General features: G+C 61.5%; 49 protein-coding genes, 1 other RNA gene and 2 pseudogenes (1 of these 52 only partly in view). 21 read left to right on the top strand and 31 right to left on the bottom strand.

All coding sequences use genetic code 11. From position 1 onward, the window contains the following. The 4 genes from ispG to ndk form a co-directional block, all read right to left on the bottom strand. Window positions 1-1,135, bottom strand: the 5' portion of a protein-coding gene (ispG, locus tag P7F28_RS27250; RefSeq protein ID WP_277187956.1) for a flavodoxin-dependent (E)-4-hydroxy-3-methylbut-2-enyl-diphosphate synthase. It extends 176 nt beyond the left edge of the window; only the first 1,135 of its 1,311 coding nucleotides appear in the window; its start codon is at window positions 1,133-1,135; the stop codon falls past the left edge of the window. 124 nt (window positions 1,136-1,259) lie between these two features. After that, window positions 1,260-2,378, bottom strand: coding sequence for a helix-turn-helix domain-containing protein (locus P7F28_RS27245; RefSeq protein ID WP_277187955.1), 1,119 nt, complete (start codon window positions 2,376-2,378; stop codon window positions 1,260-1,262). A 196-nt stretch (window positions 2,379-2,574) separates the two neighbouring features. Continuing rightward, entirely contained in the window at window positions 2,575-3,717 is a 1,143-nt protein-coding gene (rlmN, locus tag P7F28_RS27240) for a 23S rRNA (adenine(2503)-C(2))-methyltransferase RlmN (protein WP_277188007.1), read from the bottom strand. A 159-nt stretch (window positions 3,718-3,876) separates the two neighbouring features. Next, window positions 3,877-4,302 (bottom strand): nucleoside-diphosphate kinase, encoded by a 426-nt coding sequence (ndk, locus tag P7F28_RS27235; RefSeq protein WP_277187954.1) that lies wholly within the window; start codon window positions 4,300-4,302, stop codon window positions 3,877-3,879. A gap of 325 nt (window positions 4,303-4,627) precedes the next feature. Here ndk and P7F28_RS27230 point away from each other — a divergent pair, with 325 nt between their 5' ends. Next, window positions 4,628-5,326: a Bax inhibitor-1/YccA family protein gene (locus tag P7F28_RS27230; RefSeq protein WP_277187953.1), complete on the top strand. Its 699-nt coding sequence runs from the start codon at window positions 4,628-4,630 to the stop codon at window positions 5,324-5,326. A gap of 69 nt (window positions 5,327-5,395) precedes the next feature. Here the strand turns inward: P7F28_RS27230 and rlmD are convergent, their stop codons facing one another. The 6 genes from rlmD to surE all read right to left on the bottom strand — a co-directional run bounded on the left by rlmD (window position 5,396) and on the right by surE (window position 11,546). Beyond that, window positions 5,396-6,814 (bottom strand): 23S rRNA (uracil(1939)-C(5))-methyltransferase RlmD, encoded by a 1,419-nt coding sequence (gene rlmD, locus P7F28_RS27225; protein WP_277187952.1) that lies wholly within the window; start codon window positions 6,812-6,814, stop codon window positions 5,396-5,398. 70 nt (window positions 6,815-6,884) lie between these two features. Beyond that, on the bottom strand, window positions 6,885-7,661 hold the full coding sequence (locus tag P7F28_RS27220; RefSeq protein ID WP_277187951.1) for a 3'-5' exonuclease: 777 nt from the start codon (window positions 7,659-7,661) through the stop codon (window positions 6,885-6,887). A gap of 51 nt (window positions 7,662-7,712) precedes the next feature. After that, the gene (gene rpoS, locus P7F28_RS27215; RefSeq protein ID WP_277187950.1) at window positions 7,713-8,810 is read right to left on the bottom strand and encodes an RNA polymerase sigma factor RpoS; all 1,098 of its coding nucleotides are present in this window, start codon (window positions 8,808-8,810) and stop codon (window positions 7,713-7,715) included. Between the two features lie 11 nt (window positions 8,811-8,821). Then, a complete protein-coding gene (locus tag P7F28_RS27210; protein ID WP_277187949.1) occupies window positions 8,822-9,808 on the bottom strand; it encodes a peptidoglycan DD-metalloendopeptidase family protein in 987 nt (328 codons plus the stop codon). A 5-nt stretch (window positions 9,809-9,813) separates the two neighbouring features. Further along, the gene (locus tag P7F28_RS27205) at window positions 9,814-10,791 is read right to left on the bottom strand and encodes a protein-L-isoaspartate(D-aspartate) O-methyltransferase (RefSeq protein WP_277187948.1); all 978 of its coding nucleotides are present in this window, start codon (window positions 10,789-10,791) and stop codon (window positions 9,814-9,816) included. Further along, window positions 10,788-11,546 carry a 5'/3'-nucleotidase SurE gene (surE, locus tag P7F28_RS27200; protein ID WP_277187947.1) on the bottom strand — a complete coding sequence of 253 codons (759 nt, stop codon included), beginning with the start codon at window positions 11,544-11,546 and terminating at the stop codon, window positions 10,788-10,790. Before surE ends, P7F28_RS27205 begins: the two co-directional genes overlap by 4 nt. A gap of 82 nt (window positions 11,547-11,628) precedes the next feature. Here surE and P7F28_RS27195 point away from each other — a divergent pair. After that, window positions 11,629-12,603, top strand: a pseudogene (locus P7F28_RS27195) (NADPH:quinone oxidoreductase family protein). Between the two features lie 6 nt (window positions 12,604-12,609). Here the strand turns inward: P7F28_RS27195 and P7F28_RS27190 are convergent. The 10 genes from P7F28_RS27190 to ffs form a co-directional block, all read right to left on the bottom strand. Further along, window positions 12,610-13,548 carry a glycosyltransferase family 9 protein gene (locus tag P7F28_RS27190; RefSeq protein WP_277187946.1) on the bottom strand — a complete coding sequence of 313 codons (939 nt, stop codon included), beginning with the start codon at window positions 13,546-13,548 and terminating at the stop codon, window positions 12,610-12,612. Window positions 13,549-13,745: 197 nt separating this feature from the next. After that, a complete protein-coding gene (locus tag P7F28_RS27185) occupies window positions 13,746-14,570 on the bottom strand; it encodes an ABC transporter permease (RefSeq protein WP_277187945.1) in 825 nt (274 codons plus the stop codon). Next, on the bottom strand, window positions 14,560-15,393 hold the full coding sequence (locus P7F28_RS27180) for an ABC transporter ATP-binding protein (protein ID WP_277187944.1): 834 nt from the start codon (window positions 15,391-15,393) through the stop codon (window positions 14,560-14,562). The genes P7F28_RS27185 and P7F28_RS27180 overlap by 11 nt, the downstream gene beginning before the upstream one ends. A gap of 3 nt (window positions 15,394-15,396) precedes the next feature. Further along, the gene (locus P7F28_RS27175) at window positions 15,397-16,434 is read right to left on the bottom strand and encodes an ABC transporter substrate-binding protein (RefSeq protein WP_277187943.1); all 1,038 of its coding nucleotides are present in this window, start codon (window positions 16,432-16,434) and stop codon (window positions 15,397-15,399) included. Window positions 16,435-16,475: 41 nt separating this feature from the next. Continuing rightward, window positions 16,476-17,678, bottom strand: coding sequence for a CaiB/BaiF CoA-transferase family protein (locus tag P7F28_RS27170; RefSeq protein ID WP_277187942.1), 1,203 nt, complete (start codon window positions 17,676-17,678; stop codon window positions 16,476-16,478). A gap of 27 nt (window positions 17,679-17,705) precedes the next feature. Continuing rightward, window positions 17,706-17,930 carry a DUF1653 domain-containing protein gene (locus tag P7F28_RS27165; protein ID WP_277187941.1) on the bottom strand — a complete coding sequence of 75 codons (225 nt, stop codon included), beginning with the start codon at window positions 17,928-17,930 and terminating at the stop codon, window positions 17,706-17,708. A 12-nt stretch (window positions 17,931-17,942) separates the two neighbouring features. Next, a complete protein-coding gene (gene recR, locus P7F28_RS27160; protein ID WP_277187940.1) occupies window positions 17,943-18,539 on the bottom strand; it encodes a recombination mediator RecR in 597 nt (198 codons plus the stop codon). Between the two features lie 47 nt (window positions 18,540-18,586). Continuing rightward, window positions 18,587-18,913, bottom strand: coding sequence for a YbaB/EbfC family nucleoid-associated protein (locus P7F28_RS27155; RefSeq protein WP_014191628.1), 327 nt, complete (start codon window positions 18,911-18,913; stop codon window positions 18,587-18,589). Window positions 18,914-18,983: 70 nt separating this feature from the next. Next, window positions 18,984-21,149 (bottom strand): DNA polymerase III subunit gamma/tau, encoded by a 2,166-nt coding sequence (locus P7F28_RS27150; RefSeq protein WP_277187939.1) that lies wholly within the window; start codon window positions 21,147-21,149, stop codon window positions 18,984-18,986. Between the two features lie 149 nt (window positions 21,150-21,298). After that, an RNA gene (gene ffs, locus P7F28_RS27145) (signal recognition particle sRNA small type) lies at window positions 21,299-21,397 on the bottom strand. Window positions 21,398-21,743: 346 nt separating this feature from the next. Here ffs and trxA point away from each other — a divergent pair. The 11 genes and pseudogenes from trxA to P7F28_RS27095 all read left to right on the top strand — a co-directional run bounded on the left by trxA (window position 21,744) and on the right by P7F28_RS27095 (window position 38,088). Beyond that, complete coding sequence (gene trxA / locus P7F28_RS27140) at window positions 21,744-22,070, top strand: thioredoxin TrxA (protein WP_008349330.1); 327 nt, start codon at window positions 21,744-21,746, stop codon at window positions 22,068-22,070. A 244-nt stretch (window positions 22,071-22,314) separates the two neighbouring features. Continuing rightward, complete coding sequence (rho, locus tag P7F28_RS27135) at window positions 22,315-23,580, top strand: transcription termination factor Rho (protein ID WP_277187938.1); 1,266 nt, start codon at window positions 22,315-22,317, stop codon at window positions 23,578-23,580. Between the two features lie 105 nt (window positions 23,581-23,685). Further along, window positions 23,686-24,558, top strand: coding sequence for a zinc-dependent peptidase (locus P7F28_RS27130; protein ID WP_277187937.1), 873 nt, complete (start codon window positions 23,686-23,688; stop codon window positions 24,556-24,558). Window positions 24,559-24,667: 109 nt separating this feature from the next. Then, window positions 24,668-24,922, top strand: coding sequence for a type B 50S ribosomal protein L31 (locus P7F28_RS27125; RefSeq protein ID WP_277187936.1), 255 nt, complete (start codon window positions 24,668-24,670; stop codon window positions 24,920-24,922). Further along, window positions 24,823-25,047 carry a hypothetical protein gene (locus tag P7F28_RS33915; protein WP_368860378.1) on the top strand — a complete coding sequence of 75 codons (225 nt, stop codon included), beginning with the start codon at window positions 24,823-24,825 and terminating at the stop codon, window positions 25,045-25,047. Before P7F28_RS27125 ends, P7F28_RS33915 begins: the two co-directional genes overlap by 100 nt. A gap of 161 nt (window positions 25,048-25,208) precedes the next feature. Further along, window positions 25,209-26,971 (top strand): annotated as a pseudogene (locus tag P7F28_RS27120) (ArnT family glycosyltransferase). A 33-nt stretch (window positions 26,972-27,004) separates the two neighbouring features. Beyond that, entirely contained in the window at window positions 27,005-28,366 is a 1,362-nt protein-coding gene (locus P7F28_RS27115; protein WP_277188006.1) for an MATE family efflux transporter, read from the top strand. Between the two features lie 81 nt (window positions 28,367-28,447). Continuing rightward, window positions 28,448-34,438, top strand: a complete 5,991-nt coding sequence (locus P7F28_RS27110; protein ID WP_277187935.1) for an MG2 domain-containing protein — start codon at window positions 28,448-28,450, stop codon at window positions 34,436-34,438. Further along, complete coding sequence (gene pbpC / locus P7F28_RS27105) at window positions 34,435-36,633, top strand: penicillin-binding protein 1C (RefSeq protein WP_277187934.1); 2,199 nt, start codon at window positions 34,435-34,437, stop codon at window positions 36,631-36,633. Before P7F28_RS27110 ends, pbpC begins: the two co-directional genes overlap by 4 nt. 278 nt (window positions 36,634-36,911) lie before the next feature. Then, a complete protein-coding gene (locus tag P7F28_RS27100) occupies window positions 36,912-37,499 on the top strand; it encodes a helix-hairpin-helix domain-containing protein (RefSeq protein ID WP_277187933.1) in 588 nt (195 codons plus the stop codon). 136 nt (window positions 37,500-37,635) lie between these two features. Further along, on the top strand, window positions 37,636-38,088 hold the full coding sequence (locus P7F28_RS27095; RefSeq protein WP_277187932.1) for a YidB family protein: 453 nt from the start codon (window positions 37,636-37,638) through the stop codon (window positions 38,086-38,088). A gap of 66 nt (window positions 38,089-38,154) precedes the next feature. Here P7F28_RS27095 and P7F28_RS27090 read toward each other — a convergent pair whose 3' ends face one another. The 4 genes from P7F28_RS27090 to P7F28_RS27075 all read right to left on the bottom strand — a co-directional run bounded on the left by P7F28_RS27090 (window position 38,155) and on the right by P7F28_RS27075 (window position 43,270). Next, window positions 38,155-39,501, bottom strand: coding sequence for a HipA domain-containing protein (locus P7F28_RS27090; protein WP_277187931.1), 1,347 nt, complete (start codon window positions 39,499-39,501; stop codon window positions 38,155-38,157). Continuing rightward, entirely contained in the window at window positions 39,491-39,808 is a 318-nt protein-coding gene (locus P7F28_RS27085; RefSeq protein ID WP_277187930.1) for a helix-turn-helix domain-containing protein, read from the bottom strand. The genes P7F28_RS27090 and P7F28_RS27085 overlap by 11 nt, the downstream gene beginning before the upstream one ends. 188 nt (window positions 39,809-39,996) lie before the next feature. After that, window positions 39,997-42,594, bottom strand: a complete 2,598-nt coding sequence (clpB, locus tag P7F28_RS27080) for an ATP-dependent chaperone ClpB (protein ID WP_277187929.1) — start codon at window positions 42,592-42,594, stop codon at window positions 39,997-39,999. Between the two features lie 196 nt (window positions 42,595-42,790). After that, a complete protein-coding gene (locus P7F28_RS27075; RefSeq protein ID WP_277187928.1) occupies window positions 42,791-43,270 on the bottom strand; it encodes an Rrf2 family transcriptional regulator in 480 nt (159 codons plus the stop codon). A gap of 323 nt (window positions 43,271-43,593) precedes the next feature. On the opposite strand from P7F28_RS27075, the gene P7F28_RS27070 reads away from it, so the two are divergent. Next, window positions 43,594-44,133 (top strand): group III truncated hemoglobin, encoded by a 540-nt coding sequence (locus P7F28_RS27070; protein WP_277187927.1) that lies wholly within the window; start codon window positions 43,594-43,596, stop codon window positions 44,131-44,133. On the opposite strand, the gene moaE is transcribed toward P7F28_RS27070, so the two are convergent. From moaE to glp, 3 genes are read right to left on the bottom strand one after another with little or no spacing between them, the layout of a single operon-like run. Continuing rightward, on the bottom strand, window positions 44,130-44,591 hold the full coding sequence (gene moaE, locus P7F28_RS27065) for a molybdopterin synthase catalytic subunit MoaE (protein ID WP_277187926.1): 462 nt from the start codon (window positions 44,589-44,591) through the stop codon (window positions 44,130-44,132). The genes P7F28_RS27070 and moaE overlap by 4 nt on opposite strands. 1 nt (window position 44,592) lies before the next feature. After that, window positions 44,593-44,850 (bottom strand): molybdopterin converting factor subunit 1, encoded by a 258-nt coding sequence (moaD, locus tag P7F28_RS27060; protein ID WP_277187925.1) that lies wholly within the window; start codon window positions 44,848-44,850, stop codon window positions 44,593-44,595. Between the two features lie 7 nt (window positions 44,851-44,857). Continuing rightward, complete coding sequence (gene glp / locus P7F28_RS27055; protein WP_277187924.1) at window positions 44,858-46,105, bottom strand: gephyrin-like molybdotransferase Glp; 1,248 nt, start codon at window positions 46,103-46,105, stop codon at window positions 44,858-44,860. 187 nt (window positions 46,106-46,292) lie between these two features. Here glp and P7F28_RS27050 point away from each other — a divergent pair, with 187 nt between their 5' ends. From P7F28_RS27050 to P7F28_RS27025, 6 genes are all read left to right on the top strand, one after another. Continuing rightward, a complete protein-coding gene (locus tag P7F28_RS27050) occupies window positions 46,293-46,838 on the top strand; it encodes an NUDIX hydrolase (protein WP_277187923.1) in 546 nt (181 codons plus the stop codon). Between the two features lie 28 nt (window positions 46,839-46,866). Continuing rightward, window positions 46,867-47,601 carry a leucyl/phenylalanyl-tRNA--protein transferase gene (aat, locus tag P7F28_RS27045; RefSeq protein WP_277187922.1) on the top strand — a complete coding sequence of 245 codons (735 nt, stop codon included), beginning with the start codon at window positions 46,867-46,869 and terminating at the stop codon, window positions 47,599-47,601. 106 nt (window positions 47,602-47,707) lie between these two features. Then, window positions 47,708-48,526: an arginyltransferase gene (locus P7F28_RS27040; protein WP_277187921.1), complete on the top strand. Its 819-nt coding sequence runs from the start codon at window positions 47,708-47,710 to the stop codon at window positions 48,524-48,526. A gap of 73 nt (window positions 48,527-48,599) precedes the next feature. Beyond that, on the top strand, window positions 48,600-49,622 hold the full coding sequence (locus P7F28_RS27035; protein WP_277187920.1) for a quinone-dependent dihydroorotate dehydrogenase: 1,023 nt from the start codon (window positions 48,600-48,602) through the stop codon (window positions 49,620-49,622). Between the two features lie 104 nt (window positions 49,623-49,726). Further along, on the top strand, window positions 49,727-50,527 hold the full coding sequence (locus P7F28_RS27030; protein ID WP_277187919.1) for a cystine ABC transporter substrate-binding protein: 801 nt from the start codon (window positions 49,727-49,729) through the stop codon (window positions 50,525-50,527). Window positions 50,528-50,638: 111 nt separating this feature from the next. Further along, complete coding sequence (locus P7F28_RS27025) at window positions 50,639-51,298, top strand: amino acid ABC transporter permease (RefSeq protein WP_277187918.1); 660 nt, start codon at window positions 50,639-50,641, stop codon at window positions 51,296-51,298. Window positions 51,299-51,352: 54 nt separating this feature from the next. Here the strand turns inward: P7F28_RS27025 and P7F28_RS27020 are convergent, their stop codons facing one another. The 4 genes from P7F28_RS27020 to P7F28_RS27005 all read right to left on the bottom strand — a co-directional run bounded on the left by P7F28_RS27020 (window position 51,353) and on the right by P7F28_RS27005 (window position 55,518). Beyond that, on the bottom strand, window positions 51,353-52,366 hold the full coding sequence (locus P7F28_RS27020) for a Gfo/Idh/MocA family protein (RefSeq protein WP_277187917.1): 1,014 nt from the start codon (window positions 52,364-52,366) through the stop codon (window positions 51,353-51,355). An 86-nt stretch (window positions 52,367-52,452) separates the two neighbouring features. Further along, window positions 52,453-53,211 (bottom strand): FadR/GntR family transcriptional regulator, encoded by a 759-nt coding sequence (locus P7F28_RS27015; RefSeq protein WP_277187916.1) that lies wholly within the window; start codon window positions 53,209-53,211, stop codon window positions 52,453-52,455. A 426-nt stretch (window positions 53,212-53,637) separates the two neighbouring features. Beyond that, on the bottom strand, window positions 53,638-54,789 hold the full coding sequence (locus tag P7F28_RS27010; protein WP_277187915.1) for a glycosyltransferase family 4 protein: 1,152 nt from the start codon (window positions 54,787-54,789) through the stop codon (window positions 53,638-53,640). A 192-nt stretch (window positions 54,790-54,981) separates the two neighbouring features. Further along, the gene (locus P7F28_RS27005) at window positions 54,982-55,518 is read right to left on the bottom strand and encodes a GNAT family N-acetyltransferase (protein WP_277187914.1); all 537 of its coding nucleotides are present in this window, start codon (window positions 55,516-55,518) and stop codon (window positions 54,982-54,984) included. A 397-nt stretch (window positions 55,519-55,915) separates the two neighbouring features. On the opposite strand from P7F28_RS27005, the gene P7F28_RS27000 reads away from it, so the two are divergent. Continuing rightward, window positions 55,916-56,929 (top strand): DUF1839 family protein, encoded by a 1,014-nt coding sequence (locus P7F28_RS27000; protein WP_277187913.1) that lies wholly within the window; start codon window positions 55,916-55,918, stop codon window positions 56,927-56,929. Window positions 56,930-57,671: the final 742 nt, after the last annotated feature.

The following is a 57,671-nucleotide window of genomic DNA, read 5'->3' as shown; positions in this document are numbered from 1 at the left end:
CGTGCTTCGACTCGCCCGGTCCGTTGACGATGCAGCCCATGACGGCGACGTTCATCTTTTCGACGCCGGCGTATTTCTCGCGCCAGTCAGGCATCGAAGTGCGCAAATAGTTCTGAATTTGCGATGCGAGTTCCTGGAACAGCGTGCTGGTCGTGCGTCCGCAGCCCGGACACGCGATGACCATCGGCGTGAAGGAACGCAGGCCCATGGTCTGCAGAATTTCCTGACCGACGACCACTTCGCCCGTGCGTGCGCCGCCCGGTTCCGGCGTCAGCGAAATACGGATCGTGTCGCCGATGCCTTCCTGCAACAGCACCGACAACGCCGCCGTCGATGCAACGATACCCTTCGATCCCATGCCCGCTTCGGTCAACCCAAGATGCAGCGCGAAGCTGCAGCGCCTGGCCAACTCGCGATACACCGCAATCAGATCCTGCACGCCGCTGACCTTGCACGACAGAATGATCTTGTCGCGCCCGAGGCCAATATCCACCGCGCGTTCCGCCGAGCCGATCGCCGATTGAATCAGCGCTTCGTACATCACGCTTTGCAGTTCCCACGGCGTCGAACGCGCGGCGTTTTCGTCCATCATGCGCGCGAGCAGATCCTGATCGAGACTGCCCCAGTTCACGCCGATCCGCACCGGCTTGTCGTACTTGATGGCGGCTTCGATCATCTGCGCGAACTGCGTGTCGCGCTTTGCGCCCTGACCAACGTTGCCCGGATTGATCCGATACTTCGACAGCGCTTCCGCGCACGCCGGATAGTCACGCAACAGCAAATGGCCGTTGTAGTGGAAGTCGCCGACCAGCGGCACCGAGACGCCCAGGCGATCGAGTTGATCGCGAATATGCGGCACTTCCGCCGCCGCTTCCGGCGTGTTCACCGTGATACGCACCAGCTCCGAACCGGCCTGCGCGAGTTCCTTGATTTGAATCGCAGTGCCGATGGCGTCTGCCGTGTCGGTGTTGGTCATCGACTGGACGCGCACCGGCGAATCGCCACCGATGGTCACGAGCTGGCCGCCCCAGCGCACGTCGACCGCATGCGACACGCGGCGCGGCAACGGACCGCCGAAGACCGGCTCGGTCGAGCAAATCTTGCTGCTGATCAGGGATTGAGCTTCGGATTGCATCGAAAAACCCTTTGGCAACGTGTACGCCACTGACGGCGCGGTTGCAAATGTGGAACCTCAAACGGGCATCACGACATGGCTGCCGTGATGCCCCTGAATTTTCAGCGCGCGGAATTCCGCTGCTTTAAGGCAGAGTGAGACGCGCCACGTTACCGCGTGCGGAGGAATAACGCTTGGCATCGACCGGTTCGTCATCCACCGACAGCGACTCGACGCCCTTCACATTGCCGACGGTCACCTTGAACGGCGCCGTGCCTTCGACACGCTGCGTGCTGCCCGCATGCACGAGGCCGGAGAACACTTCCTTGTTGTCCTTGCCACGCACGCTGAACCAGCTATCCTCCTTCACCTTCAATTCGATTGCATTGCTGCCCGTGCCCGCGACCGCAGGTTCTGACGCCGATACTGCCGCCGCTGCCGCCGCTGCCGAAGCCGGCTTTGCAGCCGCCGCAGGCGCACTTGCCGGCGCTTGCACGACCGACGACGACGCCGGCAGCGCATTCGTGCCCAGCGGACGCGGCATAGGCTGTTCGTTCGGCGACGCCGCCACTTCCGGCAACGATGCAGCTTCGCCCGTATTCGCGGCTGCGGCTTCGTCAGGCGTCTGCACGCCGGATGCGGCGACCGTATCGCTCGTACTCGACGAGGCCGTAGTCGCCGCGCCCGTGCTGGCGCGCAGACGCGCGAGCCACGTGGACGAGTCGCCACCGGTGTGCCACATCACGACCGCGATCATCCCCACGATCACCGCGCCGATGCCCCACATCCACGAACGCTTGCGGCCTTGCGAACTGCCAAGCGGCACCGACACGCGCGTACGCGGCAAACCCACCGCCGCCGACGCCGGCACTTTCAGATTGTGCTCGATCGATGCGCCATCACGCCGAAACGCCGCCGTGAATGGCGCGGGATCGGCGCCGAGAATCTTCGCGTAACTGCGCACGATGCCCGCGGCAAACGTGCGGTCCGGCAACTGGCTGATATCGCCCGATTCGAGCGCAAGCAGCTTTTGCGGCGAGACCTTGAGGCGCGCCGAAACGTCGTCGATCGACCATGCCTTGGCTTGCCGAAGCTGCGCGAGACGCGCGCCGACAGCAGGAATGGAGTCCAGAGGCCCCGCCTGCGTCTCGTTCGATGCAGCCGCTCCGCCAGCCGTCCGGGCATCGCGCGGACTGCCCGACTTTTCGCCGGCATTTTCGCCGGTATGACTGCCGAAAGGCGCCGGGTGCTGCGGCTCACTCATCCCAATTTCCTCGCATCGATTCTTATATATAGCGCCAGTGCGCCGTGAGTTGCACAAAACCACGTGAACGATACAACTCTGGCGCGGCCGCAGACCGCTTTATAACAAAATGTTCGGCTTTACGTGCCGGAACACCGCGCTTTCTGCGCTTTTTGTCTAATTTTTTCTATTACTCGGGTAATGATTCGATACTGCGTCAGACAGGACGCACCTCGATCACCTTGCCCGCCGCACGGCCCATGCGCTCGGCAAGCTTCGTGCGATCCTTCACTTCACCCGCCAACTGGCCGCAGGCGGCGTCGATATCGTCGCCGCGCGTTTTGCGCACGGTCGTGACGATGCCCGCATCCATCAACACCTGCGCGAAACGCTTGATCTGCTCGTTCTTCGAGCGCGTCAGGCCGGATTCCGGGAACGGATTGAACGGGATGAGGTTGAACTTGCACGGCACATCGCGCGTGACCGCGAGCAGTTCGCGTGCGTGCTGCTCGGTGTCGTTGACGCCGTCGAGCATGCAGTATTCGAACGTGATGAAGTCACGCGGCGCTACCTTCAGATAGCGCTGGCAGGCCGCCATCAGTTCGCGCAACGGATACTTCTTGTTCAGCGGCACGAGCATGTCGCGCAGCGGATCGTTCGGAGCGTGCAGCGAGACGGCCAGCGCCACCGGCAATTCTGCGCCGAGCCGGTCCATCATCGGCACGACGCCGGAGGTGGACAGCGTCACGCGGCGGCGCGACAGGCCGTAGGCGTTATCGTCGAGCATCAGGCGCATGGCGGGAACGACCGCGTCGTAATTCAGCAGCGGTTCGCCCATGCCCATCATCACGACGTTCGTAACAACGCGCTCGCCCTTGCCCGGCCCACCAACCTCGCGCCCGAGCGACCGACGCAAGGCGAATTCCGCCATGCGCAACTGACCGATGATTTCACCGGTCGTGAGATTCCGTGAGAAGCCTTGCTTGCCAGTCGAACAGAACCGGCAGTTCACCGCACATCCCGCCTGCGACGACACGCACAGCGTGCCACGCGTTTCTTCGGGGATATACACGGTTTCGACCGCATTGCCGTTGCCCACATCGATCAGCCACTTGCGCGTGCCGTCGGTGGAAACGTGATCGCGGACGATATCGGGCATCGCCATATTGGCGCGGCCCTTGAGTTTTTCGCGCAGCGATTTCGCGAGATCCGTCATGCCGTCGAAGTCTTCCGCGCCATACTGGTGGATCCAGCGCTGCAACTGCTTGGCGCGAAACGGCTTTTCGCCCAGGCTGCCACAATACGCGGTGAGCCCGGCGGCGTCGAGATCGAGAAGATTGACGGTGGTGCTGCTCGTCATGTCGAGTTCTGCCATTTCAAAATTGCGAAGCCCGGACGGGTGTTCGAAACACATTCCGGGACCGTTCGCGCCAATTCCTGCTTATTTTTGAACCGCTATTCTTGCTCTTGAGGCGCGATGCCGTGACGGACGCCCGTCACAGCGACGAACATTCAAGGTTTAACGCGAGTACACGTTCACTTGCGGGAAGAAGAACGCAACTTCTTGCGCTGCCGTTTCCGGAGCGTCCGAGCCGTGCACAGCGTTCGCGTCGATGCTGTCAGCGAAGTCGGCGCGGATGGTGCCCTTGTCGGCCTTCTTCGGGTCCGTTGCGCCCATCAGGTCGCGGTTCTTCAGAATGGCGTTTTCGCCTTCCAGCACTTGAATCTGCACCGGGCCGGAGATCATGAATTCGACGAGGTCCTTGAAGAACGGACGTGCTGCGTGAACAGCGTAGAACTTCTCAGCGTCGGCGCGCGACAGATGGACCATGCGCGAAGCGATGATCTTAAGGCCTGCGCCTTCGAAACGGCTGTAGATCTGGCCGATAACGTTCTTTGCCACTGCGTCCGGCTTGATAATCGACAGGGTGCGCTCGATCGCCATGAAAAACTCCAAAAAATGAATAAGTTACGGATTAAAACGAATCGACAATTGTAGCACGAAGCAAGGTATGATTGCGATTGAAACCTTACGGCACCGTAAGGATCAAAGCATCAACAGGCTGAGTTCAGTTAGTCTCGGAAAAAGCTTCCAGAACCATTGAATTCGGCGTGCGCGGGGGCCATATTGGTGCGAAAGGCGACTTTGCAACGCTTTATCACGCAAGCCGCCGGATGCGCCCTAATAATGGCTTAAGTCGCGCACCTTATCATTCGTGTATGACGGATGTCGCTTCAGAACCGACAGACAATTGGAGCAAGGAGAAACCATGAACGAATCACCCTACAGCTTTGGCCGCAACGGCAGCGTCACCTCGGTGGAAACGCGCAACCGCGTGCTGCGCAACACCTATTGGCTGCTCGCGCTCTCGATGGTGCCGACGGTGCTCGGCGCGTGGGTCGGCGTGGCAACCGGCTTCTCGCTGTTCGCGGCGACCAGCCCGACGATGAGTTTCATCGCCTTCCTGGCGATTGCGTTCGGTTTTATGTTCGCGATCGAAAAGACCAAGAACAGCAGCGTCGGCGTGCTGGTCCTGCTCGGCTTCACGTTCTTCATGGGCCTAATGCTCTCGCGTCTGCTGAGCTTCATCCTGGGCTTTTCGAACGGACCGCAGCTCATCATGATGGCGTTCGGCGGCACGGGCGTGATCTTCGCGGTCATGGCGACCATCGCCACGGTTAGCAAGCGTGACTTCTCGGGCCTCGGCAAGTTTCTGTTCATGGGCGTGATCGTCATTCTGCTGGCGGCGTTCGCGAACATCTTCCTGCAACTGCCCGCACTGATGCTGACCATCTCGGTGCTCGCCATCGTGATCTTCTCGGCGTATATGTTGTTCGACGTGCAGCGCGTGGTGAACGGCGGCGAGACGAACTACATCAGCGCGACGCTGGCGATCTACCTCGATCTGTATAACGTGTTCACGAATTTGCTGGCACTGCTCGGCATTTTCGGCGGCAACCGCAACTGATCCGGGTTTCGCTCGCAGCAATAAAAAAACCGGCCTTTATCGGCCGGTTTTTTTTCGCCTTGCTGAAGCTCAATCGCGCTCGAACAAGGCAATCGATTCGACGTGCGATGTATGCGGGAACATGTTCACTACACCTGCCCCCTTCATCCGATACCCCGCCTCATGCACCAGCAGTCCCGCATCGCGCGCGAGCGTAGCCGGATTGCACGATACGTAAACGATACGCTTCGGCAGCATCGCTTCGTCGCCGGCTTGCGCGAGATCCGCGAGCGCCTTCGATACGGCCAGCGCCCCTTCGCGCGGCGGATCGATCAAAAATTTATCGAACGCGCCGAGTGCGCGCATATCGTCGGCGGTGACTTCGAACAGATTTCGGCATGCGAACGACGTGTGTCCATCGACACCGTTCTTCTGCGCATTTTCGAGCGCACGCGTCGTCAACGCCTCGCTGCCTTCGATCCCCACGACCTCACGCGACAAGCGCGCCAGCGGCAGCGTGAAATTGCCTATACCGCAGAACAAATCCAGCACGCGATCATTCGATTCCGGCGCGAGCAGCGACAACGCGCGAGCCACCAGCACGCGGTTGATCGCGTGATTCACCTGCGTGAAATCCGTCGGCTTGAACGGCATGCGGATATCGAATTCCGGCAGCGTGTACGCCAGTTCCTGATCGAGCGGATAGAACTGGTACACCGTGTCCGGACCTTTCGGCTGAAGCCAGAACTGCACCTTGTGCTGATCGGCGAAGCTGCGGATCAGCGCCTCGTCGGCTTCGGTCAGCGGCTCGAGAATGCGCAGCACCAGCGCCGTTACATCCGTTCCCACCGCGAGTTCGATCTGCGGCATGCGATCGCGAATCGACAGACCCGCGACCAGTTCGCGCAGCGGAACGAGCATCGCGGAAACGTGCGGCGGGAGCACTTCGCAACTGGTCATATCCGCGACGTAACTGCTTTTGCGCTCGTGGAAGCCGACCAGCACGCCGCCCTTCTTTTCCACGTGCCGCACCGTCAGCCGCGCGCGATAGCGATATCCCCACGACGGACCGTGAATCGGACGGAACATGGTTTCGGCACGCAGCTTGGACAAATGCTGGAGATTGTCTTCGAGCACGCGCTGCTTGACGGCGATTTGCGCGCGCACGTCGAGATGCTGCATCGAACAGCCGCCGCAGATGCCGAAAAACTGGCACTTCGGTTTCGCGCGGATTACGGCCTCGCGCAGCACCTTGACGACCTGCGCCTGCTCGAAACTTGGCTTCTTGCGATAGCTGGAATAGCTCACGCGCTCGCCCGGCAACGCGCCTTCGACGAAGATCACCTTGCCCGGCTCGCCGTCTTCGTTGACAGTGCGGCCGACGCCGCGCGCTTCCATATCGAGCGATTCGATTTCGAGTTCCGGCGCAACGAAATTCGGGTCGGGCGTGACGGTTTTGGCCGGCGCGGCGCGGCGGCGATGGACGAGTTTTCGAGAGGCTTCAGACACCTGCGTACTTCCTGTACTTTTTAAAGATGAGCGTGGGGCGAAGGCGAGATTGTAGACGAACGTCACGCGCTCACTTGCCGAACGCCGCCAGATATTCCTGCCAGTGCGGCGAGGCTTCCTGCGCCAGGGCGTTCTTGACGAAGTTGATTTCGTCCTCGTATTCGTCCGGCGTGAAACCGCCGCGCATCATCTGGAACCGGCAATACATCAGATACGTATTGACGACGTCGGTCTCGCAATAGTTGCGGATTTCTTCGAGTTGCCCGTCGCAGTAAGCGTCCCACACCTTGCCGCCATCCATGCCGAGCTTGCCGGGAAAACCACAAAGTTTCGCGAGCGCATCGAGCGGCGCATTGGCGCGCGCCTGATACATCGCGAGCACGTCCATCAGATCGATATGCCGCATGTGATAACGGCTGATGTAATTGTTGTATTTGAAATCGCGATCGTCCTGGCCGAGGTCCCAGTATCGCGGCGCGGCAATCGCGTTCACCAGCGCCCGGTAATGGAGCACGGGCAGATCGAATCCGCCGCCATTCCACGACACCAGCTGCGGCGTGTACTTTTCGATCACGCGATAAAACGACTGGATCAGCGCCGCCTCGCCATCGCCTGGCGCGCCGAGGGAGCGCACGCGAAAGCCGGTGTTATCGCGGAACACGCAGGAGATCGCCGCGACGCGTTGCAGATGATGCGGCAGAAAATCATTGCCGACGCGCTCACGACGCGCTTCGAACGCGTGTTCAGCGACTTCGCGATCGGAGAGATCGTCGGGCAAATCTTCGAGACGGCGAATACCGTCGACATCGGGAATGGTCTCGATATCGAATACGAGAATGGGTGTCATGGAATGCGGATGCGCGACGCCCTCGCGAGCGCCGTTTTTACTAAACGAGAGTCAAAGCACGGCGTCCTTGCGAACGCCATTGGAGGCGAAAAAGCGCTTGAGCCGTACCAGCGCTTCCTGCTGAATCTGGCGCACACGCTCGCGCGTGAGGCCCATTTCATCGGCAAGTTCTTCGAGCGTGGCGGGTTCGATATGGTTCAGCCCGAAGCGCCGTTCGATTACATGCCGATGCTTATCCGATAAACGCGACAGCCACAGCCGCGTCAGCGATTCCAGTTCGCGATGCTGCACTTCCGCGTCCGGCGACTGGCTTTGGTCGTCCGACAACAAGTCGAGCAGGCTGCTGCCCGGATCGAGATCGAGCGGCGCGTCGAGTGAAGCCGTGTGTTCGTTGAGCGCGAGGATATCGGTGACTTCCTCGGGCGTCTTGCCGGTGAGATAAGCGATATCGTCGATGCTCGCATCGCGCCGCTCGGGCGCGACGGCATCGTTCGAATTGGCGGAATTTTTTTCCAGATGGCGCTTGGCGCGCAACACCTGATTCAGTTCGCGGATCACGTGCACTGGCAGTCGCACCGTGCGCGCCTGATTCATGATCGCGCGCTCGATGCTTTGCCGAATCCACCAGGTGGCGTAAGTCGAGAAACGGAAGCCGCGCGTCGGATCGAATTTTTCGATGGCGTGCATCAGACCGAGATTGCCTTCCTCGATCAGATCGAGCAGCGGCACACCGCGATTCAGATAACCCTTGGCAATGCTGACGACGAGTCGCAGATTGCGCTCGATCATCACCTGCCGCGCTTCGAACTCGCCCGCCTTGGCCAGACGCGAATAACGCTGCTCTTCCTCAACGGTGAGCAGCGGTTTTACGCTGATTCGATTCAAATAATGCTGAATGGTGTCGGCAGTGAGCTCAGCCTGCAACATTGAGCGGAAATCATCCGCATCCGGGGGGGAATCGTTTGCGGTCTCGCTCGATTCTTCGCCGCTTTTGCCGCGACTATTACCTTCTTCGTCGGAATCGACATCGACATCGATATTTTCCGCGTCTTCATCGCGGGTCGAAGCGCCCTCTTCCGCCGACACTTGCAAAGGTCGGCTGATCGTCTCAGTCTCGGCTTGCGGCAGGCGGCGCTTCGTTTTCGGCATGATGGCTCGCTTTATTGCGGCGGCAAATACTTCAGTGGGTCAACAGGTTTTCCCTGCCGGCGAACTTCGAAATGCAACATCACACGGTCTGAATCGCTGTTGCCCATCTCAGCGATTTTCTGCCCCTTGGTCACCGCGTCTCCCTCTTTTACCATCAAAGCGCGGTTATGTGCGTACGCCGTGAGAAAAGTTGCGTCGTGCTTGATGATAATGAGATTGCCATAGCCGCGCAGCCCGTTTCCGGAGTAAACCACGCGTCCATCCGCCGACGCAATGACTGCATCTCCCGCCGCGCCGCCAATGTTCAAACCCTTGTTCTTGTTGTCGTCGAACGTGCCGAGAATCGGACCGCGCGCCGGCCAGATAAACGCCGGCTGAGCCGCCGCGCCGTTATCCGCGCCGGGCGTCGCCGGCAGGTTCGGCGCTGCACCCGCTCCGCCCAGTGCCGCACCCGCCGCTGCCGCACCAGGCGCGGCGCCCATGCCCGAATTCGGACCGTAGTACGGCGGCTGACCCGTTGCGCCCGTCGTCACGCCCGGTTGCGCATAGCCGTTGTTCGCGCCGTTCAGCGGCTGCGCCTGCACGCCGCCACCGACGATCGGCGCCGTAGCCACACCCGGCGTGGTCGCGGCGACATTCGCGCCCGGCGGCACCACGCGCATCAGCTGGCCGACTTCGATCGCGTTCGGATTGGTCAGGTTGTTCCACGCGGCGATATCGTGATAATTCTGACCGTTTTCCAGTGCGATCCGATATAGGGTGTCGCCCGGTTTCACGCGGACATAACCCGGCGGCGGCGGGCCGTTATCGGGCGTCTGGGTGGCGGTCGTGCTGATCGGCGCGCCCGTCTTGTCGACGACCGGCGCCATGTCCATGCGCGTGGAACAGGCTGCCAGGGCAGTCAGCGCAAGCACGCACACGCCGCGTTGCGCAGCCGTCAGGCGGTCGGTCAGGCGCGCGTCGGCACGGCTCTCCTGGAAAGCACGCAAGATACTCATCGGTGTCAAATCACTCCGGATTTCAAAGGTACAAAGAATACGCGATCCAACTGCTCTTCCCGCCACTGCGATGCCGATACGCGTGTAACAAGCGTGAGCACCTGCGACTGCGCGGTCTGCGAACCGACCGGCGCGACAAGCTTTCCGCCCACCGCCAGTTGATCCAGCAAGTCCTGCGGCACGTCGAGGCCCGCGCACGCGATCACGATGGCATCGAATGGCGCGGCGGCGGGCAGACCGAGCCGCCCGTCGCCGTAATGCAGCCGGATATTCGGCACGCGCAGCGGCCGAAGATTGAGCTTGGCGCGTTCGGACAACGGCCGAACGCGCTCGATGGAATACACCTCACCCGCCACCTGCGACAGCACCGCCGCCTGATAGCCGCAGCCCGTGCCGATTTCCAGCACCTTGTCGAGCTTGCGGCCGGCCGCGACCAGTTCGATCATGCGCGCCACCACCGACGGCTTCGAGATGGTCTGGTGATGACCGATCGGCAACGCGGCATCTTCGTACGCCTGCGCGGCCAGACCCGGATCGACGAACATATGGCGCGGCACCACCGACATGGCGTTCAGCACGCGCGGGTCGGTGACGCCGTTGGTGCGCAGCCGTTCGACCATGCGCTCGCGGACCCGTTCCGAGGTCAGCGTCTGATTGGTATTGAGCGCGACGTTCGGTGCGCCTTTCTTCGTTGCAACGCTGGCCGCGTTCAAATCGCGTTCGGGTGCGCGCGGCGCGGTGCGCAACGCGTTCGGTCGCGGATGCGGCGTATGCGCCGCGTTCGCAGTCCGCGCCGCCGTGCCCGGAACCGGTTTCGCAGGCACAGTCGCCGGCTTGGCGACGACTTTCGACGCAGTTCCTGTCACAACCGTCGACGCCGCGCCTTTGCCGCGCGAAGCATCCGCGCGACTGCCCGGCTTGCGTGGCTCGCGCACGAGATCGGCGAGCGCCAGCGGGAAGCGCTTGGCGCGCTCGTCGGTCATGAGCGGCGGCTCCCGGCGTTCGCCCATTCGCGGGTTTCGGCCATCAGCGCGTTATGTGTGAGATCGAGTTGCAGCGGTGTAATCGAGACGAAGCCGTTCGCCACCGCGTGGAAGTCGGTGCCTTCGCTGGCGTCGAGCGCATCGCCGGACGGACCGATCCAGTAGATCGGGTTGCCGCGCGGATCGCTCTGGCGAATCACCGGCTGCGACGGATGGCGCTTGCCCAGCCGCGTGACTTTCCATTCGCGCAACTGGTCGTAAGGCAGGCTCGGAATGTTCACGTTGAGCAACGGATGGCCGGGCATCGGATGATCGAGAAAATGCGCGACGATTTCCGCGGCGACGCGAGCGGCATCGTCGAGATAAAGCCAGTCGCGCCCGACCAGCGAAAACGCGATAGCCGGAATGCCGAACATAAAGCCTTCCGTGGCGGCGGCGACCGTGCCGGAATACAGCGTGTCTTCGCCGACGTTCTGCCCGTTGTTGATGCCCGACACGACGATGTCCGGCTTGTGCTCCAGCATGCCCGTCAGCGCGATATGCACCGAGTCGGTGGGCGTGCCGTTGACGAAATTGAAACCGTTGGCCGCCTGATGAATGTTCAGAGGCCGCGACAGCGTGAGCGAGTTGGACGAGCCGCTGCAGTTCTGCTCGGGCGCCATCACCGTCACTTCGCCGATCGGCTGCAAGGCGTCGTGCAGCACATTGATGCCGCGCGCCAGATAGCCGTCGTCATTGCTGAGTAGGATTCGCATCCGGCGATTGTAACCGAGGAAACATGGCACGCGAACGACTGCAAGGCTCGCTACACTGAGGCCAGTCCATCAAGGAGAAACCATGCGCGCCGTACGATGCAACCAGCACGGATTACCCGATTCACTCGCGCTCGAAACCCTGCCCGACCTGCATCCCGAAGCCGGCGAAGTCGTGATCGATGTGAAGGCGGCGAGTGTCAATTTTCCCGACGTGCTGATCATTCAGAACAAGTACCAATTCAAGCCGCCGCTGCCGTTCACGCCGGGCGCGGAGTTCGCGGGCATCGTGCGGGAAGTCGGCGCGGGCGTGACGCGCTTTCGCCCCGGCATGCGCGTGGCCGCTTATACCGCGCAAGGCGCGTTCGCGGAGTAGGCGTGCGCGAACGAGGGGGCGTGCATCGCGCTGCCCGACGCCGTGAATTTCGTCGATGCCGCCGCCTTTCCGCTTGCGTACGGCACGTCGTATCACGCGCTGGTCGATCGCGGTCAGTTGAAAGCCGGCGAGACGCTGCTGGTGCTGGGTGCGGCGGGCGGTGTCGGGCTGGCGGCGATTCAGATCGGCAAGATCATCGGTGCGCGGGTGATCGCGGCGGCATCGAGCGAGGAGAAGCTGGCGTTCTGTCGCGAACATGGCGCGGATGCCGGCATCGACTATACGAAAGAGGATTTGCGCGAGCGCATCAAGGCGCTGACAGGCGGTCAGGGTCCGGACGTGATCTTCGATCCAGTCGGCGGTGCGTATGCGGAACCGGCGTTTCGAAGTATCGGCTGGCGCGGGCGCTATCTCGTCGTGGGTTTTGCGAACGGCGAGATTCCGAAGCTGCCGCTCAATCTTGCTCTGCTGAAAGGCGCGAGTGTGGTCGGCGTGTTCTGGGGCGATCATGTGCGGCGCGAACATGCGCTCGCCGATCAGGAATTCGCAACCATGCTCGAATGGATCGATGCTGGTACGCTGCGCCCCGTCGTCACAAAACGTTATGCGCTGGAAGACACGGCGCAGGCGCTCGACGACATGATGAATCGTAGGGTGACGGGGAAAATCGTGATTGAGATGTGAGGATAATTAGCGGCCCGAACGCGCTTCGGGCAGCATGGCAGCGTGGCCCGATGCGTGATTATGCTCGGGTCGCAAATGTGCATCCCGCAAACTGTGAAACGCCGCCGACACGCGCCGCACCGTCAGCAGGCGCTTCCACAAACGCTCACGCAAACCGCCGAACGGCAGCACCGCAGGCGGCAAAGCGACCGCGCCCGGTCCCCAACCGGGACGCCACGAGCGCGCCAGCCCGCGCCGCATGAACAAGGTCAAGGTCGGCACGCCGATCGACGACGCCAGATGCCCCAGCCCCGAATCATTGCCAATAAACCATGCCGATTCCGCGATCCACGTCGCGACATCGCTCAGGCGCGAGAGCGCGTTGATTTCATAGCGATGCGTGGCGATATCGCGCCAGTCGGCGAGTTCATCGGGTGAAACCAGAAAGCTCGGCTGCATTTCCCGGCGCGTCAGCACGCGCGACAGCGCAAGAAACTTCGCGCTCCCCCACATCTTCTCGGGATGGCTGCCGGTCGGATGAATCACCACGCGATTCGCCACGCGCCCGCGCGCCACGCCAGCCGGCACGACCATGCCGTTGGAACGCGTCACGTCGTTCAGATGCAGCACATTCACGGCGATATCCACGATCCGGTCGATCATATGCTTGGTGCCGCCGTACTCCGGCAGTGCATCGAGACGAAGCGTGCTGCCGGAACGGCTGAGCGAGGATGCGTAGTTGGTCGGACGCACTTCGATCACGGTATCGAACGCGGCTTGATATTCGTGCGCGCGCCCGACGGTGATACGCGGAAACCAGTCCGCGAGTTGCTCCGCGACCCATCCGAACACGACCGGCTCGTAGCCGTTGCGAACGAGATTTTCGACGAGGACGAGCGCGATAAGGCTGTCACCGATCGGCTGTGGCAGCGCCACTGCAACGGCGCCGTCGTGATGGAGTTTCATCCCTGTTCTCGTGGGATCGTGTGCGAAACACTTGACTCATGAAATGAAGGTCAACGCTTTGTCGGGCGTTGACTGCGCGAATGCATGACGGCAAAAGGATGCCGCGACGCGCGTGAAAACATACCTGAATTGTGTGAACCTAGGTAACACCTTTTGTGGCGCACGACGAGATTTTTCCAGCCGGGCGCTTGTACGCCTTACAACTTCTCGGTTCCACCACTTTTCGGCTGCCATTTCATCAGCCGCCGCTCCGCCAGCGCGACGAGCCCGTCGAGCACCAGCGCGAACGCCGTCAGCACGAGAATGCCGGCGAACACGGTGTTGATATCGAAAGTGCCTTCGGCTTGAAGGATCAGATAACCGACGCCGCGCGCTGAACCGAGATATTCGCCGACCACCGAGCCGACGAACGCCAGCCCAACCGATGTATGCAGGCTCGAAAACACCCAACTCGTCGCACTCGGCAAATAAACATAGCGCAACAGTTGCTTGCGATTCGCCCCGAGCATGCGCGCGTTGGCCAGCACCACCGGGCTCACTTCCTTCACGCCCTGATAGACGTTGAAGAACACGATAAAGAACACCAGCGTCACGCCAAGCGCGACTTTCGACCAGATGCCCAGGCCGAACCAGACGGCGAAGATCGGCGCGAGAATGACGCGGGGCATCGAGTTGGCGGCTTTGATGTAGGGATCGAGAATGGCGCTGGTCATCGGCGCGAGCGCGAGCCACAAGCCGACGCCCAGCCCCGATACCGTGCCGATCACAAAAGCCAGCACGGTTTCGATCAGCGTGACCCACAGGTGAATGTAAATCTCGCCGCCCGTGAACCATTCCCAGATACGCACCAGCACCTTCTGCGGCTCGCCGAAGAAGAACGCGGCCTTGTTGGCATCGTCGAAATAGAACGGCGGGAGCAGCGTGGGACTGGTCAGCACGTACCAGAGCACGAAACACCCGACAAGCAGCGCGCCCTGCCAGACGGCCAGATTCGCGCGTGTCGGGCGCAGCTTATTCCACATGATCCTGTCGCCTCAATTGCTGCTGATAACCCTTCAGCACTTCCTCACGCAGCACGCCCCAGATTTGCGCATGCAGTTCGACGAAACGCGGATGCGAGCGAATCTCGGCGACATCGCGCGGGCGCGGGAGGTCGATCACGAATTCGCCGATCGGATGCGTGCCCGGCCCCGCCGACAGCACCACCACGCGATCGGACATCGAAATGGCCTCGTCCAGATCGTGCGTGATGAAGAGCACGGCTTTGCGCTTCGCCGCCCATAAATCGAGCAGCTCGTTTTCCATCAACTGACGCGTCTGGATATCGAGCGCGGAAAACGGCTCGTCCATCAGGATGATGTCGGGATCGAGAATCAGCGTCTGCGCCATCGCGACGCGCTTGCGCATGCCGCCCGACAACTGATGCGGATATCGATCGCCGAAGCCGCCAAGGCCCACGCGCTTGAGCCATTCTTCGCCGCGCGCATCGGCTTCGGCTTTCGGGACGCCGTGGAAGGCGAGACCGGCCGTGACGTTGTCGAGCGCGCTGCGCCAGGGCATCAGGCCATCGGCCTGAAACATGTAACCGGCGCGCTTGTTGATGCCTTTGAGCTTGTCGCCGAACACGCTCACCGTGCCCAACGAAGGCTGCAACAGCCCCGCCGATACATTCAGCAGTGTGGACTTGCCACAACCCGTCGGCCCGACCACGGACACGAACTCGCCCGCCGCGATGGACAGCGTGGTATCGCGCACGGCGGTGTATCGCGCCTGCCCGCGCTCGCGCGATGCGAACGTGCAGGTCACGTTCTCCAGCGCAAGCGCCGAAGCTGACGAGGCGTTCATCGCTTAGGCCTTGACGTTGGCCAGCGCCTTCTTCACGAAGTCGTTGGTCCACGTTTTCGACAAGTCGATGGTCTTGCCCTTCAGCGTTTCATCGAACGCCTGAAGCGTTTTGAGCGATGTCGCCGGGCCGTCTTCGGGCATCAGGCCATCGGGCGACATGGCTTCCTTCACGTGCTGCCACGAGTCGAGATACAACGCGCGGTCGCCGAGCAAATAGCCTTCCGGCACGGTCGCGATCAGTTCCTTGCCGGACGCCGATTGCAACCATTTGAGCGCACGCACCATCGCATTGGTCAGCGCCTGCGTCGTGTTCGGATTCTTCGTGATGAAACTCTGCGACGCATACAGGCAGCCCGCCGGCATATTGCCGCCGAACACCGTTCTCGTATCGGCAAGCGTGCGCGTGTCCGACACGATGCGGATATCGCCCGCGCGGTCGAGCTTGGTCATGACCGGATCGAGATTGGCGATGGCATCGATCTGACCGGATTCGAGCGCCGCAATCGCCCCCGCTCCCGCGCCCACGCCGATGAACGACACATCGGTCGGCTTGATGCCGGCTTTCGCCAACGCGTAAGAAGCCATGATCGACGTGGACGAACCCGGCGCGGTCACGCCGATCTTCTTGCCTTTCAAATCCGCGATGGACTTGAGGTTCGGCATCGCCTTCTTCGATACGGCGAGCACGATCTGCGGTGCACGTCCTTGCAGCACGAATTCGCGGAAATACTGGTTCTTGGCCTGAAGCAACAGCGTGTGTTCGAACGCGCCCGAAACAACACCCGCGCTGCCGCCGACAGCCGCCTGCAACGCCTTCGCACCGCCCGCGAAATCGCTGATTTCGATTTCGAGGCCTTCGTCCTTGAAGTAATTGCGGCGCTCGGCAATGGTGAGCGGCAGGTAATAGAACAGGTTCTTGCCGCCGACGGCGATGGCCACTTTGGTCTGTTCGAGCTTGGCCTGCGCGAAGGCGAACGGCGCGCCTGTGAGTGCCCCACCCGCGAGCACGGCGCCGCTCGCGATGAACGTTCTGCGTTGCATCGTTATTGTCTCCTTGGAATTCTTCTTTTCTTGCGCGCGCTTTAGATGATTTTGGCCGCGCGCAGTCTCGCAATATCGTCGGGATGATACCCGAGCGTTTGAAGCACTTCATCGGTGTGTTCACCGAGTTGCGGACCGAGCCAGCGCGTTTCCCCCGGCGTTTCCGATAACTTCGGCGTCACGTTCGGCAGCGTGATTTCGCGGCCGTCCTGCCACGGAAAACGCTGCAACATCTGCCGCGCGATGAACTGCGGATCGGTGAACATATCGGCGACGCTGTAGATGCGGCCCGCGGGCACATCGGCGGCGTTGAGCACGGCGAGCGCTTCATCGATACTGCGCGTCGAGAGCCACGCGGCGATGGCGTCGTCGATTTCCTGCGTGCGCGGCACGCGGCCATCATTCGATGCGAGCGCGGGATCGTTGGCAAGATCGTCGCGTTCGATGGCATTCATCAGCCGCTTGAAAATGGGATCGCTATTGCCGCCGATCACGATGCTGCCATCGCGACACGGATACGTATTCGACGGCACGATTCCCGGCAGCGACGCGCCGGTCCGCTCGCGCACCATGCCGTACACGCCGTACTCGGGCACCACGCTTTCCATCATGTTGAAGACAGCTTCGTAGAGCGCGACATCGACCACCTGCCCTTTGCCGCCATTCACTTGCCGATGATGCAGCGCCATCAACGCGCCGATCACGCCATGCAGCGCCGCAATCGAATCGCCGATCGAAATACCGATGCGCGGCGGCGGCAAATCCGGATAACCGGTGATATGCCGCAAGCCGCCCATCGACTCGGCAATCGCACCGAAACCCGGACGGTCGCGATACGGCCCGGTCTGCCCATAACCGGACAATCGCACCATCACGAGACCGGGATTTTCAGCGGCCAGCACTTCGTAACCGAGTCCGAGCTTTTCCAACAAACCCGGCCGGAAATCCTCGACGACGATATCCGCTTCCTTCGCCAGCCGCCGCACGATCTCCTTGCCTTCCTCGGCTTTGAGATTGACGGTCACGGATTTCTTGTTGCGCGCCTGCACCGCCCACCACAGCGACGTGCCGCCCACTTCGGGATAAAGCTTGCGCCATTTGCGCAGCGGATCGCCGCCATTCGGATCTTCGATCTTGATGACGTCCGCGCCGAATTCGCCCATGAAGCGCGCGGCGAACGGCCCGGCGATCAGCGTGCCGAGTTCCAGCACCTTGACGCCTGCGAGTGGTCCCGTTGCGCTCATGGCTGTGTCTCCGTTGAATGTGTTCTTTTAGAGCGGGATATCGAGCGGCTTGAAACGCGGCGTGCCATCGGCGAGCGTTTCGTTGAGCATCGCGGCGGGACGCACCCACAAACCTCGCTCGTGCGGCCACAGATGTTCATAAACGATCATCGATTCCTCGGTTTCCGAGTGCCGCGCCACCCCGATCACGCGATACAACCCGCCCTTGTAATGACGATGCGTCGCGTCTTTGAGCGCCTCTTGTTCAGTCATGGTGAGATTCCTTTAAACGGAGCGGCGATCGAGCATGGCGCGCGCGATGGTGCCCGCATCGACATATTCCAGTTCGCCGCCGACCGGCACACCGCGCGCGAGCCGCGTCACCTTCAGCCCCTTCGATTTCAACGTCTGCGCGAGGTAATGCGCCGTCGCTTCGCCTTCGTTCGTGAAGTTGGTGGCGAGCACCACTTCCTGCACGACGCCGTCCATTGCGCGATTGATCAGGCGTTCGAAGTGAATCTCTTTCGGACCGATGCCGTCGAGCGGACTGAGCCGCCCCATCAGCACGAAATACAGGCCTTTGTAGGTCAGCGTCTGTTCGAGCATGATCTGATCGGCAGGCGTTTCGACCACGCACAAGAGCGCCGGATCGCGCTCGTCGTCGCTGCACACTTCGCAGATTTGCGCTTCCGTGAAGGTGTTGCACATCTCGCAGTGCTTGAGATTTTCGGTGGCAAACAAGAGCGACGCGCCGAGCTTTTCAGCGCCCGCGCGATCGTGCTGCATCAGGTGATACGCCATGCGCTGCGCCGACTTGGGACCGACGCCGGGCAGCGCACGCAGCGCTTCGACGAGCGCCGACAAAGCGGAAGGTTGTTTCATGTGTCCTCAGATACGCGCCGCTTTCGCATCGGCGCGCACGCGCACGATTAGAACGGCAGCTTGAATCCCGGCGGCATCGGCATGCCGGCGGTCATGCCGCTCATCTTTTCCTGCGTGGTGGCTTCGGCCTTACGCACGGCGTCGTTGAACGCGGCGGCGACCAGATCTTCGAGCATGTCCTTATCGTCCGCGAGCAGGCTCGGGTCGATGGACACGCGCTTGACGTCGTTCTTGCAGGTCATGGTCACCTTCACGAGACCGGCGCCGGACTGGCCCTCGACCTCGATCAGCGCGAGCTGGTCCTGCATCTTCTTCATGTTTTCCTGCATTTGCTGAGCTTGCTTCATCAGCCCGGCGAGTTGGTTCTTCATCATGATGGCTCCTTGGTGCTTGATAACGGACGGGCGCGCGTGATGTCTGCGCGCCCGGAAATGGTGTTGGCTCTTAACGTGCGCGTGCGGCGGAACCCGCCGCGTCGCCCGCGATCGGCTTGATCGAACCTTGAACGATGCTCGCGCCGAAATCGCGGATCAGCGATTGCACGAACGGGTCCTGCCTGATTTCCTGCTCGGCTTCCTGCTGACGACGCGCGCGGTCGGCGGCATCGAGCGCGGCGGCTGTGCGGCGCGCGGGCGCGACGCTGACGTTGACTTCGAGCGCGCGGCCCAGTTTCTCGGCGAGCGCGGCCTTGAGTTTCGCCACATGCGATGCATCGGTGTACATCTGCACGGGTACGGCGAGGGTGATCGAGTTCGCGTCGCAGGCGGTCAGTTCGCTGTTGAAAGCGAGCTGGTAGGACACGCCCTTCAGCGGCAGATCGACCGCGAGCGCGGGCCATTCGATATCCACGCCGATGGCATCGAGCGGAACGGCGGGCGGCAGCGGTGTCGTATCGATTTTCGGTGCGGGTGCGGCAGCGGGTGCGGCGTCGAAACGCATATCGTCGGGACCGCTTTCGAAGGCGGGCACGAAGCCGTCGTCGGGCGGGCCGAAGTACGCATCTTCCGACGATGCCGGTTGATAGTCGTCCGGTGGCATCTCTTCCCACGGCGGCACGACGTTCGATTCTCTTGCTTGCTTCGGCTGTGGCGCGGGCGCTTGCGCTGCGGGTTCGCGCGGCGTCGGCGCTTTCACTTGCGGTGCCGGTTTGGCTGCTGCGACGGGCTTCGGCGTTGCCGCCGGTGCCGCACGCCCGCCTCTGTCCGACGAGAGACGCATACCCGCGCTGCGCAATACATCCAGCGCTGCGCTCGCACCGCCCGCTCCGCGCGATACCGGTTCCGGCGCTTCCTTAACAATTTCTTCGGTGGCCTGACGGACAGCGACAGCAGGCGCGGTCGGCTCGGGCGGCGGCGTTTCGATTTCGCGTACCGGAGGAGCCTGCACTTTCACTTCCACGACCGGCGCAGGCGTTTTGGCTATCGGCGTTGCAGAAGCCGCAGCAGCGACCGGCGCTGCAGCACGCGCACCCTTCGCACCCGTTGGCGCATCCACCGCGACGCCACCACCACCGCCGCCCGGTCCACCCGCGGGTTCGAACGCGAGCATGCGCAGCAGCGTCATCGTGAAGCCGGCGTATTCATCGGGCGCGAGGCCCAGTTCGCCCCGTCCGACCGTCGCGATCTGATACAACAACTGAACCTGCTCCGCCGACAGCATCTCGGCGAATCGACGAATATCTTCCGCTTCGGGCCACTCATCGAGCACCGATGCCGGCGCAAACTGCCCCCACGCAATTCGATGCAGCAAACTCGCCAGATCCTGAAGCGCCGTCGAGAACGACAGGCTGCGCAAAGCCATTTCATCCGCGATGGAAAGCACCAGCGCGCCATCGCTCGCGGCGAGGGCATCGATGAGACGAATCAGATAGCTTTGATCCAGCGCGCCGAGCATGCCGCGCACCGCTTCCTCGGTCACCTGATTGGCCGAATACGCAATGGCCTGATCGGTCAGAGAAAGCGCGTCACGCATGGAGCCATCCGCCGCGCGCGACAAAAGCCGCAGCGCCTGCGGCTCGAACGCGATCTGCTCCTGCCCGAGAATATTCTCCAGATGCGTGACGATATGCCCCGCCGGCATCTGCTTCAGATTGAACTGAAGACAGCGCGACAACACCGTGACCGGAATCTTCTGCGGATCGGTGGTCGCGAGAATGAATTTGACGTGCGGCGGCGGTTCTTCCAGCGTCTTCAACATGGCGTTGAAGGCGTGGTTGGTGAGCATGTGCACTTCGTCGATCATATAGACCTTGAAGCGCGCATCGACCGGTGCGTAGACCGCGCGCTCCAGCAGCGCCGCCATTTCATCGACACCGCGATTGCTCGCCGCATCCATCTCGACATAATCGACGAAACGACCTTCGTCGATTTCCCGGCACGCGCGGCATACGCCACACGGCTTGGATGTCACGCCGGTTTCACAGTTGAGCGCCTTCGCAAAGATGCGCGACAGCGTGGTTTTGCCGACACCGCGCGTACCCGTGAACAGATACGCGTGATGCAGGCGGCCGCCGTCGAGCGCGTGCGTAAGCGCACGAACGACGTGCTCCTGGCCGACGAGCGACTCGAACGATTTCGGCCGCCATTTGCGTGCGAGAACTTGATAGGTCATGCGCGAAATTGTATCAGCAACGACTCGCGTCAAATGCCGCAAACCAGCGCCGATACGCGCATTCGAGCCGTGAAAAAATCACGCCGAAAAGCAGCGAAGAGATAGGAGAAAACGCGGGGAGAAAAAAGAAAATGCAGAGAAAAGCGGAAGGTGACGAGCCCGACCCTCGGCACTGGTAGAAAACGGCTGTGGCTGCTTCGTTCCCGACCTGACCAGGTTGACCGCGCCACCATGCGAGGAGGCCCGTCACGACGAATCATAGCACGCGCGCCTATCCGTCCGATAGCCTCTAACATCGTGTGAAACCACCTCTTGCACTCCGTATTTGAAGCCTCATATCGTCCCTATCGGCACCCGGCAACGGATAGCAAAGTAGGCTAAGATGCAATGTGAATCACGCGTGAACGGGGCATTAATGATTGGTCGATGCCCCGTCGCGGATCATTTGCAGCCTTGCGCGAGCCTTTTTGGCGCACGGCGAACGGGCCTGTTCTGCCCTTCTCCGGCCCGTCAGGCGACGTAACTTTTTTCAGTTTTGATGTATCGTGGCGAGCAATCAAACGCGGGCCTCGAATCCCTAGAGGTATTCAGACAATGAGCGAATCAATCAAGCACATCAGCGACGCGTCCTTCGAACAGGACGTCGTCAAGTCGGATAAACCTGTCCTGCTCGACTTCTGGGCCGAGTGGTGCGGTCCGTGCAAGATGATTGCCCCGATCCTCGACGAAGTCGCGAAGGATTATGGCGATCGCCTGCAGATCGCGAAGATCAATGTGGACGAACATCAGTCCACGCCGGTGAAGTTCGGCGTGCGCGGTATTCCCACGCTGATCCTGTTCAAGAATGGCGCCGTGGCCGCGCAAAAGGTCGGCGCATTGTCGAAGTCGCAACTCACCGCGTTCCTCGACAGCAACCTGTAAAAGCATCCGATGAAGACGCTTTGATCTCTGGTTAAAGCGTCTTCGGCATCCAGGCATGGCCCGCCGATGTTGTTTACCGACAACATCGGATCGAGAAGCCCCGACCTCGCCTTATCCGAGGCCCGCGCGGCGTGTGCTATGCTATATTCACAAGAGTTCAAGAAGTACTAAGTCCTAGAGCGGTTCCGCTCACCTCTTCTCCCAAATCTTTCTGTCGCACCTCTCTCCCTGGCGGGAAATCCGTATGCATTTATCCGAGCTCAAGTCTCAGCACGTGTCTGCACTGATCGAGATGGCCAATGGCCTCGAGATCGAAAATGCGAACCGCCTGCGCAAGCAGGAACTGATGTTCGCGATTCTAAAAAAGCGCGCCAAAGCTGGCGACACGATTTTCGGCGACGGCACCCTCGAAGTGCTGCCCGACGGCTTCGGCTTCTTGCGCTCACCCGAGACGTCGTATCTCGCGAGCACGGACGATATCTATATCAGCCCGTCACAGATTCGCCGTTTCAATCTTCACACGGGCGACACCATCGAAGGTGAAGTACGTACGCCGAAAGACGGCGAGCGTTATTTCGCGCTGGTGAAGGTCGATAAAGTCAATGGTCAGCCGCCTGAGGCCTCGAAACATAAGATCATGTTCGAGAACCTCACGCCGCTGCATCCGAACAAGCCGCTGCCGCTCGAACGCGAAATGCGCGGCGAGGAAAACGTCACGGGCCGGATCATCGATATGATCGCGCCGATCGGCAAGGGCCAGCGCGGCTTGCTGGTGGCGTCGCCGAAGTCGGGCAAGACCGTGATGCTTCAGCATATTGCGCATGCGGTGAAGTCGAATCATCCGGACGTCATCCTGTTCGTGCTGCTGATCGACGAACGTCCTGAAGAAGTGACCGAAATGCAGCGCTCGGTGCGCGGCGAAGTCATCGCTTCCACGTTCGATGAACCGGCCGCGCGTCACGTGCAAGTGGCCGAAATGGTCATCGAAAAGGCCAAGCGTCTGGTCGAAATGAAGCACGACGTCGTGATTCTGCTCGACTCCATCACGCGTCTGGCGCGCGCCTACAACACGGTGGTGCCGGCGTCCGGCAAGGTGCTGACCGGCGGTGTCGATGCCAACGCGCTTCAACGTCCGAAGCGTTTCTTTGGAGCTGCGCGGAATATCGAGGAAGGCGGTTCGCTGACCATCATCGGCACGGCGCTGATCGAAACCGGCAGCCGCATGGACGACGTGATCTACGAAGAGTTCAAGGGCACCGGCAATATGGAAGTGCACCTCGAACGTCGTCTGGCTGAAAAGCGTGTGTATCCGTCAATCAATCTGAACAAGTCGGGCACGCGTCGCGAAGAACTGCTGATCAAGCCGGATGTGCTGCAAAAAGTCTGGGTGCTGCGCAAGTTCATTCACGACATGGACGAAGTCGAAGCGATGGAATTCCTGCTCGACAAGATCCGTCAGACGAAGGGCAATTCCGAGTTCTTCGACATGATGCGTCGCGGCGGTTCCTGATCCGTGTTGCGTCTGCGTTCGATAAAACCGCCTGCTTCGTCAGGCGGTTTTTTGTTGTTCGCGCTGCGTACAATTGCCGTCTGTCTTTAGCATCCGGACCGCACGATGGCCAATCCCCTAAATCCCTTTTCCCGCTGGTTCGGCGCGCAACGCCGCGAGCGCGCGCTGCGCAAATACGCGATCGATGACGCCCTGTGGCGCGCCACGCTTGACGCGTATCCCTTCTTCGCCCATCTGAACGCGGACGATATTCAGCGCCTGCGCGATCTCGCCAGTCTGTTCATCGCGCAGAAAGAGTTTTCGACTGCGCACGATCTCGAACTGACCGATCAGATGATCGTCGCGATCGCGGCGCAGGCGTGTTTGCCGGTGCTCAATCTCGATCTCGATTTGTATCGCGGATGGGTAGGCGTGATCGTCTATCCGGGCGAGTTCATCATCCGCAAGACGGTGGAGGATGAAGACGGCGTGGTCCACGAAGTCGAACACGATGCCAGCGGCGAAGCGTGGGAAGGAGGTCCGGTGGTGCTGTCGTGGGAAGACGCGCAAATGGCCGATGGCTCCGACGCGTACAACGTCGTCATCCACGAATTCGCGCACAAGATCGATATGCTGAACGGCGAAGCGGACGGGCATCCGCCCTTATTCCGCAAATGGCACGCGCCGCTCGATTCCACCGCCTGGGCCGATATCTTCGACAACGCCTACGACCAGTTTTGCGCCCGCGTCGATGCCGTGCCGGAGCGGCGCTGGAGCCGTTTCGAGCGCGATTCGCTGATCGATCCGTATGCGACGGATCATCCGTCGGAGTTTTTTGCCGTGTGCAGCGAGGCGCTGTTCGTGACGCCGCAAGCCTTCGAGAAGGACTATCCGGAGCTTTATCGGCTGCTGGCGCGGTATTACAGACAGGATCCCGCCGCGGTTGGCGCGCTCTCGGCGCACTCGACTGAACCTGCAAAAAAGATGTCAACCGACTGATTTTCTGGCATAATCGCCGTTTTTCGACCCTAGGCAAGTGACCCGCTAAGGCCGCTTTTTCAAACCGAAAGCGCAGCGAGTTGGCTACCGCCAGATACCAGGAAACACCATGAAAGCAGGCATTCACCCGGATTACCGCGAAGTTCTGTTCATCGACATGTCGAACGACTTCAAGTTCGTAACTCGCTCGACCATCCAGACGCGCGAAACCGCCGAATTCGAAGGCAAGACGTACCCGCTGGCAAAGATCGAAGTGTCGTCGGAATCGCACCCGTTCTACACCGGTCAGCAAAAGATCATGGACACGGCCGGCCGCGTCGAAAAGTTCAACAACAAGTTCGCACGCTTCTCCACCAAGAAGTAAGTCGGGCTTTAAGGTTCAGCGAAAAAGGGCAGCTCAGGCTGCCCTTTTTGCTGCCCTTTTTGCTGCCCTTTTTTGTCTCTGCACATTGTCTATATCAGTTCCTTACGCGGCATTGCCATTGCTGAGGTCACGCGTAAAGAGTGTTGCGCATCGTTACCTGCGGCCCGGCGCGCGGTGACGCGTCCCCCACGCGCGACTACAATGCCGGATGCTTCGACCCCGCCGCGTCAGAAAACACGCATTCCAGCATGACTTGCGGCCCGTCTCTCCTCCAAAGCCTTATCGCATGCGATCTGTCGTTCGTCTGACCGCCTCCGCCACCAGCGCCCTGCCGCGCTGGCTGCTGCTCGCCATCTGTATCACGTATGCCTCATTCGGCCTGTTCGGGCGCGACCCGTGGAAGAACGAGGACGCCGCCGGTTTCGGCGTGATGTGGACGATGGCCAATGGCGATGCGCGCGACTGGCTGCTGCCGAATCTCGTCGGCAAGGCGCCGACACAGGACGGCCCGCTGATGTACTGGCTCGGCGCATCGGCGATTCGCCTGCTGAGTCCGTGGGTCGATGCGAGCAATGCATCGCGCGTGGTCACGGGTTTGCTGTTCTGTCTGGCGTGTGCATTCGTCTGGTATTCGGCGTATCTGCTCGGCCGGCGCGATGAGGCACAGCCGTTCAAATACGCGTTCGGCGGCGAGCCGGAACCGCGCGATTACGGCCGCACGCTTGCGGATGGCGCGTTGCTGATTCTGCTCGCCTGCTTTGGTCTGGCGGAGCGCGGCCACGAAACCACGCCGCAACTCGCGCAATTCGCCGGCACCGCCATGCTGATCTACGGCCTCGTGCGCAGCCTCGACAAGCCGATCCACGGCGCGCTCGTCTGGGGTCTGGCGATCGGCGTCGTCGGTTTATCCAGTTCGCCGGTGCTGGTGTTCGCGCTGCTGCTCTGCACGCTCGCGATGACGATCATCGTGAAGCAAGTGCGCGCGTTGCCGTTGCTGATTTACGGTCTGCCGGTCGCGGTTGTGCTGATCGCCGCGTGGGTTCTGCCCACGCTTCATTTCTATCCCGACGATGGCGATTGGTGGCTGCATCAATGGTGGCGCAATAGCTTTTCCTTTTTCTCCGGCGCGCCCGGTTCCGTGCTCGGTTACGCGCTGAAAAATCTGCCGCTGTTCACGTGGCCCGCATGGCCACTCGCGATCTGGGCCTTCGTGAGCTGGGGCGGCATGCGCCGCTCGCCGCACGTCGCCGTGCCGCTGTCGATCATCGGGCCGTTGCTGGTGCTGGTGATCCTCAGGCGCACGAAACCAATCGCCTGTTCATGCTGCTGCTGCCGCCGCTGTCGGTGCTGGCGACTTTCGCGCTGCCGACGCTCAAGCGCGGCGCGATCAACGCCATCGACTGGTTCGCGATGCTGAGCTTCACGATCATCGGCTCGCTGGTGTGGCTGGTGTGGACCGCCGGCATGATCGGTTTTCCCGCGGCGATGGCGCGCAATCTCGCGCGTCTTGCGCCGGGCTTTCATCCTGAATTCAAGCTGCTGTCGTTTGTCTGCGCGGTCGCCGTGACGGTCTGCTGGTTCATGCTGGCGCGCTGGCGTCTCGCGCGGCATCCAAAGGTGTTGTGGCGCAGCGTCGTGCTGTCGAGCGCGGGCACCACGCTGATGTGGGTGCTGCTGATGACCTTGTGGCTGCCGGTGGTGAACTACAGCCGGACGTATCGCGATGTGGCGGAGCAGATTGCCGAGCACCTGCCGCCCGACTACAACTGCATTTCCCCCGCACGTCTGGGCGATGCGCAGATCGCCACCTTCGCGTATTTCGGCGGCATGCATTTCGCATTCGATGAAGACTGCGACGTGATCCTGCGTCAGGACCCGGCCGACTACGGCGATCCGCCGTCGATCTCGGCATTCCAGTGGAAGCTCGTGTGGGAAGGCCGCCGCGTCGCCGACCGCGATGAGCGGTTCCGCCTCTACGTGCGTATCGAGCGCCCGACGCCGCCCGAGAAAAAGCCGCTGCGCCCGAAGAGCCTGCGCCGGCCGCAATAACGCATGCGCGCTATGCACAACACCACCACCGGCATGTTCAGCGATGTGCGCAAGATCGCCGCGCTCGCGTGGCCGGTGCTGATCGGCCAGCTCGCGGTGATCGCGTTCGGCGTGATCGATACCGCGATGGTCGGCCGCTTCTCCGCCACCGATCTCGCCGCACTCGGCCTTGGCGGCTCGGTCTACATTTCGGTGTATATCGGCCTGACGGGGATTCTGGTCGCGCTTCAGCCGATTGCGGGGCAACTTTTCGGCGCGGGACGCGAAAGCGAAATCGGCGAGGAAACGCGGCAGGCGTTTTGGCTGGCGGCGGTGCTGACCATCGTCGGATTCGTGCTGCTTTATTATCCCGAGCCCTTGCTCAGTCTTGCGAAAGCGCCGCCCGCGCTGCATGACCGCACGGTGGATTACCTGCGGATTCTGTCGTTCGGTCTGCCTGCGAGCCTCGCGTTTCGCGTCTATAGCTCGCTGGCGAATGCAGTCGGCAAGCCGCGACTCGTGATGTTTCTGCAAGTGGGCGGACTCGTGCTCAAGTTTCCGCTCAATACGTGGTTCATCTTCGGCGGCTTCGGCGTGCCCGCGCTCGGCGGTCCGGGCTGCGCGCTGGCGAGTTCGCTGGTCAACTGGGCATCGGCGATTGTCGGCATGACGGTGTTGATGCGCGTCGAGTTCTTCCGCCCGTTCGGGATTTTTTCGCGCTTCTGCTGGCCGGTGTGGCGGCGCCAGATCGCGCTGTTGCGGCTCGGCATTCCGATGGGCCTGTCGTATCTGATCGAAGTGACCTCGTACACGTTCATGGCGCTGTTCATCTCGCGCTTCGGCACGACGACGCTCGCCGGGCATCAGATCGCCGGCAATCTCGGCGCGGTGCTGTATATGACGCCGCTGTCCATTGGCATTGCCTCTTCGACGCTGGTGTCGCAAGCGCTCGGCGCGCAGAAGTACGACGACGCCCGGTCGATCTCGTGCCACGGCATTGGCATGGCGTGCGTGCTGGCGCTCGTGTACGGCGTGGCGCTCGTCGCCGCGCGCCCGCACATCATTGCGGCCTATACGCCCGATGCCAACGTGATCGCCGCCGCCATGCCGCTGGTGCTCATCATCTTCTTCTATCACCTGTGCGATGCCTTGCAGATCACCACCGCGTTCATCTTGCGAGCGTACAAGGTCACGCTGGTGCCGACCGTTATTTACGCGATCGCGCTGTGGGGTATCGGATTGGGCGGCGGGTATCTGCTCGGTTTCGATGTGGGCGGCGCGGTGCCCGAAGCCTTGCAGGGCGCGCGCGGCTTCTGGATCGCCAATACGCTGAGTCTGGGCGTCGCGGGTATCGGCTTGTTCGTGTACTGGCGGCGCGTCAGTGCGCGGCATGTATCGCGTGTGAACGCGGACTGACGTGTAAAAGCATCATTGTCAGAAAGAAGCGCGTAAGGCTCCGTTAGAATCGCCGCATCGAGGGAAACTCGGAGCGAGTGGATGAGCCGCATCACAACACAAAAAAAATGGATTCTCGCCGCAACCGCCCTGCTGACCGCGCTGTCGTTCGGCGTAGCGATGCATCGGGCCGACGCCGCGCGCGTCACGACCGTCTCGCCGCAAGGCAAGGTCGCGCAAGTGAGGCAAGTCGTCGTCAAGTTCGACGAAGCAATAAGCGCGTTCGGCGATCCGAACGCCGCGCCGCCGGGCAAAGTCACCTGTAGCGGCGCGCCTGCTGCATCGACCAAAGGAAGCGCGCGATGGATCGATCAGAAAACGTGGGCGTTCGACTTCGAGAACGACTTGCCGCCAGGCGTGCGATGCGCGTTCGATCTGAAAGACGGCATCAAATCGGGCGCGGGTAACGCGCTTTCCGGCCCGCAACACTTCGCATTCCAGACGGGCGGTCCGTTCGTCACGCGCGTGATGCCGGCTGGCGGCGAGATCGAAGAAAATCAGACCTTCGTGTTGCGTCTGAACGGTCCGGCGACGCAGGCATCCGTGCTCGATCACGTCTGGTGCGAGACGAGCGCATTGGGCAATCGCATTCCCGTGCGTACCGTCGATCAAACCACGCGCGATGCCCTGCTCAAGCATTTCGATATGCAGAAGGAAAGCGAGCGCGTGCTGACGCTCGCGTGCCAGCAGACCTTGCCGGCGGCATCGAAAATGCAGCTCGTATTCGGCAAAGGCGTGAGCGGACCGAGCGGCATCGCCAACGATGTGGAGAAGCGCTTCGATTTCAACGTGCGCGAACCGTTCCAGGCCAGCTTCACATGCGAGCGCGAAAACGCCAAAGCGCCCTGCACGCCTTTGCGTTCGCTGAAGCTCAATTTCACTGCGCCGATCAGCCGTGAAGATGCGCAGAAGTTCGTCCTGCGCGGCCCGAAAGGCAACACCGCGCCCGCCTTCAACGCCGATGACAAAAGCACCGAAGTCAGCGATCTGGAATTCGCCGCGCCGCTGCCCGAACGCGCCGATCTGACGATCGAAGCACCCGCGAATCTGAAGGATGTCAGCGGCCGCGCACTCGCCAACGCCGATCTCTTCCCGCTCAAAACCACCACCGCGCCGATGCCGCCGCTCGCGAAGTTTTCGTCGGGCACGTTCGGCATCATCGAGCGATTCGCGGAGCCGGATATGCCCGCGATGCTGCCCGTCACGCTGCGTCACGTCGAAGCGGATTTGCATGTGCAGGGGCTGAATTCCGGCACCTCGAACGTGACGACGATGAAGCCCGATGCCGACGCCGATATCCGTCGCTGGATGCGCGCCGTCGATCAGTTCGATGGCATTTCGATGTCGCGTTCCTCGGTGCAGGAACGCATGCCGGAGATGCTCAAGAACGGCATCAAGCCGGTGATCATTCCGAACACGGACGGGTCGGTATCGAAAGATCCGCAACTGGATATTCGCTCCTTGTCGATGCTGACGAAGCGTCCGGGCGTCGAAACATTGAACCTGCCCGCCGCCGATCCGAAAGCGCTGCGGCCGTTTGAAGTCGTCGGCATTCCGTTGACGAAGCCTGGTTTTTACGTGGTCGAGCTTGCCTCGCCAGCACTCGGCGAATCGCTGCTCGGCAAGAATCAGTCGATGTACGTACGCACGTCCGTGCTCGTGACCAACCTCGGCGTGCACTTCAAGCAAGGCCGCGAAAACAGCCTTGTCTGGGTGACGACGCTCGACAAAGGCAAGCCCGTGCCGAACGCGGCCATCCGCGTGACGGATTGCAACGGCGATGAAATCGCCACCGGCAAAACGGACGCGCAAGGTCTCGCGAAGATCGACAAGCCGCTCGCCGCGCTCCACGAATGCAATGACAACAGTCTCGCGTGGGGCGGCTTCTTCGTGTCAGCGCGCATCGACGATCCGACGGGACCGGACATGGCGTTCGTGACCACGGACTGGAATCGCGGAATCGAATCGTGGCGCTTCAATGTGCCGACCGATATGGACGCGAAGCGCACGACGCGCGCGCATACCGTCTTCGATCGCACGTTGTTGCGCGCGGGCGAAACGGTATCGATGAAGCATTTGCTGCGCGTGGAAACGCTCAAGGGTTTTGCCTTCGCGCCGCAGAATCCGACGCGCGTGACGATTCGCCATGTCGGCAGTGGCCAGACGTGGCATATGCCGCTCAAATGGTCCGCCGATCACAGCGCCGATTCCACCTTCCCGATTCCCGCCGCCGCGAAACTCGGCGAATACAGCGTCACGCTCGACAACGGCACCGCCAACGATGAAGACGACGACAACGACAGCGGCGTCACGCAATCGTACGAATCGGGCAGTTTCCGCGTCGAGGAATTCCGTCTGCCGGTTTTCAAAGGCTCGATTACCGCAGGCGATACCAAATCGCCCGGGATGATCGCGGCAACCGAAGCGCCGGTGAACGTGCAGATCGAGTACGTTCAGGGCGGACCGGCATCGAATCTGCCGGTGCAGGTTTCCGCGCTCGTGCGCGATGCGTCGCCGCCGTTTGCATCGCAATACGAAGCGTTCAATTTTGCGCCGTATCGCAAGCCGGCCAACGATGGCGCGAGTGCGCCCGCTGAAGATGAAGACAGCGAGCAGCAGGCGGATACATCGACCAAACTGATCGCCGATAAACAGCGCGTGACGCTCGATCGCGATGGCGCGGGCAAGCTCACGCTCAAACCGCTGCCTTCCTTCGATTCACCCAAGCGGCTCGCGCTCGAAGCCACTTTCTCCGATCCGAACGGCGAAGTGCAGACCATCAGCGGCGGCGCGATTTTGTGGCCCGCTTCGGTCGCGGTCGGCGTGAAGGCGGGGCATTGGGTATCGGTCGGCGGCGCGCTACCGGTGCAGGCGCTCGCGCTCGATTTGCAGGGCAAGCCGCGCGCGGGGGTATCGGTGGAAATCAAGGGCGTGGCGCGCGTGATGTCGAGTTCGCGCAAGCGCATGGTCGGCGGTTTCTATGCCTACGACAATCACACGGAGATCAAGGATCTGGGCTCGCTGTGCAGCGGCAAGAGCGACGATCACGGCATCGTGTCCTGCGAGGTAAAGCTGAAGGACGCGGGCAATATCGATCTGATCGCGGTCGCCAAGGACGGCGACGGGCACGCGGCGAACGCGAGCACATCGGTGTGGGTCACGCGTGAAGATGAACTGTGGTTCGGCGGCGAGAACACCGATCGTATCGACGTGTTGCCGGAAAAGACCAGCTACGAACCGGGCGATACCGCGCGCTTCCAGGTGCGCATGCCCTTCCGCTCCGCGACGGCGCTGGTGGCCGTGGAGCGCGAGGGTATCGTTGAGACGCATGTGGTCGAGTTGAACGGCAAAGACCCGACTGTGGAACTGAAGGTGCAGGACGCGTGGGGGCCGAATGTGTATGTGTCGGTGCTCGCGCTGCGCGGGCGCATCCGCGATGTGCCGTGGTATTCGTTCTTCATGTGGGGGTGGAAAGCGCCGGTCGAATGGGCGCGCGCGTTCTGGTACGAAGGCCGTCAATATCAGGCACCGACGCCGCTGGTCGATTTGTCGAAGCCCGCGTTCCGGTATGGACTGGCATCGATCAAAGTGGGCACGGCATCGCACAAGCTGGCGGTGAGCGTGACGCCGGATGCGAAGTCGTACACGGTGCGCAGCAAGGCGCATGTGAAGGTGAAAGTCGCGTTGCCCGATGGCAAACCCGCGCCCGCGGGTACGCAGATCGCCGTTGCCGCCGTCGATGAAGCCCTGCTCGAACTGATGCCCAATCAAAGCTGGGACGTGCTCGATGCCATGCTTCAGCAGCGTGCGTATGGCGTCGAGACATCGACGGCGCAGATGGAGATCATCGGACGGCGTCACTTCGGGCGAAAGGCGGTGCCGGCGGGCGGCGGCGGCGGTCACAGCGCCACGCGCGAATTGTTCGATACGCTGCTCGTCTGGAACCCGCGCGTCACGCTCGATTCGAACGGCGAAGCGTCCGTCGATGTGCCGCTGAACGATGCGCTCACGCGCTTCCGCATCGTCGCGATTGCGGCGGTTGGCGCGGGACAGTTCGGCACGGGAAGCGCATCGATCCAGAGCACGCAGGACTTGCAACTGATCTCGGGCCTGCCGCCGCTCGTGCGCACGGGCGATGCGTTCCGCGCACAGTTCACGCTGCGCAATACCACGTCACGCACGATGCACGTCGTGGTCACGCCGCGCGCCGGATCGCTTGCGCTCGATGCGCGCACGGTCGATCTTGCGCCGGAGTCATCGCAGGAAATCGCGTGGGAGGTGACGACGCCGGATGTGTCGTCGCTCGATTGGACCGTAAATGCCGCCGAACAAGCAGGCCCGAAGGCTAGCGATGCGGTCAAGCTCACGCAAAAAGTCGTCCCCGCGATTCCGGTCAACGTGCAGCAAGCGACCATCTCGCAAGTGGACGGCACGCTCACCGTCCCCGTCGCCCCGCCCGCCGATGCCGTGAAATCGAGCGATGGCGCAATACGTGGCGGCATCGCCGTGTCCTTGCAGCCGAAGCTCGCCGATGGCCTGCCCGGCGTGCGCCGCTGGTTCGAGCGTTATCCGTACAATTGTCTTGAGCAGCAGACCTCGCGCGCGCTCGGCCTGATGGACGCGGCGCAATGGCAAGGCGTGCTGACGCGCATGCCGTCGTATCTGGATCGCGATGGCCTCGCCAACTACTTCCCGCCGTCCGACGATGAACGCCCGACCGGCAGCCCGGCGCTGACCGCCTACCTGCTCTCCGTCACCGACGACGCTGCGAAGGAAGACAAGCGTTCCGCCCTGCCCGCCGATGTCCGCGATCAGATGGCGGCGGGTCTGGCGAATTTCATCGACGGGAAAATTCAGCGCAAATTCTGGGCGCCGCGCAACGATCTGGACTACGAGAAGCTCGCCGCGATCGAAGCGTTGTCGCGTTACGGTCTTGCGCAGGCGCGCATGCTCGGCTCGATCACCATCGCGCCGGATCAGTGGCCGACGTCCGCCGTGCTCGATTACTACGCGATTCTGTCGCGCGTCGATGGCATTCCGGGGCGCGATGAGAAGCGCGCGCAGGTCGAGCAGATCGTTCGCGCGCGGCTGACGTATCAGGGCACGCGCCTGACGTTCTCCACCGAACGCGACGACGATCTCTGGTGGCTCATGACCGGCACCGAAACGAACGCCGCGCGCACCGCACTCCTTTTCGCCGATGCACCCGGCTGGAAGGATGAAATGCCGCGTCTTGTCGCCGGATTGCTCGCGTTGCAGAAGAACGGCGCGTGGCAGACGACGACGGCGAATCTGTGGGGCTCGCTCGCGGTCGCGCGCTTCTCGCGGTTGTTCGAGAGCACGCCGGTGACAGGCAGCACGGCGATTGCGCTTGGATCGGCGTCGCAGAGCGTGGATTGGAGTGTTGTTCCGAGTGTTGTTCCGAGTGTTGTTCCTAAAGCCGCGCCCGCTTCTGCCACCGCCATCACGAAAAGCGCGAACACGCGCAGCGTCATGCTTCCATGGTCCACCGGTTCGCTCACGCTCACGCAGCAAGGCACCGGCAAACCGTGGGCGACGATCGAAAGCCTCGCGGCGGTCGCGTTGAAAGCGCCGTTCGCGGCGGGTTATCGGATTTCGAAGACGGTGACGCCGATCGATCCGGCCACCAAAGGCGTGCTCACGCGCGGCGACGTCGTACGTGTGCATCTCGACATCGATGCGCAAAGTGACATGACCTGGGTCGTCGTCAACGATCCGATTCCCGCCGGCGCGACGATTCTCGGCTCCGGACTGGGCCGCGATTCCGCCGCCGCGACAGAAGGCGAGAAGCCGGATCAGGGCGGCGCGTGGCCGACGTTCGTGGAGCGCGGGTTCGAGGGGTATCGCGCGTATTACGACTATCTGCCGAAGGGCAAGCTGCAAGTCGAATACACGATGCGCCTGAACAATGCCGGCACGTTCGGCATGCCGCCGACGCGCGTCGAAGCGCTCTACGCGCCCTCGTCGTTCGGCGCGTTGCCGAATGCGAACGTGGTCGTGAAGCAGAAATGAAACGCGCCGCCTGCTTCGTCATCGCATCGATACTGAGCGCGGCGGTGCACGCCGCGCCGAGCTTCGACGAAGTGCGCGCGAAGTGGCGCAGTTCCGACTGGGTGCTGCTCGCGCGAGATGGCGAGCCGCTTCAGCGTACGCGTATCGATAGCCACGCGCGGCGCGGTGATTGGGTCGCGCTGGCGGATGTCTCACCAGCGTTGCGCGAAGCGATCGTCGTATCGGAGGACAAGCGGTTTTACGAGCACGCGGGCGTGGATTGGCGCGGCGCGGCGGCGGCGGCGTGGGGAAATCTGTGGAACACGCGCACGCGCGGCGCATCGACGGTGACGATGCAACTTACGAGTCTGATCGACGATGAAGGCAAGACGCCGGGGCGTCGCTCGGTCGGCGAGAAGGCGCAGCAGACGGTCGAGGCATTGTGGCTCGAACGCTCGTGGCGAAAAGATCAGGTGCTCGAAGCGTATCTGAATCTGGTGCCGTTTCGCGGCGAGATCATCGGTTTGTCGGCGCTGTCGCAGACTTTGTTCGATAAAGCGCCGTCCGGGCTGGATGAACGCGAAGCCGCGCTTGCCGCCGCGTTGGTGCGCGCGCCGAACGCGCCTTATGCAAAAGTGAGCACGCGTGCCTGCGCGATTCTGCGCGATATGCATGGCAATGCCGCTGCAAAAGCCGATCCCTGCATCAATCTGGACAGCTACGTTCAGTTGACTTTGACGCGTACCGCTTCCGCATCGTCAATCGCGCGAGGCGACGACGCGCTCGCGCCGCATTTCGCGCGACGTATCGCGAGTGAAGTGCATCCGCAGGCGGGCACGCGAATCCGTTCATCGCTCGATGCGCGCCTTCAGCGCTTCACACGCGACACGCTCGCCCGCACGCTCGCCGAACTCAACGCGCGCGCCCATCCGCGCAATGTGCACGATGCAGCGGCCATCGTTATCGACAACGCTTCCGGCGATGTGCTCGCGTGGGTCGGCTCGGCGGGCGGTTTATCGAACGCGCCGGAAGTCGATGCCGTGCTCGCGAAACGTCAGGCTGGCTCCACGCTCAAGCCGTTCCTCTACGCGCAGGCCATCGACGAAAAGCGCCTCACGGCCGCGTCCCTGCTCGACGATGCCCCGCTCGATCTCGCCACCGGCGGCGGTCTCTATATCCCGCAAAACTACGATCACGACTTCAAGGGCTGGGTGAGCGTGCGCACGGCGCTCGGCTCGTCGCTGAACGTGCCGGCGGTGCGCACGCTGGTGATGGTCACGCCGCATCGCTTCGCCAAAACGCTGGTCGCGCTTGGTCTGCCGCTCACGCAGGCGGGCGATTACTATGGCTTCAGCCTCGCGCTCGGCAGCGCGGACGTGACGCTGGCGTCGCTGGCGAATGCGTATCGGGCGCTGGCGAATGGCGGTATCGCGCGGCCGGTTTTCGATCTGGCGGACCACGCGGCGGCACCTGCTGGCACGCGTATATTCAGCAAAGACGCGAGCTTTATCGTCACCGACATCCTCGCCGATAACAACGCGCGCACCCGCACCTTCGGCTTCGACAGCGTGCTCGCCACGCGCACCTTCAGCGCCGTCAAAACCGGCACCAGCAAGGACATGCGCGATAACTGGGCAGTAGGCTTCACTTCTCGATACACCGTCGGCGTATGGGTCGGCAACGCGGACGGCGCGCCGATGTGGGACGTCTCCGGCGTAACCGGCGCGGCCCCCGCGTGGAACGCGATCGTCAATTATCTCGGGCGGCGTGCCGGAAGCCGCGCGCCCGCCGCGCCGGACGGCGTAGTGCGCAGCCACGTCGCGTATCAGAACGATATCGAGCCGTCGCGCGACGAGTGGTTCGTACGCGGCACGCAGATGCGCGATATCGCGCTGACCGCATCGACCACATCGACGGATGCGAAAGCCGCGCGCATCGGCGCACCGACGGACGGCACCATCTTCGCGCTCGATCCCGACATTCCGCCCGCCCGGCAGCGCGTGTGGTTCGAACGCACAGGCGGCGCGCGCCTGAACTGGCGGCCCGACGGCAAACCGTACGGCCAGGACGCGCGCGCCGCCTGGCTGCCGTGGCCGGGCCGCCACACACTCGAACTCGTCGATACACGCGGCGAAATCGTCGATTCGGTCGGTTTCGAAGTGCGCGGCGCGTTTGCAAAGACCGCAGCAAAACCGGCAACGCACGCATCCAAATGATGCAAAACATTGGCATCACGAAACGACACGGCGCTCTGGTCTGTCCATTGGCAAGAAAAAATGCACGGCGTCATCCGCACGACGCGCCGTAACGTTAAAGATTGTGGCGACGCGCAGTGCGCGATGCGGGGTCGTGCACAATTCGAGCCACTATGGTTCAGGCGGGTTTTCTCGTACGAGGTTCATCGGGCTGTTTTGTCCTATGCTTGATGGCAACGTCCTTGAAAGGCCTGAACTTATCGATTTGTCATTCTTTTCTCTAAGCCTGGAGTGCCGTCATGCTGAAAAAGCTGCTGATGCTGTGCTTTGCGTTGATGTTGTCCGTGGGTTCCGCGTTCGCCGCGGTCGATGTCAACACCGCCGATCAGGCCGCGCTGGACTCGGTCAAGGGTCTGGGGCCGGTGAAGTCGAAGGCCATCGTCGATGAACGCACCAAGAACGGCCCGTTCAAGGATGCCGACGATCTCGCCAACCGCGTCAAGGGTCTGGGCACCAAGTCGGTCGCGAACCTTGAACAGAACGGATTGACCATAGGCGGATCGTCAGCGCCGCCGACGGGCAAGACCAGCAGCAAGCCGACGTCGTCAGGCGGTGGCAGCGCAGCGCCTAACTCGACGATCAAGTCATCGACCAGTGCGACGGCGGCGACTTCGCCTGCTGCGACGACCGCGCAGACGCCGGCTGCATCGCCTGCTTCGGCTGCTGCGCCTGCGTCCAGTGGGAAGGCATCGAAGAAGTCGAAAGCAGCGGCGGCGACCACAGCTGCAGCTGCATCCGGCACCACCGCCGCCAGCGATGCCAAGCCTGCCAAGACCAAGCGCAGCAAGAAGGACAAGGCCGCGAGCGCCGCTGCGGCCAGCCAGTAAGTCAAATCGAGCGGGATGGCGCGAGCGAACCTCCGAACCTGAGTGAGCGCGCGCCGTCCAACCGCCAGATTCAAACCGTTGTCGCTGCATGCGAATCCGCGTGCAATCCCCCGTAACCTCTCGTAGTGAGACCGTCATGAGCCTACTCGATATCCTCGCCTCCACTCTCGGCAATTCGCAACAAGGCGGCCAGCCCGCGCAATCCGGTCAGGCCGCGCTGATCGCTGCGGCGATGCAATTCATCAACAGCCAGCCGGGCGGCCTGATGGGCCTGCTCGCCAAGTTCCAGCAACACGGCGCGGGCGATGTCGTGCAATCGTGGATCGGCAGCGGCGAGAACAAGCCGATCGATCCGGGCACGCTCACGAACGTGCTCGGTCAGGACAATGTCGGCGCGCTCGCACAGAAAGCGGGTGTATCGGGCGATCAGTTGTCGGGCATGCTGGCAGCAGTGCTGCCGCATCTCGTGGATCGCGCGACGCCGAATGGCGAAGTGCCGGCGAACGGGCAACTGGATTTGTCGAGCGTGCTGGGTTCGCTGGGTGGACTGGCGGGCATGTTCGGCAAGGGTGAGCCGCCGAAGGCCTGAGTTTTTTGCCGATGGGTGGATAGGAAAACCCCCGCATGGCGTGAGCCGTGCGGGGTTTTGTTTTTTTTAGCGTGCCGCAAGACGTGATGCCATGTCCGCGATCACGGCATAGCGAATCGTTCGCAGGCATCGCAATTCGCCGCCGAAAGTGGCGGCGAGATCAGGCCGTGCCACGAGGCGCGTGGCGTTGTCTTGTTCCACTTGCGCATACAACTCGGCAGCCACACGCGTGATCGAACCGAGGAGGTTGTCGAGCAGGCGCTCTGCTGTCGCGCGCGCAAGGCCAAGCGCGGCGGCAGCGCGCAGCATCAACGCGCGATCGAAATCTTCGTAGTACCGCGCGCCGAGAATGTCCCACGCGAAGGACGCACGCTGCGGCCAATCGGTCTTTTGATATGCAGGCGTGCCGTACGCCGCCACGCTCAACAGATCGTAAAACGGCGCAAGCTCGATGCCATCGTGCGAAACGAGAAAGCTCAGGTTTTTCAAATGCGCGTCCGAATTGCCGACGAGCACGTTGAAAACGAGCCACGAAAACAGTCGCGTGCGCGCCGACGCCTGATTGCGGCAACGCGCCGCCAGCACGGCGAGTTGTTCGACGCTGCCCTGCTCATACTTGAATGTGCGCGAGAGGTCGAGCAACTGACAGGCATCGATCGTATGCAGACGCCGCCATTGGCCTTCGCGTGATTCACGATCGAAGCGATCGACGAGGTACACGGGTGAAGGCACATATCGCCGATGCACATCGGGCACGTCCAGACGCAACTTGTCCGCCAGCTTCATCACGAACCATTCGTTGATGGCCGAGTGCGGATAATCATCGTTATCCTGATGATTCGGTTTGAGGATATGCGTGGAAGGTGTGATTCCCGCAGGCTCGAATAGCGCGTCATTGCGCAATACGACTGCAAGTTTGTGCTGCGCGCCCGCCAGCGACATACGCTTGATCGCGTGGTGAGTGAGCGGCACGCGTGGCAAGGCATCGATACGCAATTGCAGCGCTTCGTCGGACAAAGGCCGTTCCGCTGGCTCCTGTGCCGAAACATCGCCTGGCGGCAACAGTGTGACCGAGCCCGCCGATTCCGCGCCGTAATGCTCGAGCAACGCAAACGCATCCGCTTCGTTGCGGATACCGGCATCGCGCGCGAGCAAGGCGCGCTGTCCTTCCTCGGGCAACAGATTGTCGAAGTACCACTGGATCGAACGGCGCGAACTGCCGTCGAGAATCGACGCTTCTTGCAGCGGCAAGGCGGGACTCAAAGGATAACGACCGGCATTCGCGAGCCACGAGGGAAGATACGTAAACGACCAGATATCCCGATCCGCATTGAGCACGCCGACTTGCACGTCATTGATACTCGCGATCAGATCGCGGCGCGAAGCGTCAGCTGGTTGCTGCTCAGGACTCACCTTGCTGCTCCTTATCGCGCCGACGCTTTTCCGCCCTTGCCGCGCGCCCGTACTGGCCCATCTTTTCGCTGGCATAACGTTCGCCGACGCCGTCCGGGACATCGACGATCACATGCACACCCAAGCCTTCGAGCACTTGGAAGAGCTTGCCCCACTGCACGCTCTCGGCGCCGCTTTCGACCTTGCCCAAGAAGCTCTCGCTCACGCCGATGGCACCAGCGGCATCGTCTTGGCGAAGCTTTTGACTCTTGCGTGCGGCCCGCACTGCCGCGCCAATATCACCGGCGCCTCTGATTTCGATTTCCATAGAAATCCTTGCGATCGAATGGATTTTACCGAATTATTGTATGCGCTCACAATAATCCGTGCAATCACACGGATTTCATCCCTGTCGCAGCAAAATTTCAAAAAATCCCTACGTTCGCAAGGATAAAAGCAAGAAGGGCAGCGGATCGCTACGCTGCCCTTCCTCAAGCGCCAGCTAAAACCAAGCGCTTAATGAACCACTCGATCAAACACGAACTTCCCATCCCGCACATCGACCGGAATCACATCCTTCGGTCCGAACCGTCCAGCGAGAATCAGCTTGGCGACCGGATTCTCGATCTCCTGCTGAATCGCGCGCTTCAACGGCCGCGCACCGAACACCGGGTCGTAACCAACCTTGCCGATCTGCTCCAGCGCCGCTTCCGACACATCGAGCTGCATCTCAAGCTTCGCCAGCCGCTCGTGCAGACGCTGTAACTGAATCTTCGCGATCGATTCGATATTGCTTCGATCCAACGAATGGAACACCACGACATCGTCGATACGGTTCAAGAATTCCGGCCGGAAGTGCAGCTTCACTTCTTCCCACACGGCATCCTTCACCTTTTCCTGCGGCTCGCCGACCATGCCCTGAATGACCTGCGAACCAAGGTTCGATGTCATCACGATCACCGTGTTCTTGAAGTCCACGGTGCGGCCTTGTCCATCGGTCATGCGGCCATCATCGAGCACTTGCAAGAGCACGTTGAACACGTCCGGATGCGCCTTCTCGATTTCATCGAGCAGAATCACGCTGTACGGCTTGCGGCGCACGGCTTCGGTCAGATAACCGCCTTCCTCATATCCGACATAGCCCGGCGGCGCGCCGATCAGCCGCGCGACGCTGTGCTTCTCCATAAACTCGCTCATGTCGATGCGGATCAGATGATCTTCCGAATCGAACAGGAAAGCGGCCAGGGCCTTGCACAGTTCGGTCTTGCCCACGCCCGTCGGCCCGAGAAACAGGAACGAACCATACGGGCGATTCGGATCCGACAAACCCGCACGCGAACGGCGAATCGCATCCGCCACCGCGCCGATGGCTTCGTCCTGACCGATCACGCGTTCATGCAGCTTCGCTTCGATCTGCAAGAGCTTTTCGCGCTCGCCCTGCATCATGCGCGCGACCGGAATGCCCGTCGAACGTGACACCACTTCCGCGATTTCCTCCGCACCAACTTGCGTGCGCAACAAACGCGGACGCGTCGGATTGTTCTGCTCCTGGGACTCGGCCTGCGTCACTTGCTTCAGACGCGCTTCGAGTTCCGGCAGCTTGCCGTACTGCAATTCCGCGACCTTTTCGAGCTTGCCTTCACGCTGCAAACGCGTGATATCGGCGCGCACTTTTTCGATCTCTTCCTTCAGTTGCGCGCTGCCCTGCACCGCCGCTTTTTCAGCCGTCCAGATTTCTTCGAGGTCCGAATATTCGCGATTCAGCCGCTCGATTTCCTCTTCGATCAACTGCAGACGCTTCTGCGAAGCCTCGTCCTTCTCTTTCTTCACCGCCTCGCGCTCGATCTTCAACTGAATCAGCCGGCGATCCAGCTTGTCCATTTCTTCGGGCTTCGAATCAATTTCCATCTTGATGCGCGACGCCGCTTCATCGATCAGATCGATGGCCTTGTCCGGCAAAAAGCGGTCCGTGATATAGCGATGCGACAACTCCGCCGCTGCGACGATCGCCGGATCGGTGATCTCGACGCCGTGGTGCAGCTCGTACTTTTCCTGCAAGCCGCGCAGAATCGCGATGGTCGCTTCCACCGACGGTTCATCGACGAGCACTTTCTGGAAACGACGCTCCAGCGCCGCGTCCTTTTCGATGTACTTGCGGTATTCATCCAGCGTTGTCGCGCCGATGCAATGCAGCTCGCCGCGCGAGAGCGCGGGCTTGAGCATATTGCCCGCGTCCATCGCGCCTTCGGCCTTGCCTGCGCCGACCATCGTATGAATTTCGTCGATGAAGACAATCGTTTGCCCTTCATCCTTGGCGATATCGTTGAGCACGGCCTTCAGGCGCTCCTCGAATTCACCGCGATACTTCGCGCCCGCGAGCAGCGCTGCCATATCGAGCGACAGCACGCGCTTGCCCTTCAGCGTTTCCGGCACTTCGCCATTCACGATCCGCTGCGCCAGTCCTTCGACGATCGCCGTCTTGCCCACGCCCGGCTCGCCGATCAGCACCGGATTGTTCTTGGTGCGGCGCTGAAGAATCTGAATCGAGCGACGGATTTCATCGTCACGGCCGATCACCGGATCGAGCTTGCCGGCACGCGCGCGCTCGGTCAGATCGACGGTGTATTTCTTGAGCGCTTCGCGCTGGCTTTCCGCGTCCTGGCTGTTGACCTGCGCGCCGCCGCGCACCGCGTTGATCGCGGCTTCCAGCGACTTGCGCGTCAGACCGTGCTGCTTCGCCAGACGACCGACTTCGCCTTTATCGTCAGCCACCGCAAGCAGGAACATTTCGCTCGCGATGTAGGTGTCGTTGAGCTTTTGCGCTTCCTTGTCGGCGTTGTTCAGCAGGCCCGCGAGATCGCGGCTGACCTGCACGTTGCCATCGGTGCCCTGCACTTGCGGCAGACGCTTCATCGCATCGTTCAGCGAGGTTTGCAGCGCCTGAACCTGCACGCCGGCGTGCGACATCAGCGAGCGCGCCGAACCGTCCTGTTGCGCGATCAGCGCAGACAGCAGGTGAACCGGCTCGATATATTGATTGTCATGCCCGACCGCGAGACTTTGCGCATCGGACAGGGCTTCCTGAAACTTGGTAGTGAGTTTGTCGATTCTCATTTTTTGAACCTGCTCCAATTCTTGAATACATCCGAAATGAGGCGGTTTTTGCCGGTTTCAAGCGCGGTTTGGCCCGAAACCGACAATAATTTCGCTTTTCGACCACGGACGGCGCCGCGATCGGACGCCTGAGAAAGACTACCGCGTTCAGCTTTCGTTCGTCTGCCGCGTGCACGGCGAGACGACCGGCAAGCGCTCAGTTTTGCTCGTGCGCGTACGGGACAACCGGAGCGATCGGCACGATATTGAGTATTCGCGCGAGTTCGCTGGCAGGTTTCGCCAGTTCGCCGACGGTGTGCTTGTCGAGTTCAGCGAGAAACGCATCGCGCGCGGCGGCGAATACGCCTTTCAGACGGCAGGCCGGTTCGATCACGCAGCCGCGCCGCCCTTGTCCTTCGGTGAAGCAATTGACGAGCGCGAAGTCGCTTTCCGTCTTGCGCACGACCTCGCCGATGGTCAGCGAATGCGTACGCTCAGCCGCGCGCAAACCGCCGTTACGGCCGCGCACGGTTTCGACCCAGCCCAGTTCGCCGAGCTGCTGGACGATTTTCATCAAATGATTCTTGGAGATTCCGTAGGCATCGGAGATCTCCTGGATGGTCGATAAGCCGGATGGACGCACCGACAAGTAGATTAGAACGCGCAAAGAGAAATCGGTGTAGTCGGTCAGTCGCATAGTGTGCGATCGGTACAGTGAGTGGCAAAAGCGGACTGGTGGCACCGCGACGACCGCAGCGTCGAAAGTCCGGGCATTGGCAAAACATGTAGACCTGTAGTGTGGGGCTGACAGGACTAGCATCGACAGCAAGAAGCAATCATCACGCCTGTACGAAAATTATGTTTTTGGACATCGATTGCATGCCTTTCGTACAAAATCGGACAGAAAATGACGGCGTCCGCTTTCATTTGTTCCATTTTGCGTCATATTCGACCGCGACAACAGCGAAAACGAGACACCATCGTAGGCGCGCGCAATTTTGTTTTATTGATCCAACGCTAATGAACAGCATGACCAACCCTTCCGAACTCAAGCGTGAGCGAACGCCCGATGAAGCCAACATTCGCTCACTCGTTGAAGCTTTTTACCGTCGCGTGGATGAAGATTCTCTGCTCGGCCCGATTTTTTCGCGCGAACTCACCGGACGATGGGACGAGCATCTCGCCAAGATGACGTCGTTCTGGTCGAGTCTCGTGCTGGGCACGAAGGGGTATCGCGGGAACGTGCAGGAGGCGCATCGGCCGCTCGGGGATATCGAGCCTCGCCACTTCGCGCGCTGGCTGTCGCTATTCCTCAATACCGTGGAGCAGCGTTACGAACCGGCTGCCGCTGTGCAATTCATGGAGCCGGCGCTGCGCATTGCGCACAGCCTTCAGTTGAGCAAGTTCGGATGGGATTATCAGATTCCTGCCGAGCAACAGGAATTGCTCGCGGCGCTCAGGCGTCAGCGCACGGGTGCCGATGAACCCGAGCCCCGTTTCCCCGAGCGTCCTGCGGGCGAGCCGTTTCCGGCGAAGTTCGTCGGCAAGTCGGACGATTAAGACCAGCGTTTGAGCGCGGTGTCATCGGATTCGCGGGCATCGACCCAGCGTTCGCCTTTTTCGGTCTTCTCTTTCTTCCAGAACGGCGCTTGCGTCTTCAGATAGTCCATCACGAAGGCGCACGATTCGAACGCATCCGCGCGATGCATCGCGGTGGTCGCGACCAGCACGATCTGATCGAGCGGCTTGAGCTTCCCCACGCGATGCACGATCAGCACGTCCGACCCCGGCCAGCGCGCGCGCGCCTGCTCTGCAATCGCTTCGAGCGATTTTTCGGTCATGCCGGGATAGTGCTCGAGTTCCATCGTCTCAACGGCGCTGCCTTCGTTCAGATCGCGCACCGTGCCGACGAAGCACGCAACCGCGCCGACTTTTGGGTTGTCCGCGCGCAAGGCAGCGACCTCGGCGCTTAAGTCGAAATCGGCTTCCTGTACGCGGATTTTCTGGAACGAAGCCATCTCAGCCGCCTGTCACGGGCGGGAAAAACGCCACTTCGCAGCCATCGGTGATGCGCTGCGCCGCGTTCGTCATTTCGTGATTGCAGGCCATGCGCAATGCGCGGCCTTCCGCGAGCGTTTCGGCCCACACGCCGCCGCGAAGACGCAGCCACGCGCGCACATCGCCGACGTTGACGACGGTGTCCGGCACATCGACGGTTTCGTTCGCCACGCCGAGCGCTTCGCGCACGCTGGCAAAAAATCTCAGTTCGATTCGCATTGATTCTCTACCGCAACAGTTCCGAAAAAGGGATGAAGCGCACCGTCTCGCCCGCGCTGATGGCGTGATTCGGCGGATTGTCGATCAGGCCATCGCCCCAGACGGTCGAAGTCAGCACCGCCGAGCTTTGATTCGGGAACAGGTCGAGGCCGCCCGCATCGTTCAGGCGGCCGCGCAGGAATTCGTTGCGGCGATCGCCTTTTTTCTGGCTGAAGTCGGCGCGCATCGAATAGATGCGGGGCGTGACGTGTTCAACGCCTGCGAGCCGCAGCAAAAACGGCCGCACGAACAGCAAGAACGTGCAGAAACTCGATACCGGATTGCCCGGCAAGCCGATGAAATACGCCTCGCCGAGATCGCCCGGATCGCCGCCCGCCGCTTCGCCGCGACGCACCGCGCCGAACGCAAGCGGCTTGCCCGGTTTCATCGCGATCTGCCACATATTGATGCGGCCTTCCGCTTCCACGGCCGGTTTCACATGATCTTCCTCGCCGACCGATACGCCGCCGCACGTCAGAATCAGATCGTGGCCGAGCGCGGCGCGGCGCAGCGTATCGCGCGTGGCGTCCAGCCGATCCGGCACGATACCCAAATCAGACACCTCGCAGCCGATATTCTCCAACAGCGCACGCAGCGTAAATCGATTCGAGTTGTAGATCGCGCCGGGTTCGAGCGGCTCGCCCGGCATGCGCAGTTCATCGCCGGTAAAGAAGATAGCGACGCGCACGCGGCGCACGACATCGAGCGTCGCGCAACCAACCGACGCAGCGAGTCCGAGCGCTTGCGCGGTCAATCGCGTGCCAGCGGGGAGAATCACCGCGCCGCGCTGAATATCCGCGCCCTGCTTCGTGATCCAATCGCCCGCCGGCGCAGCCTGAGCAAAGGACACGCGGCCATCGTCCGAAACGCTCGCCATTTCCTGCATCACGACCGTGTCCGCGCCGGGCGGAATCGTCGCACCGGTGAAAATGCGCGCCGCCGTGCCTTCGGCCAGCGCCTGCGCCGCGTGTCCCGCCGGAATCCGCTGCGATACTGTCAGCGTGACCGGCGCGTTTTCGCTCGCGTTGGCCAGATCGGACGCGCGGACCGCGTAGCCGTCCATCGAACTGGTGTGCATCGGCGGGACGTCGAGCGGCGAAACGACATCGGCGGCGAGCACGCGATTCAGGGCGTCGAGCGTATCGATGGTTTCGCGCTCCGGCACGCGGCGCGCGGCATCGAGCAAAAGACCGAGCGCCTCGGCGGTGGCGAGCATCGGCGGGCGCGCGGGTGCGTTATGCGGGGCGTTATGTGGGGCAGCAGGCGTGGGAGACATAGACGCGGCGTAATCGATTTAGACAAGCAACTATTGTAGCGACATGATCGCGAGCATCAGGCGCGTACGGCATAAGCCGAACATGCGCCAGTGATACACTCGCACCACACTTCCCACGTCGATTTCCATGAAATTCTGTTCCGTCTGCGGCCATGAGGTCAGCCTGAGCATTCCGCCCGGCGACAACCGCGAGCGCTTCGTCTGCGGCAGTTGCGGCACCGTGCATTACCAGAATCCGCGCAACGTGGTGGGCACCGTGCCGGTCTGGGACGACAAGGTGCTTTTGTGCCGCCGCGCGATCGAGCCGCGCTACGGCTACTGGACGCTGCCCGCCGGTTTCATGGAAATGGACGAAACCACCAGCGAAGGCGCCTCGCGCGAGACGCTGGAAGAAGCCGGCGCGCGCGTCGAAATTCAGAGTCTTTTTACGCTGCTGAACGTGCCGCATGTGCATCAGGTGCATATTTTCTATCTGGCGCGTCTGCTCGATATCGAAGTCGATGCCGGAGAGGAAAGCCTCGAAGTGCGCCTGTTCGAGGAAAGCGAAATTCCGTGGGACGAGATCGCCTTTCCGACTGTCGGCCAGACGCTGCGTTTCTTCTTCGCTGACCGCGCCGCGGGCAATTTCACCCTGCATACGGGCGATATCTTCCGTTCGCTGCGCGACGGCTGATCGCTTTTAACAGCGCCGCCGTCAGCCTATGGTCCCGTGGCTCGCCCATGACGATCCGTTCCCACCAGTCGAGCGTGCGCTCGGCGCGCTGAGCGGCGCACCGGGTTTGCTCGCTGCGAGCGCCGATTTACTGCCCTCGCGCCTTACCGACGCCTATCAGCGCGGCATTTTCCCGTGGTACTCGGACGGCCAGCCGGTCTTGTGGTGGAGTCCCGATCCGCGCATGGTGCTGCGCCCCGCCGATTTCAAAGTCTCCGATTCCCTGCGCAAGACACTCAAACGTGTGCTGCGCGATCCGGTCTGGGAAGTGCGCGTCGATCACGATTTTCCCGGCGTGATGCGCGCCTGCGCCGATACCCCGCGCGAAGGTCAGCGTGGCACCTGGATCACTGCCGATATCGTCGATGCCTACACGTCGCTGCATCGCGCGGGACGGGCGCACAGCATCGAAACATGGTTCGATGGCGAGCGCGTCGGCGGTTTGTATGGCGTGTCCTTCGGGCGCATGTTCTTCGGCGAATCGATGTTCGCGCACAAGACCGATGCGTCCAAAATCGCGCTGTCGGCGCTGGTCGGACACTTGCGTCGCCATAAAATAGAGATGATAGACTGCCAGCAGAATACGTCGCATCTGGCGTCGCTGGGCGGGCAAGAGATTCCGCGCCGTGCATTCGTCGCGCATCTGAAGCAATCGGTCGGACTGCCACCGATTCCCTGGGCGTTCGATAAATCCGCATTGCTCGACGTGCTGGCCCGCCAATAGCTTCAGATTCGGCTTCAGATCCAGTTGTAACGCCTTCGAATATCGCCGAACTGGCGTGCGCCCTGAGGCAGCGCGCGCGAGAACAAGCACAACGAGAGCCGCCAACGTGACACATCCGAACGAGCTGCCACTGTCACCGCTTTCCGCGCTGCAATTCTATGCAACAGCGCCCTATCCTTGCAGCTATCTGGAAGGCCGCGTGGCACGCTCGCAAGTCGCTACGCCAAGCCATCTCATCAATTCGGACGTCTACACCGAACTCGTAAAAGCCGGTTTCCGGCGCTCGGGCGTGTTCACCTATCGACCGTATTGCGATGGCTGCCGCGCCTGCGTGCCGGTGCGCGTGCCGGTGGCGCGCTTCGTGCCGAACCGGGCGCAGCGGCGCGTGTGGAAACTGCACGGCAATCTGATCGCGAGCGTCGCGCCTTTGCATTACGACGAAGAGCATTACGCGCTGTATATGCGCTATCAGTCGGCGCGGCACGCGGGCGGCGGCATGGATCGCGACAGCCGCGACCAGTACGAGCAGTTTTTGCTGCAAAGCCGGATCAATTCTCGGCTGGTCGAATTTCGCGAGCCGGGCGTGGACGGCAAGCCGGGCGTCTTGCGCATGATCAGCATGATCGACATTCTGGGCGATGGTCTGTCGTCCGTGTACACGTTCTTCGAGCCGGACTTGCCGAAGACCAGTTACGGCACCTTCAATATTCTCTGGCAGATCGAGCAGGCGAAGAGTCTGGACCTGCCGCACGTCTATCTCGGCTATTGGATTCGCGAGAGCGAAAAGATGGCGTACAAGGCCAATTTCCGCCCGCTGGAAGGCCTGGTCGATGGCCACTGGTCAGAACTCAATCCGCTCACGACGCAATCCGCCGGCACCCTGCCGATGCCCGGCCGCATCACCAATCCCAGCCAGCCGAAGTAACGCGCCGGGTGCATCGTCCGAAACCGCTAAAATAGCGGTCTCAAAAAATACGCCCTCAGCGGGCTTTCCTTTCGTGTTCAGTTCACTCTATCCGCTCGCGCGTTCGCATCTGTTCAAGATGGACGCGGAAGACGCTCATCACCTGACGCTGCGCATGCTGGGCGCGGCGGGCCGCACCGGCATCGCCAGCCTGCTCGCCGAACGCGGCCACGATTCGCCCCGTACCGTCATGGGCCTCACGTTCCGCAATCCGGTCGGGCTGGCGGCGGGGCTGGACAAGGACGGCGCGTGTATCGACGGATTGGCGGCGCTTGGGTTCGGGTTTATCGAAGTGGGAACGGTGACGCCGCGCGCGCAGCCCGGCAATCCGCGACCGCGCATTTTCCGGCTGCCGGACGCGAACGCGCTGATCAACCGCATGGGCTTCAATAACGGCGGCGTCGATCAGTTCGTGGCCAATGTGCAGGCGGCGCGGTATCGCGGCACGCTGGGGCTGAATATCGGCAAGAACGCGGATACGCCGATCGAGCGCGCCGCCGAGGACTATTTGTACTGCCTCGAACGCGTCTATCCGTTCGCCAGTTACGTGACGATCAATATTTCGTCGCCGAACACGAAGAATCTGCGCCAGCTTCAGGGCGCGGGCGAACTCGATTCGCTGCTCGGCGCGCTGAAGGACAAGCAACAACGTCTGTCCGATCTGCACGGCAAGCTTGTGCCGCTCGCACTCAAGATCGCGCCCGATCTCGACGACGAGCAGATCAAGTCGATCGCGGCTACGCTGCTGACGCACAAGATCGACGGCGTGATCGCCACCAACACCACGCTGTCGCGCACGGCGGTCACCGGCATGAAGCACGGCGACGAAGCGGGCGGCTTGTCGGGCAAGCCGGTGTTCGAGGCATCGAACGAGGTGATTCGCAAGCTGCGCGCGGAAGTGGGCAGCGAAGTGCCGATCATCGGCGTCGGCGGGATTTTTTCGGGCGATGACGCGCGCGCGAAGCTCGCGGCGGGTGCATCGCTCGTGCAGATTTATACGGGATTGATTTATCGTGGTCCCGCACTCGTCAAAGAGTGTGTCGAAGCCCTCGCATAATGCGTATATAGAAATGAGCAAACGATCTGATGCGGTGATTGCATTTTCACTATGATCCCGCATCTGGCAACAAGCTGCTTCCGCACAACAAGAGGAAAACAACGATGAAACTGTCCACGCTCAAGAAACTCGTCGCTGCCAGCCTGATCGGCGCGGCCTTCACTGCTGTCACCACCGCCGCGCACGCGGAAGATCTGCTCGATCAGGTCAAGCAGCGCGGCACGCTGCGCGTCGGTCTGGAAGGCACCTTCCCGCCGTTCAACTCGAAGAACCCGCAAGGCGAACTGGTCGGCTTCGATGTCGATATCGCCAAGGCAGTCGCCGCGAAGCTCGGCGTGAAGCCGGAATTCGTCACGACGGAGTGGAGCGGGATCATCGCCGGTCTTCAGTCGGGCAAGTTCGATGTGATCGTCAATCAGGTCGGCATCACCGATGCGCGCAAACAGACGCTCGATTTCTCGCCCGCGTACACGTATTCGAACGCGCAGTTGATCCAGCGCTCGGACGACAAGCGTGAGTTCAAGTCGCTCGACGAACTGAAGGGCAAGAAGCTCGGCGTCGGTCTCGGCACGAACTATATGGACATGGCGAAGGCCGTTCAGGGTATCGACGTGAAGACGTATCCGGGCGCGCCGGAATATCTGCGTGATCTGGCGGCGGGCCGTCTGGACGCCGCGTTGAACGACCGCCTGATGCTCGCGTATTTGCTGAAGAACTCGCAATTGCCGCTGCGTACGGGCGCGAATGTCGGCGCGGGCAATCCGTCGGGGATTCCGTTCAAGAAGGGCAATCCGAAGTTCGCCAAGGCCATCGACGATGCCATGACGCAGCTCGAAGCCGACGGCACGTTCGGGAAGATTTCCGACAAGTGGTTCGGTATCGACGTGACGAAGCCGGCCAAGTAAGACGCTTTATCGGCAGGATGAAGGGCGGCATCGTCGCGATGCCGCCCTTCGCGTTTCAACGGCCGGTTTAAGATGTGCCGATTATTTCGCAACGTACATCGATTTCAATAAATGTCCACGACCTCCCTGCTCGTTCAGTCCGCGCCCGTGCTGGCGCAAGGCGCGCTGCTGACGATCAAGTTCGCGCTTCTTTCGATGTTCTTCGGCCTGATCGCGGGCGTGGTGCTCGCGTTGATGGGCATCAGCCGCAATCGCGTGCTGGTGGGCATCGGACGCTGCTATGTCAGCGTGATGCGCGGCACGCCCTTGCTCGTGCAAATCTTCGTGATCTATTACGGGCTGCCGAGCCTCGGCATTTCGCTCGAACCGACGCCTGCGGGCGTGATCGCGTTATCGGCGAATGTGGCGGCGTATCTGTCGGAAAGCATGCGCGGCGCGATTCTCGGCATTCACGATGGCCAATGGCTCGCGTCCTACAGTCTCGGCTTGTCGCGTGCGCAGACGCTGCGTTATGTGATCGGGCCGCAGGCGCTGCGCATTGCCGTGCCGAGTCTGTCGAACAGTCTCATCAGCCTGATGAAGGATACGTCGCTCGTTTCGGTGATTACGGTCACCGAACTATTGCGCAGCGCGCAGGAAGTGATCGCGGCGACGTATCAGCCTTTGCCGCTTTATCTCGCGGCGGCGTTCGTTTATTGGGTGCTGTGCAGCGTGCTCGAACTCGTGCAGCGGCGCTTTGAAAAGCGTCTTGCGCTGCCGGGACGACACTGATCGTTCGATACCACCAAACGCAATAAAGGCCGCTGAAAAGCGGCCTTTATTGCTTCAATCGGTCTCGAAGGGAAAGCGCAGATTGAGATCGCGACGCGCGGCATCCATGATCGCGATCATCCGCATGGATGTGGCGTGCGGCATGATCGGGCTTTCGGTCTTGCCCGCGCGCAAAAGCTCGCAGAAATGCGCGGTTTCGTAATTCAGGCCGCCGCCGCTGAACGGCTCATCGAGTTCGATCTTGCGGCCGTCCGTGTAAGCGATCGACGCGCGCGCCGGGTTCCACCATCCTTCGTGAATGGTCACCGTGCCGAGCGTGCCGGCGATCAGCGCGTCGCCACGGCCTTGCAGGTCCAGCCCGCAAAACAACTGCGCGATACCGCGTTCGTGCCGCACGTTCAGACTCGCGAACACATCCACGCCCGTGCTGCCCAATCGGCCGATGGTCTGCACATCGAGCGCTTCACCGAGCCAATCGACCGCAAGAAAAGCCTCGTAAATACCGATGTCGAGCAACGCGCCGCCACCCATATCGAGCGAGAAAGACGGATGATCGGACGGCACGTTCGCAATCGAACAGCCCGCGCGCACGAGCCCTATTTCGCCGATCGGATCGGTCTGCAGATGTTCGCGCAAGCGCGTGTACAGCGGATAGAAAGGCGGCTTCATCGCCTCCATGAACAGCAGCTTTTTTTCGCGCGCGACATCGATCATGCGTTGCAAGGCGCGTGCATTCACGGCAGCAGGCTTTTCGCATAACACGGGCACGCCCGCTTCGAACGCGCGCAATGCGTACTCCGGATGGCTGTCCTGCATCGTCGCGATATAGAGCGCGTCGATATTGCTGAGCAGGCTGTCGAAGTCGTTGAAGGCGCGTGCATCGAAAGGTTCTGCGAGCGCCCGCGCCGTTTCCGCACGACGCGACCATACGCCCGCGAGTTGCGCGCCCGGCACATGCTTCAGGCTCTCCGCAAAGCGCCGCGCGATCCGTCCCGCGCCAACGATGCCCCAACGTATGTTTCTATCGACCAAAACCGGCTCCTGCGATGAGTTCTTCAAGCGAGCCATTGTGCCTCATCACCCAAACGGCGCATCAACGAAAAAAGCCGGGACAGGTCCCGGCTTTCTCGTCTCCTCTCACGCTTATATTCGCGTCACGCGCCCAGCGATTCGTTGATGCTCGTCGAAGGTGGTGCGGGCTGTGCGCTCGTGCGTTGCAGCGAAAACGCGCGGCCCACTTCTTCCGCCGCGAGATCCACCAGCGTGCGCGTCGCGCTTTCGGCTGCGCCCGGATCTTTCGCTTCGATCGCTTCGACCACGCTGCGCTGCGCGGCAAGCGTCGCTTCACGCACGGATTCGATGCCATCGACGATCGGGTTCACGGTCACCAATGCGCCGCGCACGATTGCTGTCATCTGGCGAAAGAATTGGTTGCCGCTGGCCGCAACGATCCGCGTATGCAGCACTTCGTCGGCCGCCTGATATTCCGGCTCGCCCACTTGCAGACGCGTCAGCGCTTCGAACGCATCGCGGATACCGGCGATCTCATCCGGCGTCGCACGCGCTGCGGCCAACGCTGCCGCGCGCGGCTCGATCAGCATGCGGAATTCGATTACATCGCGCAGAAAGGTCTGATCGGGCTTGGCACGAAAGCGCCAGCTCACCACGTCCTCGTCGATCAGACGCCAGTCGCTCATCGGCCGGATACGCGTGCCTGTTTTCGGCCGCACGTCCAGCATATGGCGCGCGAGCAGCATGGAGAGCGCTTCGCGCATCACGGTGCGGCTCACATCGAATTCTTTCGACAGGATGTCTTGCGGCGGCAGAATCGCGCCGTATTTCTGTTCGACGATGCCGGAGACGAGTCCGTCCATGACTTTCGCCACCAGCGATCGCTCTTTGTTTTCATCCATCACGCTTCTCCCCTATCCGCCTGTCCGTAGCCCGTATGAAATCTCTCACGCAGCGTATTCGCACTTCCCCATGCGACAAGACACGACGGCGTTCCCGCCAGATCGATTCGTCGTGCTTGATACGTTGCTTCTTCGTTGCCTTCAAGACCAGTCAGGGAATTCCTGAGAGGGTATTCCCTCTGATCCCGTGCAACGTGCTTTATGCCGTTTTTACCGCTTTTTCCAGCGTAATCTGCGCTCGCGCCGCGCACGCGCCGTCATTCGTCAGGGAAACTGAAGAATTGCGGCGTCGCTGCGCGGCGCTTGGGTCGCGGTCTTTGCAATCTTCGGACCGGATGCTCGCATTTGAGCAAGCATCTCGTAGGGCTTCTGTGCGAACGCGAACGCTCACCCCATTTGATGCAGCTTTTGTACGACCCTTTGCGCTTACAGTGCACCGTCCGGCGTGCGCGCACTACGCGCATCGAGCCGTATCTGGCGATGCCGCATCGACTCGCGCTCCGCGAGCGTGTGCTGATAGATCGCCATGTATTCGCCGCTGACGCGATCGACGGAAAGTTTCTGCAAGTTTTCCTGCGCACGCGCGGCGAACTGGCCGCGTGCCTGCGAATCGAGTAGAAGCCAGCGCAGTTTCGCGGCGGTTTGCGCGTGATCGCCTGCGGGCACCAGCACGCCGGCGGCGCCATCGTCGAGCATTTCAGGGATGCCGCCCACGCGCGTGGCCACGATCGCGCAGCCCGCCTCGCGCGCCTCCGCGATGACCAGCGGACACGGGTCCTGTCGCGATATCAGCGCGAATACATCGGCGCTGGCGAGATACGGGCGCGGGTCGGTGACGAAGCCGGTGAAGTGCACGAACTCGCCGACGCCGAGTTCGACCGCGAGCGCTTCCATCGACGCGCGATCGGGTCCATCGCCAACGAGGTACAGATGCGGCTCCGGCATAAACTCGCGCTCGTGCACCGATTGCTGACGCACCAGCGCGAACGCATGCAGCAAGTCCGCGATCCCTTTACGCCGATACATCCCCGCCACGCTGACGATATTCGGATGCCTGAGCCTTACCGGCCGTCCCGCAGGACGGCACACGAGCCGCGGCGCGCCGACCGCGCCATTGAGCACCACAGAAAGCCGCTCCGGGCCGATACCGCGTTCCGCAAGCGATTGCGCGACGGCATCGCTGACGGCGACCATGCGATCACCCGCGCGCACCAGCGATGCGCTTTTCTGCAACTCGTGATGCACCGTCGTCACCAGCGCGAAGCGTCGCCGCATGCTGCCGAATCGCGAGATCAGCGCGCCTGTCATCATGTGCGCGTGCACGATGTCCGGATCGAACCGGTCGATCAGGCGATTGAAGCCCGCGATCATCGAAGGAACGCGCCAGGGCTGACGTGACTGCTGCAAAGGCACATGCGTGATGCCATGACGCCTCAGCAAGGGCTCGAAACCGCCGCCTGAGGACGCGACCACCACGTCCTGACCCATGCGCGCCTGCACGCAGGCGAGGTCCACCATCATGTTGACGGTGCCGTTGCCGATCGTCTGTGCGTGGTTGGCGAGGTGAACTATTCGCATGAGCAGGCGGGTCCCGCACGCGCAAGCAGCAAGCTTGCAACGCGCATCGTATTGCCGTGTAGAAGGGATATCAGGGATTCGTGCGCGACGCACACGCGGTGCGCACTGATTCTGTTTTTGGGTGAGACGTCATGCGTCATGCGTTGAAACACGCAATGCAGCCGCTGCGAAGCGGCCGCATCACGTCGAAACTCACAACAATTCGTACGTGTTCGCCAACGCGCCCGGACCGGTGAACTGCAGCTTGCCCGCGCTTGCCGCCTCGCGCGGCTGACGGCTCTTTCTCGTCAGACCGATATACGGCATGCCGTGTTCGAGAAACGGACCTTCGGTCTTGCGAAAACCGAATGCTTCGTAAAACGCACGCAGACTCACGGGCGCGGACAGGCGCACGCCACGTCCGGGCCAACGTTCCGCCGTCACCGCCAGCACGCGCTCGATCAGCGCATGCGCGGTGCCATCGCCACGGCGCAGCGGGCTCGTCAGAATCTTATCGACGACGACTTCCGGATCTTCCGCATCACCTTCGTGGATGCGCGCGTACGCGAGCACCGGCATCGAACGTGTGATGTCTTCGGTTGCAAAAACGTGAATCCCCGTTTCATCTCGCCCGTCTGCATCGAGGTGCACATGCGATTGTTCGACGACGAACACCGCACTGCGCGCGCGCAGAATCAGGTATAGCTCACGCGCCGTGAGCTGTTCGAAATCCAAGGTTTTCCAATTCATTTTCTTGTTCTCCGTGCATTAGGCCATTGCTGGTTTTGCCACGATTCAACGTTACGTCCCGGCGCGCCATGATTCCGTGCGGAGCCGCACCGACGATTGAGCTTGCGAGCCTTTTAAATAGGCCCCATCACACGAAAAGGCGTCTCGGGGAATCAAGCGCCGGCTCGATCGATAAAAACATCGGCATGCACTGATTCGCGCATTGTTGCGCGTGATGGCGCATGTCTTGCGCGTACCACGCACGCGCATCGATCAGCACTCGCGTCAAGTGGCGCCTTCATGGGAAAATCACAATGCATACCGCCATCGAACGCTTGGAAGGCGCAAGCGCAGTCGTACTCACGCATACACACGCACGCGGTATCGGACGCTGGTTTCTTCGGCCCGAGGTAACGGCATGAGCGCGTTCCACACCAGTGGTGTGACGGCTTCCGGCGCAAGTCGTTCACGCGTCGTCGCACTCGACCCGCTGCGCATGCGTGCGCGGCGGCATCACGCGCATGCGCTGCATCGCGGTGAGCGCATCTGGCACGAAGGCGCGGGCGCAACGGATTTGTGGATCGAATTGCTGCACGGCTATGGTCTCGAACCGCATGCGGCGCTGGCTTTCACGGTCGCGCAGGACTTCGAAGACGACCAGTTCACGCTGGGACGCGTGCCGCAGGAAGATATCGAAAAACTCTACGGCCTGCAGGTGCAGGAACTTTCCGTTTTCGATTCGCTCGAAGAACGCGCCTTGGTGCAAATACGCCGCGCAAATACGGTGCTCGTCGAAGTCGATGCGTTTTTCTTGCCCGATACTCGCGCCGTTTCCTATCACCGCGAACATGCGAAAACCATGATCGGTATCGACGTAATCGATCCGAATGCGCGGCGTCTCGGCTATTTCCATCACACCGGTTATCACCTGCTCGACGGCGACGACTACGACGGCGTGCTCAAGCCAATGGCACTGTTTCCGCACGTGGAATTCGTCAAACGCGCACGCGATCCGCTGACCGGCACGGCACTCGCGGAGGCATCGGCGGATCTGCTGTGCGCGCATTTATTGCGGCGGCCCTTGCACAATCCGATTACGCGCTGGCGTGCAGTATTTCCCGAGCATATCGATACCATGCTCGAACGCGGCGACGCTTATACGCGGCTTTATGCATCCAACGTCATGCGCCATCTCGGCGCGAACTTCGAACTGCTCGCGCATTATCTGCAATGGATGCGCGAGCAAGGCTTCGATATTCCGGTGCAGACGCATACCAGCTCACGCAAGCTCGCGAGTGAATCGATGGTCATGCAATGCCGTCTCGCACGTGCGCTTTCGCGTGGCAAACGCGAGCTGTGCGAAGGCTCGTTCGATGTCATGGAAGACGCATGGGACCGCGTTATTCCGCCGCTTGCGAATATCGTCTGTTGATCATTTGATATGCGCATGGCCGTATTGATCTGCATCTATACGCGCAAACGTTCACACCTTTGAAGTTCACTTTTAGCCCTTGTTTCAGGGCACTTTCTCGACACGCGCGCCGACGCGGCCCCTAAGCGGACCGTGTGACGCAGCGATGTATCACGGATGATTCAAACAAACGTTTTCATGCGCGCTTTTAAAAGGCGACGAATGAGATTGTCCGCAATGAAACATTTCCGCGTGGCCGAAAATGCAGCAATGTGCCTTACCGCAGGGCATCAAACTGTCGATTCACTCGCAAACGTTTTACCGCAACAACTGCATTCTTCAGCGTAACGAACCCCACGCCGCACGCGATGGAAGCCCCTTATTTAAGGGCTGTTTCGCATCAAACGGGCTTGGAACGGGCCGCGCGCCCATGTAGGGGCCACTTCATGCACGCCATGCAAACCTCTGCTGTTTTCAGGCGTCCCTTCTCTACATTGCCTTCAGCGCTCGCGATCCCTTGCTGCACAAGGCTTATCGAAGAATCAAGTTCGATCTCAATCAAATCGTCCGAACGGCACTCTTAAATCAATGGGTCATGAATGAATCAATTTCCACTATCCCTACGATAGGAGGTGTGGTGTCGAAGGGATGTCGAGCGGGAAGGCTTGTGGCGCGGTCATGTGAAATGAACAAACCCACTTATGGGGGGATCACGCCATCGAAGTGCGAGCGGGCGGCTGCGTATTCCTAAGACCAGCAATGT

This window comes from Caballeronia sp. BR00000012568055, assembly GCF_029439455.1.
In the GTDB taxonomy this organism is placed as follows: Bacteria; Pseudomonadota; Gammaproteobacteria; order Burkholderiales; family Burkholderiaceae; genus Caballeronia.
The sequence above is the reverse complement of the archived record's forward strand: the minus strand, read 5'-3'. Positions and strand labels throughout refer to the sequence as shown.

Excerpts from the sequence above, each read along its gene's own strand:
- P7F28_RS27245 (WP_277187955.1), bottom strand. The coding sequence starts at position 2,378 with ATGAGTGAGCCGCAGCACCCGGCGCCTTTCGGCAGTCATACCGGCGAA.
- rlmN (WP_277188007.1), bottom strand. The coding sequence starts at position 3,717 with ATGACGAGCAGCACCACCGTCAATCTTCTCGATCTCGACGCCGCCGGG.
- ndk (WP_277187954.1), bottom strand. The coding sequence starts at position 4,302 with ATGGCGATCGAGCGCACCCTGTCGATTATCAAGCCGGACGCAGTGGCA.
- P7F28_RS27230 (WP_277187953.1), top strand. The coding sequence starts at position 4,628 with ATGAACGAATCACCCTACAGCTTTGGCCGCAACGGCAGCGTCACCTCG.
- P7F28_RS27220 (WP_277187951.1), bottom strand. The coding sequence starts at position 7,661 with ATGACACCCATTCTCGTATTCGATATCGAGACCATTCCCGATGTCGAC.
- rpoS (WP_277187950.1), bottom strand. The coding sequence starts at position 8,810 with ATGCCGAAAACGAAGCGCCGCCTGCCGCAAGCCGAGACTGAGACGATC.
- P7F28_RS27210 (WP_277187949.1), bottom strand. The coding sequence starts at position 9,808 with ATGAGTATCTTGCGTGCTTTCCAGGAGAGCCGTGCCGACGCGCGCCTG.
- P7F28_RS27205 (WP_277187948.1), bottom strand. The coding sequence starts at position 10,791 with ATGACCGACGAGCGCGCCAAGCGCTTCCCGCTGGCGCTCGCCGATCTC.
- surE (WP_277187947.1), bottom strand. The coding sequence starts at position 11,546 with ATGCGAATCCTACTCAGCAATGACGACGGCTATCTGGCGCGCGGCATC.
- P7F28_RS27190 (WP_277187946.1), bottom strand. The coding sequence starts at position 13,548 with ATGAAACTCCATCACGACGGCGCCGTTGCAGTGGCGCTGCCACAGCCG.
- P7F28_RS27185 (WP_277187945.1), bottom strand. The coding sequence starts at position 14,570 with ATGTGGAATAAGCTGCGCCCGACACGCGCGAATCTGGCCGTCTGGCAG.
- P7F28_RS27180 (WP_277187944.1), bottom strand. The coding sequence starts at position 15,393 with ATGAACGCCTCGTCAGCTTCGGCGCTTGCGCTGGAGAACGTGACCTGC.
- P7F28_RS27175 (WP_277187943.1), bottom strand. The coding sequence starts at position 16,434 with ATGCAACGCAGAACGTTCATCGCGAGCGGCGCCGTGCTCGCGGGTGGG.
- P7F28_RS27170 (WP_277187942.1), bottom strand. The coding sequence starts at position 17,678 with ATGAGCGCAACGGGACCACTCGCAGGCGTCAAGGTGCTGGAACTCGGC.
- P7F28_RS27165 (WP_277187941.1), bottom strand. The coding sequence starts at position 17,930 with ATGACTGAACAAGAGGCGCTCAAAGACGCGACGCATCGTCATTACAAG.
- recR (WP_277187940.1), bottom strand. The coding sequence starts at position 18,539 with ATGAAACAACCTTCCGCTTTGTCGGCGCTCGTCGAAGCGCTGCGTGCG.
- P7F28_RS27155 (WP_014191628.1), bottom strand. The coding sequence starts at position 18,913 with ATGATGAAGAACCAACTCGCCGGGCTGATGAAGCAAGCTCAGCAAATG.
- P7F28_RS27150 (WP_277187939.1), bottom strand. The coding sequence starts at position 21,149 with ATGACCTATCAAGTTCTCGCACGCAAATGGCGGCCGAAATCGTTCGAG.
- trxA (WP_008349330.1), top strand. The coding sequence starts at position 21,744 with ATGAGCGAATCAATCAAGCACATCAGCGACGCGTCCTTCGAACAGGAC.
- rho (WP_277187938.1), top strand. The coding sequence starts at position 22,315 with ATGCATTTATCCGAGCTCAAGTCTCAGCACGTGTCTGCACTGATCGAG.
- P7F28_RS27130 (WP_277187937.1), top strand. The coding sequence starts at position 23,686 with ATGGCCAATCCCCTAAATCCCTTTTCCCGCTGGTTCGGCGCGCAACGC.
- P7F28_RS27125 (WP_277187936.1), top strand. The coding sequence starts at position 24,668 with ATGAAAGCAGGCATTCACCCGGATTACCGCGAAGTTCTGTTCATCGAC.
- P7F28_RS27115 (WP_277188006.1), top strand. The coding sequence starts at position 27,005 with ATGTTCAGCGATGTGCGCAAGATCGCCGCGCTCGCGTGGCCGGTGCTG.
- P7F28_RS27110 (WP_277187935.1), top strand. The coding sequence starts at position 28,448 with ATGAGCCGCATCACAACACAAAAAAAATGGATTCTCGCCGCAACCGCC.
- pbpC (WP_277187934.1), top strand. The coding sequence starts at position 34,435 with ATGAAACGCGCCGCCTGCTTCGTCATCGCATCGATACTGAGCGCGGCG.
- P7F28_RS27100 (WP_277187933.1), top strand. The coding sequence starts at position 36,912 with ATGCTGAAAAAGCTGCTGATGCTGTGCTTTGCGTTGATGTTGTCCGTG.
- P7F28_RS27095 (WP_277187932.1), top strand. The coding sequence starts at position 37,636 with ATGAGCCTACTCGATATCCTCGCCTCCACTCTCGGCAATTCGCAACAA.
- P7F28_RS27085 (WP_277187930.1), bottom strand. The coding sequence starts at position 39,808 with ATGGAAATCGAAATCAGAGGCGCCGGTGATATTGGCGCGGCAGTGCGG.
- clpB (WP_277187929.1), bottom strand. The coding sequence starts at position 42,594 with ATGAGAATCGACAAACTCACTACCAAGTTTCAGGAAGCCCTGTCCGAT.
- P7F28_RS27075 (WP_277187928.1), bottom strand. The coding sequence starts at position 43,270 with ATGCGACTGACCGACTACACCGATTTCTCTTTGCGCGTTCTAATCTAC.
- P7F28_RS27070 (WP_277187927.1), top strand. The coding sequence starts at position 43,594 with ATGAACAGCATGACCAACCCTTCCGAACTCAAGCGTGAGCGAACGCCC.
- moaE (WP_277187926.1), bottom strand. The coding sequence starts at position 44,591 with ATGGCTTCGTTCCAGAAAATCCGCGTACAGGAAGCCGATTTCGACTTA.
- moaD (WP_277187925.1), bottom strand. The coding sequence starts at position 44,850 with ATGCGAATCGAACTGAGATTTTTTGCCAGCGTGCGCGAAGCGCTCGGC.
- glp (WP_277187924.1), bottom strand. The coding sequence starts at position 46,105 with ATGCTCGCCACCGCCGAGGCGCTCGGTCTTTTGCTCGATGCCGCGCGC.
- P7F28_RS27050 (WP_277187923.1), top strand. The coding sequence starts at position 46,293 with ATGAAATTCTGTTCCGTCTGCGGCCATGAGGTCAGCCTGAGCATTCCG.
- aat (WP_277187922.1), top strand. The coding sequence starts at position 46,867 with ATGGTCCCGTGGCTCGCCCATGACGATCCGTTCCCACCAGTCGAGCGT.
- P7F28_RS27030 (WP_277187919.1), top strand. The coding sequence starts at position 49,727 with ATGAAACTGTCCACGCTCAAGAAACTCGTCGCTGCCAGCCTGATCGGC.
- P7F28_RS27025 (WP_277187918.1), top strand. The coding sequence starts at position 50,639 with ATGTCCACGACCTCCCTGCTCGTTCAGTCCGCGCCCGTGCTGGCGCAA.
- P7F28_RS27020 (WP_277187917.1), bottom strand. The coding sequence starts at position 52,366 with ATGGCTCGCTTGAAGAACTCATCGCAGGAGCCGGTTTTGGTCGATAGA.
- P7F28_RS27015 (WP_277187916.1), bottom strand. The coding sequence starts at position 53,211 with ATGGATGAAAACAAAGAGCGATCGCTGGTGGCGAAAGTCATGGACGGA.
- P7F28_RS27010 (WP_277187915.1), bottom strand. The coding sequence starts at position 54,789 with ATGCGAATAGTTCACCTCGCCAACCACGCACAGACGATCGGCAACGGC.
- P7F28_RS27005 (WP_277187914.1), bottom strand. The coding sequence starts at position 55,518 with ATGAATTGGAAAACCTTGGATTTCGAACAGCTCACGGCGCGTGAGCTA.
- P7F28_RS27000 (WP_277187913.1), top strand. The coding sequence starts at position 55,916 with ATGAGCGCGTTCCACACCAGTGGTGTGACGGCTTCCGGCGCAAGTCGT.